The organism is Enterococcus sp. HMSC078F03, from assembly GCF_001811595.1.
Lineage (GTDB): Bacteria > Bacillota > Bacilli > Lactobacillales > Enterococcaceae > Enterococcus > Enterococcus faecalis.
On record NZ_KV805551.1, the window covers coordinates 141,627 to 184,464 of the forward strand.

Annotated in this window: 40 protein-coding genes; 37 read left to right on the forward strand and 3 right to left on the reverse strand. The window is 39.0% G+C overall.

The genetic code is table 11. The annotated features are described in order from the left end of the window. Positions 1-6: 6 nt before the first annotated feature. The 4 genes from HMPREF2810_RS04665 (at position 7) to HMPREF2810_RS04680 (ending at position 2,133) form a co-directional block, all read left to right on the forward strand. A complete protein-coding gene (locus tag HMPREF2810_RS04665; protein ID WP_002385201.1) occupies positions 7-477 on the forward strand; it encodes an ASCH domain-containing protein in 471 nt (156 codons plus the stop codon). A 175-nt stretch (positions 478-652) separates the two neighbouring features. Beyond that, on the forward strand, positions 653-871 hold the full coding sequence (locus HMPREF2810_RS04670) for a YdbC family protein (protein WP_002381076.1): 219 nt from the start codon (positions 653-655) through the stop codon (positions 869-871). A gap of 16 nt (positions 872-887) precedes the next feature. Next, entirely contained in the window at positions 888-1,772 is an 885-nt protein-coding gene (locus HMPREF2810_RS04675) for a YicC/YloC family endoribonuclease (RefSeq protein ID WP_002365374.1), read from the forward strand. A gap of 55 nt (positions 1,773-1,827) precedes the next feature. Further along, positions 1,828-2,133 (forward strand): hypothetical protein, encoded by a 306-nt coding sequence (locus HMPREF2810_RS04680; RefSeq protein WP_002383233.1) that lies wholly within the window; start codon positions 1,828-1,830, stop codon positions 2,131-2,133. 43 nt (positions 2,134-2,176) lie between these two features. Here the strand turns inward: HMPREF2810_RS04680 and HMPREF2810_RS04685 are convergent, their stop codons facing one another. Next, positions 2,177-3,658 carry a DUF1958 domain-containing protein gene (locus HMPREF2810_RS04685; RefSeq protein ID WP_002385202.1) on the reverse strand — a complete coding sequence of 494 codons (1,482 nt, stop codon included), beginning with the start codon at positions 3,656-3,658 and terminating at the stop codon, positions 2,177-2,179. A gap of 222 nt (positions 3,659-3,880) precedes the next feature. Between HMPREF2810_RS04685 and gmk the strand changes: the two genes are divergently transcribed. From gmk to HMPREF2810_RS04740, 11 genes are all read left to right on the forward strand, one after another. Further along, positions 3,881-4,495 carry a guanylate kinase gene (gmk, locus tag HMPREF2810_RS04690; protein ID WP_002354915.1) on the forward strand — a complete coding sequence of 205 codons (615 nt, stop codon included), beginning with the start codon at positions 3,881-3,883 and terminating at the stop codon, positions 4,493-4,495. A gap of 4 nt (positions 4,496-4,499) precedes the next feature. Beyond that, positions 4,500-4,802, forward strand: a complete 303-nt coding sequence (gene rpoZ / locus HMPREF2810_RS04695) for a DNA-directed RNA polymerase subunit omega (protein ID WP_002354916.1) — start codon at positions 4,500-4,502, stop codon at positions 4,800-4,802. A gap of 154 nt (positions 4,803-4,956) precedes the next feature. Then, a complete protein-coding gene (gene priA, locus HMPREF2810_RS04700; protein ID WP_002385203.1) occupies positions 4,957-7,389 on the forward strand; it encodes a primosomal protein N' in 2,433 nt (810 codons plus the stop codon). A gap of 26 nt (positions 7,390-7,415) precedes the next feature. Further along, a complete protein-coding gene (gene def / locus HMPREF2810_RS04705; protein ID WP_002389420.1) occupies positions 7,416-7,910 on the forward strand; it encodes a peptide deformylase in 495 nt (164 codons plus the stop codon). Further along, positions 7,903-8,844: a methionyl-tRNA formyltransferase gene (gene fmt, locus HMPREF2810_RS04710; protein ID WP_002385205.1), complete on the forward strand. Its 942-nt coding sequence runs from the start codon at positions 7,903-7,905 to the stop codon at positions 8,842-8,844. The genes def and fmt overlap by 8 nt, the downstream gene beginning before the upstream one ends. A gap of 5 nt (positions 8,845-8,849) precedes the next feature. Further along, positions 8,850-10,229 (forward strand): 16S rRNA (cytosine(967)-C(5))-methyltransferase RsmB, encoded by a 1,380-nt coding sequence (rsmB, locus tag HMPREF2810_RS04715; RefSeq protein WP_002385206.1) that lies wholly within the window; start codon positions 8,850-8,852, stop codon positions 10,227-10,229. A gap of 1 nt (position 10,230) precedes the next feature. After that, the gene (locus HMPREF2810_RS04720; protein WP_002354922.1) at positions 10,231-10,980 is read left to right on the forward strand and encodes a Stp1/IreP family PP2C-type Ser/Thr phosphatase; all 750 of its coding nucleotides are present in this window, start codon (positions 10,231-10,233) and stop codon (positions 10,978-10,980) included. Then, a complete protein-coding gene (ireK, locus tag HMPREF2810_RS04725) occupies positions 10,977-13,133 on the forward strand; it encodes a serine/threonine protein kinase IreK (protein WP_002385207.1) in 2,157 nt (718 codons plus the stop codon). The genes HMPREF2810_RS04720 and ireK overlap by 4 nt, the downstream gene beginning before the upstream one ends. 248 nt (positions 13,134-13,381) lie before the next feature. Continuing rightward, positions 13,382-14,275, forward strand: a complete 894-nt coding sequence (gene rsgA, locus HMPREF2810_RS04730) for a ribosome small subunit-dependent GTPase A (RefSeq protein ID WP_002359046.1) — start codon at positions 13,382-13,384, stop codon at positions 14,273-14,275. A gap of 23 nt (positions 14,276-14,298) precedes the next feature. Next, positions 14,299-14,952, forward strand: a complete 654-nt coding sequence (gene rpe, locus HMPREF2810_RS04735) for a ribulose-phosphate 3-epimerase (protein ID WP_002354925.1) — start codon at positions 14,299-14,301, stop codon at positions 14,950-14,952. Then, a complete protein-coding gene (locus HMPREF2810_RS04740) occupies positions 14,949-15,593 on the forward strand; it encodes a thiamine diphosphokinase (RefSeq protein WP_002361010.1) in 645 nt (214 codons plus the stop codon). Before rpe ends, HMPREF2810_RS04740 begins: the two co-directional genes overlap by 4 nt. A 102-nt stretch (positions 15,594-15,695) precedes the next feature. Here HMPREF2810_RS04740 and rpmB read toward each other — a convergent pair whose 3' ends face one another. Then, positions 15,696-15,884 carry a 50S ribosomal protein L28 gene (gene rpmB / locus HMPREF2810_RS04745; RefSeq protein ID WP_002354928.1) on the reverse strand — a complete coding sequence of 63 codons (189 nt, stop codon included), beginning with the start codon at positions 15,882-15,884 and terminating at the stop codon, positions 15,696-15,698. A 284-nt stretch (positions 15,885-16,168) separates the two neighbouring features. Here rpmB and HMPREF2810_RS04750 point away from each other — a divergent pair, with 284 nt between their 5' ends. The 22 genes from HMPREF2810_RS04750 to HMPREF2810_RS04860 all read left to right on the forward strand — a co-directional run bounded on the left by HMPREF2810_RS04750 (position 16,169) and on the right by HMPREF2810_RS04860 (position 41,674). Continuing rightward, positions 16,169-17,059, forward strand: coding sequence for an ABC transporter ATP-binding protein (locus HMPREF2810_RS04750; protein WP_002361011.1), 891 nt, complete (start codon positions 16,169-16,171; stop codon positions 17,057-17,059). Next, positions 17,052-18,293: an ABC transporter permease gene (locus HMPREF2810_RS04755; protein ID WP_002385209.1), complete on the forward strand. Its 1,242-nt coding sequence runs from the start codon at positions 17,052-17,054 to the stop codon at positions 18,291-18,293. The genes HMPREF2810_RS04750 and HMPREF2810_RS04755 overlap by 8 nt, the downstream gene beginning before the upstream one ends. Positions 18,294-18,521: 228 nt before the next feature. Beyond that, positions 18,522-18,863, forward strand: a complete 342-nt coding sequence (locus HMPREF2810_RS04760; RefSeq protein ID WP_010815288.1) for a hypothetical protein — start codon at positions 18,522-18,524, stop codon at positions 18,861-18,863. Between the two features lie 62 nt (positions 18,864-18,925). Continuing rightward, the gene (locus HMPREF2810_RS04765; RefSeq protein WP_002355175.1) at positions 18,926-19,885 is read left to right on the forward strand and encodes an IS30-like element IS1062 family transposase; all 960 of its coding nucleotides are present in this window, start codon (positions 18,926-18,928) and stop codon (positions 19,883-19,885) included. A gap of 199 nt (positions 19,886-20,084) precedes the next feature. Continuing rightward, positions 20,085-20,915: a sensor histidine kinase gene (locus HMPREF2810_RS04770; RefSeq protein WP_010815287.1), complete on the forward strand. Its 831-nt coding sequence runs from the start codon at positions 20,085-20,087 to the stop codon at positions 20,913-20,915. Between the two features lies 1 nt (position 20,916). Beyond that, on the forward strand, positions 20,917-21,636 hold the full coding sequence (locus HMPREF2810_RS04775) for a LytR/AlgR family response regulator transcription factor (protein ID WP_002388606.1): 720 nt from the start codon (positions 20,917-20,919) through the stop codon (positions 21,634-21,636). Between the two features lie 211 nt (positions 21,637-21,847). Then, positions 21,848-22,210: an Asp23/Gls24 family envelope stress response protein gene (locus tag HMPREF2810_RS04780; RefSeq protein WP_002354933.1), complete on the forward strand. Its 363-nt coding sequence runs from the start codon at positions 21,848-21,850 to the stop codon at positions 22,208-22,210. A gap of 82 nt (positions 22,211-22,292) precedes the next feature. Continuing rightward, complete coding sequence (locus tag HMPREF2810_RS04785) at positions 22,293-23,969, forward strand: DAK2 domain-containing protein (RefSeq protein ID WP_002354936.1); 1,677 nt, start codon at positions 22,293-22,295, stop codon at positions 23,967-23,969. Positions 23,970-24,086: 117 nt separating this feature from the next. Continuing rightward, positions 24,087-26,123 (forward strand): ATP-dependent DNA helicase RecG, encoded by a 2,037-nt coding sequence (gene recG / locus HMPREF2810_RS04790; protein ID WP_002385212.1) that lies wholly within the window; start codon positions 24,087-24,089, stop codon positions 26,121-26,123. Between the two features lie 102 nt (positions 26,124-26,225). Continuing rightward, entirely contained in the window at positions 26,226-27,227 is a 1,002-nt protein-coding gene (gene plsX / locus HMPREF2810_RS04795) for a phosphate acyltransferase PlsX (RefSeq protein ID WP_002354938.1), read from the forward strand. 136 nt (positions 27,228-27,363) lie between these two features. Next, a complete protein-coding gene (gene acpP, locus HMPREF2810_RS04800) occupies positions 27,364-27,603 on the forward strand; it encodes an acyl carrier protein (protein WP_002385213.1) in 240 nt (79 codons plus the stop codon). A gap of 263 nt (positions 27,604-27,866) precedes the next feature. Then, positions 27,867-28,907, forward strand: a complete 1,041-nt coding sequence (opp2D, locus tag HMPREF2810_RS04805; protein WP_002365359.1) for an oligopeptide ABC transporter ATP-binding protein Opp2D — start codon at positions 27,867-27,869, stop codon at positions 28,905-28,907. Further along, a complete protein-coding gene (opp2F, locus tag HMPREF2810_RS04810) occupies positions 28,907-29,851 on the forward strand; it encodes an oligopeptide ABC transporter ATP-binding protein Opp2F (RefSeq protein ID WP_002354942.1) in 945 nt (314 codons plus the stop codon). The genes opp2D and opp2F overlap by 1 nt, the downstream gene beginning before the upstream one ends. Further along, positions 29,851-30,813 carry an oligopeptide ABC transporter permease Opp2B gene (opp2B, locus tag HMPREF2810_RS04815; RefSeq protein ID WP_002354943.1) on the forward strand — a complete coding sequence of 321 codons (963 nt, stop codon included), beginning with the start codon at positions 29,851-29,853 and terminating at the stop codon, positions 30,811-30,813. The genes opp2F and opp2B overlap by 1 nt, the downstream gene beginning before the upstream one ends. Before the next feature lie 27 nt (positions 30,814-30,840). Further along, positions 30,841-31,764, forward strand: a complete 924-nt coding sequence (gene opp2C, locus HMPREF2810_RS04820) for an oligopeptide ABC transporter permease Opp2C (RefSeq protein ID WP_002365358.1) — start codon at positions 30,841-30,843, stop codon at positions 31,762-31,764. A gap of 28 nt (positions 31,765-31,792) precedes the next feature. After that, positions 31,793-33,571 (forward strand): oligopeptide ABC transporter substrate-binding protein Opp2A, encoded by a 1,779-nt coding sequence (gene opp2A / locus HMPREF2810_RS04825; protein ID WP_002365357.1) that lies wholly within the window; start codon positions 31,793-31,795, stop codon positions 33,569-33,571. Between the two features lie 329 nt (positions 33,572-33,900). Then, a complete protein-coding gene (gene rnc, locus HMPREF2810_RS04830; RefSeq protein WP_002354946.1) occupies positions 33,901-34,593 on the forward strand; it encodes a ribonuclease III in 693 nt (230 codons plus the stop codon). A 20-nt stretch (positions 34,594-34,613) separates the two neighbouring features. Then, positions 34,614-38,192: a chromosome segregation protein SMC gene (gene smc, locus HMPREF2810_RS04835; RefSeq protein WP_002385215.1), complete on the forward strand. Its 3,579-nt coding sequence runs from the start codon at positions 34,614-34,616 to the stop codon at positions 38,190-38,192. A gap of 24 nt (positions 38,193-38,216) precedes the next feature. Further along, entirely contained in the window at positions 38,217-39,044 is an 828-nt protein-coding gene (locus tag HMPREF2810_RS04840) for a Cof-type HAD-IIB family hydrolase (RefSeq protein ID WP_002354948.1), read from the forward strand. Between the two features lie 2 nt (positions 39,045-39,046). Beyond that, positions 39,047-40,375, forward strand: a complete 1,329-nt coding sequence (gene ftsY, locus HMPREF2810_RS04845) for a signal recognition particle-docking protein FtsY (RefSeq protein ID WP_002385216.1) — start codon at positions 39,047-39,049, stop codon at positions 40,373-40,375. A gap of 295 nt (positions 40,376-40,670) precedes the next feature. Then, complete coding sequence (locus HMPREF2810_RS04855; protein WP_002381091.1) at positions 40,671-41,156, forward strand: cupin domain-containing protein; 486 nt, start codon at positions 40,671-40,673, stop codon at positions 41,154-41,156. A gap of 119 nt (positions 41,157-41,275) precedes the next feature. Beyond that, a complete protein-coding gene (locus HMPREF2810_RS04860) occupies positions 41,276-41,674 on the forward strand; it encodes a VOC family protein (protein ID WP_002354951.1) in 399 nt (132 codons plus the stop codon). 50 nt (positions 41,675-41,724) lie between these two features. On the opposite strand, the gene HMPREF2810_RS04865 is transcribed toward HMPREF2810_RS04860, so the two are convergent. Then, the gene (locus HMPREF2810_RS04865) at positions 41,725-42,621 is read right to left on the reverse strand and encodes a YitT family protein (protein ID WP_002365354.1); all 897 of its coding nucleotides are present in this window, start codon (positions 42,619-42,621) and stop codon (positions 41,725-41,727) included. Positions 42,622-42,838 lie beyond the last annotated feature (217 nt).

The window sequence follows — 42,838 nt, forward strand, 5'->3', positions numbered from 1 at the left end:
CAAAGGATGTTAAAAAATGTAGAAGTGTTCTGGAAAAACTTTTTAGATAAACATGAATTAGATATGTTGATGCCCGATGTGTGGATGTTTGGTGATGGCTCTTCTGAGATGGGTAATCGTTTGGGTCAATTGGTTGTTTCTGGTCGTAAGACAGCGACATGTTCTTCTTTAGATATTTATAAGATGGAAGAAGAACAACTCCCTAAAGCTGGTCAATACGACATAATTTTAGATGGTCAGTCTCAACCGCTGGCTATTATTCGAACAACCAAAGTTGAAATTATGCCCATGAATAAGGTCTCAGAATCTTTTGCACAAGCGGAAGGTGAAGGAGATTTGACGTTGGATTATTGGTATGAAGAGCATGCGCGGTTCTTTAAAGAAGAACTGGCCCCCTATCAGTTACAATTTTATCCCGATATGCTGTTAGTTTGCCAAAGTTTTGAAGTAGTGGATCTTTATACAGAAAAAGAATAGACAGAGAAGCGGTGACTGACACGATTGAAACGAGCAGTTGTCGCTTTTTTTACTGATTTTTTGAAAAAGTTGCGTATGTTTATATAGACAGGGTGATAGAAAAGAGATGTGTATTTTAAGTGTCGAGGAAAAGATGGTACAATAACCTAAGGAATACTAACAAGGAGTGAATGTTATGAAAGAAGAATTTTCATATGAAATTTTAGAAGAAGTCGCTGTGTTATCTGAGAATGCTCGTGGCTGGCGTAAAGAATTGAATTTAATTAGTTGGAATGGTCGTCCACCAAAATTTGATTTGCGTGAGTGGGCCCCTGATCACGAAAAAATGGGTAAAGGCATCACCTTAACTAACGAAGAATTTGCTGAATTAAGCAAAACAATTAAATCCATGTAAAAGGAGCACCCTGTCAATGAAAAGTATGACTGGATTTGGAAAAAAGACCATTCAAAATGAAAATTATCAATTGGATATCGAAGTCAAAAGTGTCAACCAGCGGTTTTTAGATATTCAATTGCGTATGCCAAAGGAACTGAATGCCTATGAACTGGTGATTCGGCAAGTAATCAAACGCACGTTAAAACGTGGACGTGTGGAAGTCTATGTAAATCTCCAAAAAATCGGCAACAATCAAAAAGAAGTGCGCGTGCAGTGGGACTTAATTGATCAATTATTAACTTCGGTAGATCAACATTTAAAGGAAAACTATCCGGAAGCAACGTTTGATGCAGGGGACACGGTCAACCATTTATTAAAGCAAAATGATTTTGTCGAAATAGTGGAAGCAGAAATCGTTGATCAGACATTTGAACCATTTCTTGTTCAAGCATTTGAAGCAGCCATCGCTAGTCTTGACCAAAGCCGGGTGCAAGAAGGCACGCAAATTAAACAAGTCCTGCTTGACTACGTAGCAGTGTTGACCCAATCAATTCAAGAGCTGCAAGCGTTTGTGGGCGTTTTTGAACAAGAATACCGTCAACGTTTTGAAGCGAAATTAAACGAATGGTTAGGTAGCCAAGTGGATGAAACACGCTTATTAACAGAAATGGCCATTTTATTGGAAAAAGGCGATATTCATGAAGAATTGGATCGTTTGGATATCCATATTGATAAGTTGCATCAGTTGCTTGACGAAACAGAACCAGTGGGCCGAGAACTAGATTTCTTAATTCAAGAAATGAACCGTGAAGTCAATACGATTGGTTCGAAATCAAGTCCAATTGAAATAAAAAATAGTGTCGTTCAAATGAAAACAACCTTAGAAAAGATTCGTGAACAAATTCAAAATGTCGAATAGAGAAAATGGTTTCGTGTTTTTCCAGAAAACGCTATAATATAGAAGTAACGAATAAATGACAGAGGTGAAAGCAATGACTAAATTTTATGATGTAACCTTTCAAGAATTAAGTGGTCGTTCTGTGGTAAAAACAGAAGTCGCTTCAGACAGAGAACCATTTGACGTCTGGCAAGATGCTTGTGCAAGCTATTCTGAAACAGAATTAAATATCCAAATTAACGAAGACACGTTTGTTACTTTGAATCGTCACTTTGTTGTTCGCATTGACGTGAAAGAAGTTGACGGCCCTGTCGACAAACAAGTTCGTCGTCGCGATGAATTGATGAACGTGGTCAATACGCTTTCTAATATGGGCTTATAAAAAATACCACCAAGCATTTCACGCTTGGTGGTATTTTTTTTAATTAGAATAAAAGAAACAAGCCAACGGCGCATAGGAAAGAAAGAACTGCGGCACTTAAAAAGATTGTCCGCATGGATGCAGTTTTACTGCTTTCTTTGCCGTGTTTTTTCTGACGTTCTAAACGTTTTTGAAGCTGACGGGTAATTACTGAGAAGATTAGCCCGAAAAGGACTAAAACACTTGTGGCAATCGATTTGGGAATAAAATGATTCGGTTCTGCAACGGTGGTATCCCCAGAATGTTCGTTTGATTCTTCCGCAGCTTCAGCTGTTGTTTGTTTTGGCTTAACTTCTTGGTAAGCCACTTTAGGCGCTTGAACAGTACTATTTAACAATGTCAAAGGCGTGTCGACTTGCACCTGCCCTGCTACTAATTTAAAAGTAGGCTGACTGCCTTTGGGAACGACACCGTATAAATCGTTAGCCAAAGTGACTTTTTTGTGATCAATGGTTTGTGGTCCTTTGTCTAAAAGTTTTTTGCGTTCGTATGTCGTATAGGCATAGTCCAGCAAAGCATTCCCAGCCACATGCCGTTCGTATTCACCATCTTGGTTTTGCCAATTACCAACGCCTAAAATGACTTCAATTAAACGGAAATCTCCTTGTTTGACAGTCGCAATATAGTTAAAACCGCCTGTTGGACTAGAGCCTGTTTTTAAACCATCCACGCCTTGGTAGCCATACTTAGCGCCTGGTAAAGAATAATTGTACGCTTCAAAAGTTTCCTCGTAAGGCGTGCCGACCATTGTTTTCACCACTGGTTTATTGGTGATTTCTAAAATTTCTGGATAATTTTTCAGAAAATGATAGGTTAGTGAAGCTAAATCCCTAGCTGTAGAGACGTTATCGCCATTTGGGTCAATTCCTTGCATTTGATACAGGCCGTTAAAGGCACTTGCTTGCGCCCCACTGCAGTTGTAATAGGTAGTATTTGTCATCCCTAATTCAGCCGCTTTTTGGTTCATTAAATGAACAAAGTCAGTAGGCTGGTTCCCTGAAATTAAATTTGCCAACATGAGAGTCGCCACATTAGAAGAGGGGACAGCAATCATTTTTAACAGTTCACGGACTGGATAAGCAACACCTAACGTAATTTTGTTATTACTAATGGCGTATATTTTAGAAATATCGACATCTTTTTGCGTAGCAGTCACAGTCGTATCCATTGTAAATTTTCCTTGCTCCATTGCTTCAAAGGCCAAGTACATGGTCATCACTTTGGCAATACTGGCAGGATTCCACGCTGAATCTGGTTGCTGCGACCAGAGAATTTCTCCAGAATCAGCATCAACAACGATGGCTGCTTTGGGAATGCCATCCGCTTTCAGGGTCGTCCCCATTTTTTTAGCAATTGCGGTAATATCTTCTTCTGCGTGAGTCACAGTAGGTTGGGCAAAAAAGGCCCCACAACTGACAACTAAGCCTAGCAGAAACAATGTAAATGGTTTAATTCGTGCGATGTTTCTCAGTCCTTTCTTATTCACGTTTTTTCATCCTAAAGGAGTCATCACTTCATTTTACTTAAAAAATGGCTGCCTGTATAGGAATTCTAGGTAATTTGTTTAAAAAAAGAACAAGTTATGAAAGCCAAATTAAAGAAGAAATGTTATTTTTTCAGTGAATCTCCAAGAAAGTCTTGAAAATTGCAGAAAAAAAGTGCAAAATAGAACTAATACTGTGAAATTATGTTTTGAAAGGAAGTCGTTATGTCAGAGCGCGGGTTATTAATCGTATTGTCAGGTCCTTCAGGAGTGGGGAAAGGGACTGTAAGAAAGGCTATTTTCGACAGTGAAGAAAATGATTTTCAATATTCAATCTCAATGACCACTCGGAAACAGCGAGAAGGCGAAGTGGATGGAGTAGATTACTATTTCCGTTCAAGAGAAGAATTTGAAGCGATGATTGAAGCTGGAGAAATGTTGGAATATGCGGAATATGTTGGTAACTATTATGGGACACCATTAACGTATGTTAACCAGACGCTAGATGAAGGCAAAGACGTCTTTTTAGAAATCGAAGTCCAAGGGGCTAAACAAGTCAAAGACAAAGTGCCTGATGGCGTATTTATCTTTTTGACACCTCCCGATTTAGCGGAATTAAAATCAAGAATTATTGGCCGCGGAACAGACGAAATGTCTGTGATTGAAGAACGAATGGCTGTGGCCAGAGAAGAAATCGAAATGATGGCGCTGTATGATTATGCGGTAGTGAATGATGAAGTTCCTTTAGCCGTGCAACGAATTAAAGACATTATCGCGAGTGAGCACTTCCGTGTTGACCGTGTAATTGGAAAATATATTAAAATGTTAGAGGAGATGTAGCCTTATGATGTTAAAACCGTCAATTGACTCATTGTTAAAAGAAGTTCCTTCAAAATATTCTTTGGTTATTTTAGCAAGCAAACGTGCGCATGAATTAGATGAAGGCGTTCAACCAACCGTTGAATCCTTTGATTCTGTAAAAAGTGTGGGTCGTGCGTTAGAAGAAATCGAAGCAGGAACAGTGATCAGTGATCCAAATCCTGAAGAAAAACGCGAACGTCTACGCATTGAACGTGAAGAACGCAAACGCCAACGTGAACAAGAACAAAAAGAATTAGAAAACCGTTTACGTGACGAAAAAAATTAATTGAATGATTGTCAACGAATGGAGAAAGCCGTCTGTCTATTTCAGAGGCTTTCTCTTCGTTTATTCTGAAAGGTGCCAACGAGACACACAAGACAAATCAGTCAATCTTTAGTACAATAGGCAAAGAGAATTTACATAAAAAGGAGGACGCACCATGCAAAAAGTAGCCAAAGTTATTGTGGATGTACCAACGATGCAAACCGATCAACCATTCACTTATTTAGTTCCTGAAAATTTAAATGAGCAATTGGCTGTCGGCATGCGTGTAGAAGTGCCTTTTGGTAACGGTAATCGGCATGTTCAAGGGTTTGTTCTAGCCATTGAACCAGTGGCTGCAACGGTTCTTGACGAAACCAATGTTCAGTTGAAAGAACTAGTGGCGGTGTTGGATTTAAAACCTGTCTTAAATACAGAAATGTTGGCTTTAGCTGATTATATGAAGGAAAAAACGTTTGCTTTTAAAATCACTTGTTTGCAAACCATGTTGCCTAGCGTAATGCGTGCCGATTACCAAAAATATATTTATTTAACGGATGAGCTTTCTGAAGAATTACAAGATCAGTTATTTTATGGTTTAGAGGAAATTTCGTGGGACCAAGCGCAAGAACGTGGGCTTTTGCCTCAACTAATGGCGTTGCGTAAACAGCAAAAAGTCGATATTCGCTACGAAGTTACGACGAGAAATAAAGTAAAAATGGTCCGCTTCATTCAAGCCGCTAAGGAATTTGAACAACTAGAGGAAATTCGTTTGGGTTTACGCAAGGGAGCTAAGAAGAAAGAGCAACTTCTTTACTATTTACAACGCTTGGGCACTGAAAAAATCACCGCTGTGAAGGAAATGAAAGAATTAGGTTTCAGTACCGCGCTTTTAAATGAAGCGGCCAAAAACGGCTGGTTAACGTTCATTGAAAAAGAAGCGTATCGTGATCCGTTTGCTAATCAGACGTTTGAAAAAACGACTGCGTTATCTTTGAATGCAGAACAACAGGTGGCTGTGGAAACAATCTTACAATCGGTCCAAGAACAGCAAAGCCAAACCTACTTATTGGAAGGTATTACAGGAAGCGGGAAAACAGAAGTTTATCTACAGGTCATTGCAGAAGTTCTTAACCAAGGCAAAACAGCCATTATGCTTGTCCCTGAAATTTCTTTAACTCCGCAAATGGTGCAACGCTTTAAAAGTCGCTTTGGCGAACATGTTGCTGTAATGCACAGTGGCTTATCGCAAGGTGAAAAATACGATGAGTGGCGGAAGATTGAACGAGGAGAAGCGGAAGTTGTGGTTGGTGCGCGTTCTGCCATTTTTGCGCCAATCGAAAACATCGGTGTGATCATTATTGATGAAGAACACGAGGCAAGTTATAAACAAGAAGAAACCCCCCGCTACCACGCGAGAGATTTAGCGATTTGGCGTTCGGAGTACCATCATTGCCCTGTTGTTTTAGGTAGTGCCACGCCGTCCTTGGAATCACGCGCTCGCGCACAAAAAAATGTTTATCAGCGGTTACGATTAACACAGCGTGCCAATCAAGCGGCAACTTTGCCTACGATTGATGTAGTGGATATGCGGCAAGAAGTAGAAAATGGCAATGTCTCTTCTTTTTCCATGTCGTTGCAAGAAAAACTCCAAGAACGCTTAGAGAAAAACGAACAAAGTGTTCTCCTACTTAATCGCCGTGGCTATTCGTCATTTGTGATGTGTCGCGATTGTGGCTATGTGTTGCCGTGTCCGAATTGTGATATTTCCTTAACTTTGCATATGGATAGCAAAACAATGAAATGTCATTATTGTGGACATGAAGAACGGATTCCTTATCGCTGTCCTAACTGTGGCCAAGATAAAATTCGCTACTACGGAACAGGCACACAAAAAGTAGAAGAAGAATTACAAACGTTGTTACCAGACAGTCGTATTCTCCGAATGGATGTTGATACGACCCGACGCAAAGGTGCGCATGAAAAGATTTTGCGAACATTTGGTGAAGGACAAGCGGATATCTTATTAGGCACACAAATGATTGCCAAAGGACTGGACTTTCCAAATGTGACGTTAGTCGGTGTCTTAAATGCTGATACCGCCTTGAATTTACCCGATTTTCGTTCCAGTGAACGGACCTTCCAGTTATTGACACAGGTCAGCGGTCGAGCTGGTCGAGCTGAAAAACCGGGGGAAGTCATCATTCAATCTTTTAACCCCGAGCATTATGCGATACAATTGGCAAAAGCCCAAGATTATGAAGATTTTTATACAAAAGAAATGTATATCCGTCATCGTGGGGATTATCCGCCGTACTATTTTACGGTCCAAATTACGGCTAGCCATCCTGAAGAAAATGAAGCAGCGAAACAAATGTTTCAAATTGCGACGAAATTAAAACAAGGCTTATCGCCGCAAGCTATTTTGTTGGGACCAACGCCCAACGCAATTATGCGTGTCAATAATCGGTACTTTTATCAAGTGATTATCAAGTATAAACAAGAACCAATGCTTCAACCATTATTGAAAGAAATTTTAACCGATACACAACGAGCAACGGCTCGTGGTTTAAAGCTTTCCATTGATGCAGAACCCATGAATTTTATTTAAAAAATACAGCTTTGAAAGGAGCACTTATGCGCTATCCAGTTGTGATTCACCCGAACGAACACTTAAAAATGAAGGCTCAACCTGTGACGATTATTACCGATGAAATTGTGCAGTTACTAGAGGATATGTATGAAACAATGCTGGCCCATGATGGGATTGGCTTAGCAGCCCCGCAAATTGGTAAAAATTTGCAAATGGCAGTGATTGAAATCGATGAAGAATCTGGTCATTTTGAACTAATTAATCCAGTGATTATTGAAAAAAAGGGAACCAGTATTGATGTGGAAGGTTGTTTAAGTATTCCAGAAACATATGGAACCGTTGAACGAGCAGATGAAGTGACTGTCCGTTATTTTGACCGTGAAGGTGAAGAAATGGAAGTTACGGCTTACGGCTATTTAGCTCGAGCTTTTCAACACGAAATTGATCATTTGAACGGCGAGTTATTTATCGATAAAATGATTGAGAAAATTGCACCAGAAGATTTAGAAGCGTATATGGAGGAACATTTTGATGACTAAAATTGTATTTATGGGCACACCAGCCTTTTCTGTTCCGATTTTAGAAAGTTTAATCGAGGCAGGCTATGACGTTCAAGCGGTTGTCACGCAACCAGATCGACCAGTTGGCCGAAAAAAAGTGATTACCCCAACGCCTGTCAAAGAAGCAGCTTTAAAACATAACTTATTAGTCTTACAACCAGAGAAAATTTCAGGTTCTCCTGAAATGGAAAAAGTGATTGACTTAGCACCAGATTTAATTGTGACAGCAGCCTTTGGACAATTTTTACCAGAGAAAATTTTAAAAGCGCCCAAACTAGGTGCGATTAATGTCCATGCCTCACTTTTACCAAAATATCGTGGCGGCGCACCTGTACATTACTCGATTATTGAAGGAGAAAAAGAAACAGGCGTCACGATTATGGAAATGGTGAAAAAAATGGATGCTGGCGCGATTTTAGCGCAACGTGCAATTCCGATTACGAAACAAGACGATGTAGGCACCATGTTTGAAAAATTAAGCATTCTAGGAAAAGAACTTTTATTAGAGACGTTACCTAAGCTAATTGCTGGCGAAATCACGCCTATTCCACAAGTGGAAGAAGAGGCTACTTTTTCACCAAATATTGCCCGGGAACAAGAACGAATTGACTGGCAAAAAACTGCTGAGGCAATTGATAACCAAGTGCGTGGTATGCGTCCTTGGCCAACAGCGTTCACAACCTATCAAGGGACCAACTGGAAAATTTGGGCAGTGACACCACTGACTGAAACAACAACCAGCGCCCCAGGAACGATTATCCAACGTAGTAAAAAAGCGCTATGGATTGCTTGTGGCGAAGGGACAGTTCTTCAAATTGATCGCCTGCAACCAGCAGGTAAAGGTCAATTAACGATTCAAGAATTTTTAAATGGCGTCGGTCAAAATGTCGCAGAAAAAGATAAGGTGGACTAACAAAAATGGCTGAAAAAATCCCCAAGAAATTAAAACGTTCTGTTCGATACGTTGCTTTAGAAACCATCGAACGTGTGGATAAAGGTGGGGCGTACTCCAATCTTTTACTTAATGAAATGATGACAAAATCAGAACTAAGCGAGAAAGATGGCCGCTTGTTTACAGAACTTGTCTACGGCACAATTAGTCGCAAATTATTGTTGGAATACTACTTAACACCATTTGTTAAGAAACCGCAAAAAGTCGATAATTGGGTGAAAAATTTATTGATTTTATCGTTATATCAATTACTTTATTTAGATAAAGTGCCTGATCATGCAGTCATTAATGAAGCGGTTGAAATTGGCAAACGTCGTGGCAATCCTGGGATTGGTAAATTCGTGAATGGCGTGCTGCGGGCGTTCCAACGAAATGGAGCACCTAGTTTGGCCGCAATTAGCGATCCAGTTGATCGTTTAGCAACGGAAATTAGCATGCCACGTTGGTTAACAGAAAAATTACTTGCCCAATTAGGCGAAGAAGAAACACGGCAGTTAGGTTTGTCATTATTTGAAAAAAGCCATGCGAGTGGCCGAGTAAACACACGGTTTATTTCACGAGAAGAAGCGCTGGAAGAATTACAAGAAACAGGGATTGCCGCGAAGGAAAGTCAACTTTCCCCTTATGGTGTTGTCGCTGAAAAAGGCTACTTAGCTGGTAGTGAACTGTTTATTAACGGTTGTTTAACCATTCAAGATGAAAGCTCTATGCTCGTGGCTCCAGCGATGCAAATTGAACCGCATCATCGTGTCTTGGATGCTTGTGCGGCTCCTGGTGGCAAAACGACTCATATCGCAACTTTTTTAGAGGCTGAAGCAGGTGGTCGTGTGACTTCTTTAGATATTCATGCGCACAAAATTAAGCTAATTAATGAAAATGCGCAACGCCTCAATGTGGCGGATGTCGTCCAAGCAGAAAAGCTTGATGCGCGACAAGTGGCCGAAGAATTTCCCGCAGAAACCTTTGATCGGATTTTAGTTGATGCACCATGTTCAGGCTTAGGGCTAATGCGCCGTAAACCAGACATTAAATACCATAAAACGGCCAATGATTTTCAAAATTTACCTAAAATTCAGTTAGAAATCTTAGAAAGTGTTGCCCCAACACTAAAACAATGGGGTATAATGGTCTATAGCACTTGTACTATTACGCCAGAAGAAAATCAGGAAGTAGTGGCAGCCTTTTTAGCCAAACACCCTGAATTTGAAAAAATTGAAATTGTTGCAAATGAAAATGTCCAAGCAGTAGTAAAAGAGCAAGAACTGGTTCTGTATCCCCATCAATACATGACAGATGGCTTCTTTATTTGCTGTATGCGGAAAGTTAGTTCAAATGAGGTGAAATAATTTGGAAATCAACGTTCAATCAGATGTCGGTCGCAAAAGAAATACGAACCAAGATTATGCCAACGTTTTTGAGAACCAACAACACATAACCTTTGCTGTTTTAGCAGATGGCATGGGTGGTCACCAAGCAGGTGATGTCGCTAGCCAAATGGCAGTCAATAATTTAGGTGAGAGTTGGTCCAATGCGTCTGTCGACTCAGCTGAAAAATCTGCACAGTGGTTAATTCAAGCAATTCAAAAGGAAAATGAAAAAATTTATGAACGCGGACAATCGAAACCAGAGTATTTAGGAATGGGGACAACCGTGGTTGGTGCCATCCTTTTACCGGATTCATTTGTCTTAGCAAATGTGGGGGACAGTCGTGCTTATTTAGTTCGTGACCAACACATGTTACAATTAACAGAAGATCATTCTTTAGTGAATGAACTAGTAAAATCAGGGGAGATTACTCGTGAGATGGCTGCAAATCATCCACGAAAAAATGTCCTAACACGTTCTTTGGGAATGCCTGGCACTGTCGAAGTCGATGTAACCAATCATGAATGGCTGCCTAATGACTATTTACTGTTATGTTCGGACGGTTTAACCAATATGGTTCCTGAGACAAAAATTTTAGAAATTTTAGAGACGTCAGATCCCTTAGAATCCAAATTAAGCCAACTCGTTGCCCAAGCAAATGAAGCGGGTGGTTTAGATAACATTACCGTGTTAGTGATACACTTTGACGAACAGAAGGAGGAAAACCAATGATAGAAATCGGCAAGAAGCTGAATGGTCGATATCACATTATTGGCAGCATCGGAAGCGGCGGCATGGCCAACGTCTATTTAGCACACGATTTAATTTTAGACCGAGACGTTGCAGTAAAAGTCTTGCGCTTTGACTTCCAAAACGATCAAGCCGCCATCCGACGTTTTCAGCGTGAAGCACTAGCCGCAACTGAGCTGGTTCACCCGAATATCGTCAGTGTGTACGATGTAGGCGAAGAAGATGGACTACAATATTTAGTCATGGAATATGTAAAAGGAATGGACTTAAAACGTTACATCCAAACGCATTTCCCAATCCCTTATTCCACAGTTGTGGACATTACGCAACAAATTTTATCTGCTGTCGCAATGGCACATGAACATAGAATTATTCACCGGGATTTAAAACCGCAAAACATTCTGATTGACGAACACGGCACAGTCAAAATTACTGACTTTGGGATTGCGATTGCCTTGTCAGAAACGTCAATTACGCAAACGAACACAATGTTAGGTTCGGTGCATTACTTATCGCCAGAACAAGCACGCGGAAGCATGGCGACTAACCAATCAGATATTTACGCTGTGGGAATTATTCTCTATGAAATGCTAACGGGGAATGTACCTTTTGATGGTGAATCAGCCGTAACGATTGCCTTAAAACATTTTCAAGAAGAAATTCCCTCTGTTAAAATGTTTGATCCAGGGATTCCTCAATCATTGGAAAATGTGGTTCGTCACGCAACCGCAAAAGACCCAAGCGATCGCTACAAAACAGCGAATGAGATGGCAGAAGACTTATACACGTCCTTGTCAGCCAGTCGTTTAAACGAACCTGCGTGGGAACCAACGGCTTTATTAGGAGAAACGAAAGTATTAACTCCGATTCCCGAAGACATCGCTGAACCGGAAGAGACAACGCCTGTCGAAGTCCCAGAAGATATCGCAGATGACATTTTAGCTGAACAACCACCGAAGAAAAACCGCAAAAAATTGTGGATTGGCTTAGCAATTGCGGCATTAATTGCTTTAGCAATAGGTGGCTTAGCCTTTGCAATGTCGGGTGGTAAAGACGTTGAAGTTCCTGATGTTACAAATGAAACGAAAGCGGCCGCTTCACAAGCGCTACAAAGTGCCGGGCTGAAAGTCGACAGTGAAACCAAAAAAATTCCCGATGATAAGATTGAAGAAGGCAAGGTGGTCAAAACAGACCCCGAAGCAAAATCATCCGTGAAAAAAGGCCGATCTGTTACTTTATATATCAGCTCTGGAACAGAAAAAATTGAGATGGCCGATTATACAAACGAATCGTATGAATCTGCTGTCGAAGCCTTGAAAAAACTAGGGTTTTCAGAAGACCAAATTACAACGAAAAAAGAATACAGTGATTCTGTGTCTACGGATAGCATTATTAAACAAAAACCAGCTGCAGGTAAAAAAGTTGATCCGAAAAAAGACAAAGTCACTTTAACGGTCAGTGAAGGACCAGAAGCGGTTACTTTGCCTAGTTACGCCGGTTATTCTTACACAAATGCAGTAAATGCACTGGCACAGTTAGGCATTTCTGAATCTCAAATTACGCGTGTCGACCAAGCAAGCGATACGGTAGAACCAGGTTTAGTCATTACGCAAGACCCCGCACCAGGTGGCACCGTGACACCTAAAAATGGCCAAGTGACGTTATATGTAAGTAAAGGCAGCGACAAAGTGACACTTTCTGATTATAGCGGAATTTCTTACGATAATGCGGTAAGTCGCTTAATTGCTTTAGGTATCCCAGAATCTCAAATTAAACGAGTGGACGAAGAAAGCGACAAAGTTGAAAAAGATACCGTGATTAGTCAAGAACCAGCTTCTGGTACCGCTGTTGATCCGAAAAATGACACGATTACTTTACATGTCAGCAAAGGCAGTGACTCAGTAACTGTTCCTGATATTTCAGGTTATTCGCCAAAAGCTGCAGAAGACAGCATCAATAACGCTGGCCTTAAAATCAATGAACAAGGATTATCTGGCTCTGGCGATGGCCAAGTCGTTGAACGAACTAGCCCATCCGCTGGCAGCAAAGTCAAAAAAGGCGACTCTGTTACAGTTTATTATTCAAAAGTAAATGATTCAAAAAGCACCACTAGTGAAAGTAGTACGAGTAATTAAGACAAGAGGTTGGGACAGGAGTGTTTAGCTTCAAGAACCAAGTAGGTACTGTTTAACATCTATTTGCTTTTCAAATAGTGTTTCTCAGCAATAAGAAGAAGCTGCTCCTGTCCCGCCGTTTATCTTAAGGTTTAAGTCTAGGAAGGTAAGTCATTTCGACTTATGTCCTAGGCTCTTTTTAATTAATAGAATCGAGAGGCTCCCTTGATTTCTCTGCCACTATCCTGTATATTCGAAAGTAGTTAGGAGTGGTTTATCTGAAAGGTCAAATCAGAAAAGCGTTAAGCGGTTTTTATTATGTATACGCAGATGGAGAAACATATCAAACAAGAGCGCGAGGGAATTTTCGTAATCGAAAAATTACGCCACTCGTGGGAGATGAAGTACTTTTTGAAAGCGATAATTTAACAGATGGTTATGTGTTGGAAATTTTACCAAGACGAAATGAATTAGTGCGCCCGCCTGTTGCAAATGTGGATCTAGGTGTGGTTGTCATGAGTATGGTTTCGCCAAATTTTTCGTTTAATTTGTTGGATCGTTTCTTAGTCAGCTTAGAGTATAAGGATATAGAACCAGTTATTTATTTAACGAAAGTTGATCTATTAGATGAGCCGCAACGTCAAGAAGTCACTGAAATTAAACAGATTTATGAAGCGTTAGGTTATGCGGTAATCGCTTCGGAAGACGTAGAAGCCACCAAAGAATTAGAACGCTTTTTCCCAGAACGGTTGACTGTTTTTATGGGACAATCAGGCGCTGGAAAATCAACATTGTTGAATCAAATTTCACCAGAATTACAACTAGCAACTGCGGAAATTTCCCAATCTTTAGGACGGGGCAAACATACGACCCGTCACGTGGAATTGATTCCGTTATACGACGGTTTGGTTGCTGATACACCAGGATTTAGTGCCATCGATTTCTTGGAGATGGAAGCAGTGGAATTACCAAAGCAATTTCCTGAATTTGTTGCCGCGGCCTCTCACTGTAAGTTTCGTGAATGTATGCACCACAAAGAACCTGGTTGTGAAGTGAAACGTCAAGTGGAAGCGGGAACCATTGCAACGAGTCGTTACGAAAATTATTTACAGTTTTTAATGGAAATCGAGAATCGACGACCTGTTTATAAGAAAAAATCATAGCAAATATAAAGGGAGCGAGCCAAATGAAACTAGCACCATCCATTTTAAGTGCCGATTTTGCCAATTTAGAAAGAGATATCCGTTTAGTAGAAGAATTAGGAGCAGATTATATTCATGTTGATGTTATGGACGGTCAATTTGTGCCCAACATTACCTTAGGACCGAATATCGTTTCAGCGATTCGTCCAGTGACAAAACTACCATTGGATGTTCATTTGATGATTGTACAACCTGAAAACTATATCAATGCCTTTGCGGAAGCCGGTGCGGATATTATTACTGTCCATCAAGAAGCAACACCCCATATTCATCGTGCCTTACAAATGATTAAAAATGCGGGTGTGAAAGCTGGCGTAACCATCAATCCTGGGACACCACTTTCGATGATCGAAAATGTATTAGATTTGGCAGATCAAGTCTTGGTAATGACTGTCAATCCAGGCTTTGGCGGACAATCATTTATTGAAAACTCACTAGAAAAAATTGCTCAATTAAAAGAATGGAAAGAAACAAAAGGATACACCTATGAAATTGAAGTCGATGGCGGGATTGTTCCTGAAACTGCCGCACGCTGCAAAGAAGCTGGTGCGGAAGTGTTCGTTGCAGGCTCCTACATTTATAATGCTGAAAATCCTCAAGAACGAATCGATGCACTGAGAGCAGTGCTAGACAAATGAGTCGTGTCTTACTGGTAGCTGGGGGCAATCCAAGTGATTGGCCAACCATTGAACCAGCTACGTATGATTATTTCGTAGGTATTGATCGCGGCTGTCTCCATTTATTAGAGGCCGATTTACCGTTACAATTAGCGGTGGGTGATTTTGATTCATTATCACGAGAAGAATACCATTTTGTCCAAGAAACTGCCGAAACACTCATCCAAGCACCCGCTGAAAAAGATGATACAGATACACAATTAGCGCTTCAAGAAGCTTTACAACGATTTCCACAAGCAGAGATGACGATTATCGGTGCGACAGGGGGCAGAATTGACCACCTGTTAGCCAATCTTTGGTTACCTTTTGAACCACGATTTCAAGGCGTACTTCGCCAAATCCGTCTATGCGATCGTCAAAATAGCATCCAGTATTACGCCCCTGGTTCGTATATCGTACCAAAAGAGCCAGATAAAGAATATCTGGCCTACTGCTGTTTGACGCCTGTAGAAAACTTGACGCTACGACGCAGTAAATATTTATTAACCAATCAAGATGTTCCTTACCCAACATCGTATGCAAGTAATGAATTTATCGAAGAAGCCGCTGCTTTTTCCTTCGATGCAGGGATGATTGCGGTTATTCAAAGTAAAGATAAGTAAAAAGAGGTTGGACCTTCATCAAAGTGATGAAGGTCCAACTTCTTTTTTTATGCAATAAAAAAAGCCGAACAACGAACGTCCAGCTTTGCTTATTTAAGTTTATTAAACACGTTCGATTTTACCAGATTTCAAAGCACGAGTTGACACCCAAACTTTTTTAGGTTTACCATCGATTAATACGCGAACTTTTTGTAAGTTAGGTTTCACAGTGCGTTTTGTTGAGTTCATCGCATGTGAACGGTTATTACCACTTGAAGTCTTACGACCAGTGAAGTAACATACTTTTGCCATTTTAAGTTTCCTCCTTTGCCTTGATCTTGGAGCGATAATATTCAGCTCATACTAACTTAATTTATCATATTAGGCACTGATTTGCAAGAAGATTTTTAGTGACTAACAACAAAAGTAGCTTGTCAGGTGATAGTTTTTCATTGTCTGATTTTAAATACTTAAGAAATCCATGCACAAACGTAAGACGATAAAGATGAAAATTTAAGAGTTCAAGAAAAAAATGTAGTGTTCCGTGTTTGATTAATATAATTAAAGTACTTAGATAAATGAAAAAGGAGGAAAATATGAGCTTAGAAATTAAAAAGTTGAAAAAGAAAATGAATGAGCAGGAAATTATTAAAGGAATCAATTTGACTATTCCAGAAGGCGAAATTTATGGCTTTTTAGGCGCAAACGGTGCAGGTAAAACTACTATTTTCCGCCATATTTTAGGCATCTACTCTCCTGATGAAGGGGAAATAACATGGCAGGGACGTAAAGTTGATCGCTTTGATGCTAAAGAGGTCGGTTATCTTCCAGAAGAGCGTGGACTATATCCGAAAAGAACGGTGAGACAACAATTAACTTTCTTTGGGAAGCTCCGTAAAATGAAAAAGAAAGAAATTGAAAAAAGTATCCTCTTTTGGCTGGATTTTTTTAAGATACAAAAGAACGTAGATCGAAAAATTAGTGAATTGTCAAAAGGGAATCAACAAAAGATTCAATTTATTGCGTCGATCATTCATGGACCCAAGCTTGTCATTTTGGATGAACCATTCTCTGGGCTAGACCCGATTAATGCGAATCAACTAAAAGAAGCAATTCTTTTTTTGAAGGAAAATAGTGCTACGATCATTTTCAGCTCTCATCAAATGGCAAACGTAGAAGAAATCTGTGAAAACATTTGTATGATGAAAAAGGGTGAGGTTCTTGTAGAAGGAAATTTAAAAGAAATCAAAGATGAAACGGATAAAAGAAAAGTGATTGTTCAGGCTGATTTTGACAGAGAAATATTAAAACAAGATTTTGAAATAGAATCGTATAAAGAAGAAAATGATGTTATTTCTTTTTATGTAAAAGATGAATGTACTGCGAAGAAAATTCAAAAATTTATTTTTCAATCAGAAAATATTCAGCAATTCAGAATTGAGCCAATTTCGTTAAATGATATTTTTCTAGAAAGAGTGGGTGAGTAAAGTGAAAAATATAGTGACGATTGCTTTAGAAACATACAAACAAAAAGTCGTGTCAAAAGTGTTTGTTATTATACTGTTGGTTTTGATGGTAGGGACATTTTTGGGAATGAATTATGAAGGGATTCTAAAAAAAGAGGAACCAAGTAAAGAAACCATCCTTGTTGTTTCAAATAATCAAGAAACTGTTACTATGCTGAAAGAAGTTGGTAAAGGTACCAATCTGAACTTTGTTGACGGCGGTCAAAAGTTATCAGATGCTGAGAAAGAGCTGAAAGATAGAGCGAGTAAAACCATTTTGAAAATTGAAAAGAGTAGCGCTGGTCTATACGAAGGAAAAATTTATTACGAAGGAGCTCTCCAATATAATGTGTCTGAACAATTACAAAGTCTTGTAACCACTGTAAATCAATCGATTAAATTAAATCAATTAAATATTGATGCGGCGCAACAACAGTTTTTGAATGAAAGCACACGTTTATCCTTAGAATCTTTAGCTGGAAATCAAGATAATTCGGTTCAAACATTAATACTAGTTTATATTGTTGGCTTTATTCTCTACATTGCAGTTATGCTCTTTTCTACAATGGTTGCTCAAGACATTGCGGTGGAAAAGAGTTCAAGAGTTATGGAAATTTTACTCACAACAATTACACCAGTTCAGCATTTAATTGGTAAAATTGTTGGCATTGGGCTAGTTGGGGTAACGCAAGCAGCAGCAATTTTTGGGGCTGCGTATGCATCTTATGGAATTTTTGGAGATAGTACAGGAGTATTTGACTTTTTGAGTGAAGGCAAAAATAGTCAAGCAATCATCTTAGCTATCATATGTTTCGTTTTAGGTTATTTGCTATATTCTGTTACGGCTGCTATTTTAGGTTCTGTTGTTTCCTCTGTTCAGGAAGTTCAACAGTTGATGTATATTTTGATTATTCCTTTATTTATTGCGATGTTTATGGTAATGATTCTTGCAGCTGGATTAGGAAGTAACCAAGCGACTATCATTTCATCTTATATACCGTATCTATCACCGATAGTCATGTACGCACGTTATATGCTGGGGGATGCATCGTTAAATGCTTTTGCTGTAGCGATGGGAATTAATCTGGTTTTTACTGCGATTTTAGCGTTTCTAGGGAAGAGTGTTTATCAAGGGGGCGTGTTTATTTATAGTGGAGATAAACTTATAAATGTTTTCAAAAAAGCGTTTAAATCTGGGAAATATTATGTTAGATGAGTATAAAAAGTCTTGTCGCAACTCTCATGTATAAAACATTTATTTTGATAAATAAAAAAGTAATTGAAATTGTACACTCAGTATAGCGAGTGTACAATTTTTGTTTATAGCGTAATAGTCGGGCACCGAAATCTACTTTTTCTCAGTTTCACTTGTAAAGAAAGCTTGAATTGTCTTTTATTAGAGTATATACTTTTTTTATTAACTGAAATATAAGGAGGTTTTAATTTGGCGAGGTTTGTTTTTATTCTAAGTAATATCACGGCAGTGGTTCAAGTGTTCTTTAATTATCTAAAGTCAAAAGTAGTAAAGCTTAATAAAAAAATTACTTTACATAGTATTTTCGGATTGATGGTTATCGCAATTTTGAATGGCAAAATAATTTCTGCTATAGGAATGTATGGATTTGCTTGGATTTATTTGAGTATAATAATTTTAGGTTATTTTTTTATCTCTAAAAGCCTTATTAAAGTTTTAGGTATAAATTCTTATATCGTCATTATTTCAGCTATAAGTGGTCAGTTTGTATCCTTTATAAACGCCGATTGTAAAATTAAGCTAGACAAATAAAAAAGTCATTTGTGCTACACTCAAGATAGTTCCCGCAAAAGAATTATAAGGAGTGAAGACAAATGACCTATACCCATCTTACATCAAATGAACTTGCAATGATAGAGGCGTATTATAATAATCATCAATCTGTAGCCAAAACCGCAGTACTATTGAATAGATCTAGACAAACGATTCATAAAGTTTACCAATTTTTCAAAACAGGGCACAATGCTCTAGATTATTTCAATCAATACAAGAAGAATAAAACTCGCTGTGGCAGACGTCCTATTGTCTTATCAGATGAACAAACAGAATATATTCAAAAGAGGGTTGTTCAAGGTTGGACACCTGATGTGATTGTTGGCCGTGCAGAGTTTTCTATTTCTTGTTCTATGCGTACACTTTATCGTATGTTTAAACAAGGCGTATTTGAAGGGACTCACCTACCTATGAAAGGAAAACGTAAAGCCAACGGACACAAAGAAACTCGGGGAAAACAATCTTTTCGTCGATCACTTCGTGACAGAGGAAATGATTATTCTAAATTCAATCAAGAATTTGGCCACCTTGAAGGGGATACTATTGTAGGTAAAAAGCACAAAAGTGCTGTTATTACCCTCGTTGAGCGATTATCTAAAGTAATCATCACTCTTCAGCCAGAAGGCAGACGAGCTATAGATATTGAAAATCGTTTGAACCAATGGATGCAATCTGTACCTAAGCATCTATTCAAATCAATGACTTTTGATTGTGGAAAGGAATTTTCAAATTGGAAATCAATCAGTAATATCAATGATATTGATATCTATTTTGCAGATCCTGGTACACCATCACAAAGAGGTTTAAATGAAAACTCTAATGGTTTATTACGTAAAGATGGTTTACCAAAGCAAATGGACTTCAACGAAGTTGATGAATCTTTTATCCAATCTATTGCATCGAAAAGAAATAATATCCCTCGAAAATCATTAAACTATAAAACACCAATAGAAGTATTCTTGAGTCACATATGCAAAGAGGAATTGTCTAACTTAATTTGACAATTAATAAAAGGAAAAAATATTTGGCACAGAACTAATTTTTTCAAGTAATTTAAACATGTTTTTACATAGTACATTTCGGCTAGCACTATCAGTAATTCTGACGATATTAATGATAAAGGGGATAAAAAAACTAGAAAAAAAGTTTTCTATTATCAATGAGTGTCTTCTGCTTTTTAATTTGATAGGAATCGGCACAATGATTATCTACTATACCAGCCTGATTTTAGGAAAATATTTGGGGAATAACAAGGAAATAATTGTAGTAAATTCAATCTTTCTCACGCTCTATTTAGTCGTTTCATTAATTTCTTTTATTGTGTATCTTAGTTCGCTCAAAAATAAATATGATATTCAACAGAAGGAAACAGAATATTTAGAAAATCAGAGATATATGGAGGCAATGGAGAAACAATTCAAGGAGATTCGGAAGTTTCGGCATGATTATAAAAATATCCTAAATTCATTAGAAGATTTTATTGTAAGTGGAGATTACGAGAGTCTTAATGACTATTATTTCAGTAAAATAAAGAAAGCATCAAAATGCATTGACCAAAATGGGTTCAAGTTAGAAGCGATTGGAAACATTCGAGTAAGAGAAGTTAAAAGTCTCCTTGTGTCTAAGTTGATTTCAACGCAAGAAAAAGGAATGGATGTACAGTTAGAAGTGACTGAACCAATTGAAGAATTAGCCATTGATTCAATTTCTTTGGTTAGAATACTAGGTGTTTTTTTAGATAACTCTATAGAAGAAATCGAATTTTTAGGTGAGGGTAAGCTTGTAATCGCTGTATATAAAGATGCCTCTGCTGTACATATTATTATCCAAAATTCATGTAGGAAAAATTTACCAAAATTCCATCTACTTAAGCAACGCGGTTTTTCATTAAAGGGCACTGATAGAGGAATGGGATTGAGTAATGTTCAAGAATTGCTTCAATCCCTAAATAATGTTCAACTAGCTACATCCATCAGTGATGGATGGTTTACTCAAAAATTGACGATTGAAAACAATAGGAGGTGCGAATAAGGTGATTTCTATTATTATTTGCGAAGATGATTGGCGACAACGACAAATGTTGGAAACCTATGTTAAAAATTACATAATGATGGAAAGTCTTGATATGGAACTGGTTTTTTCAACAGGAAATCCGTTAGAAGTACTTGAATTTGTCAAAAGTCAGTCTAGAATAATTGGGTTATATTTTCTAGATGTTGATTTACAACATGAAATGTCAGGATTAACCTTAGCAGCTAAAATCAGAGACTACGATAATTTAGGTAAAATCGTTTTTGTCACAACACATGGGGAACTGTCCTATCTGACGTTTACGTATAAAGTGGAAGCGCTGGACTATATCATTAAAGACAACAAAGAACATCTACAGCAGAAAATCTGTGAAAATATTCAATTGGCTCATGAACGTATAACTAGTGAACGTGGAGATACAAAAAAATTATTTAAATTTAAGGACGGCGATACCATTCGGTCTGTAGATATGACAACAATCATTTTTTTTGAATCTTCTTCCGTATCGCATAAAATTGTTTTACATCTTGAAAACGGAGAAATTGAATTTTATGGTTCCTTAAAGGAGATTGAAGAACAGTCTAATGACTTTTATCGTTGTCACAAATCATATTTAATCAACCGCAAGCATATAAGTAAAGTTATAAAAAGCGAACGGATTGTCGAAATGAGTAATGGAGAAAGATGTTTAGTCTCAGTGAGAGCCATGAAAAACCTCTAAAATCAGCAGACAAGATTCAATGAACCAAGTCGAATCTTGTCTTTTTCTGCATTGACAATGCACGACAAACGTTGTAAATTGTACAAATGTTGGTAATTATGAGGAAGGGTCTATAATATCTGACGAACTTCCTTTTAATTAAAGGCTGGATATGATAAAATGTTATGGAAGAAAATAGGGCGAATGTGCTCTTATAAGGAGGCTTTCATCAATGGCTGTAAAAATTCAAACACCCGCAGGTACCATTGAGATTACCAATGATGTGATCGCTACAGTAGTTGGCGGAGCTGCGACAGATATTTACGGAATTGTCGGAATGGCAAGCAAAAATCAAATTAAAGATAACTTAAACGATATTTTACGTCGTGAGAATTACTCACGTGGTGTCGTTGTTCGTCAAGAAGACAACGGAATCGCAGTGGATGTCTACACGATTGTTAGTTATGGTACAAAAATTTCTGAAGTTTCTCGTAACGTCCAAGAAAAAGTAAAATATAATCTTGAAACATTATTAGGTGTCACTGCGAATTCAGTTAACGTTTTTGTTCAAGGAGTTCGTGTATTACCGGATTAGAGGTAGTGTACTGTCAACGATGCAATTGCACAAGGAAGTCGTGTGTTGCCGTTAGCGGTAAATCTGAAGGAGGATTTTTTAGGTGAATGTAACAGAAATCAGCGCAGGTCAGTTCCAGGAAATGGTCCAGGCAGGTGCGACTCGTCTGCACACAAATGCAGAATATGTCAACTCATTAAACGTTTTCCCTGTACCCGATGGTGATACAGGAACAAATATGAACTTATCAATGACCAGTGGTGCAAAGGCTGTGGCCGATTCTCGCTCTGAAAAAGTAGGAGAATTAGCAGGTGCGTTATCCAAAGGGTTATTAATGGGTGCTCGTGGAAACTCTGGGGTTATTTTATCTCAATTATTCCGCGGCTTCTCAAAACAAATTCCTGAGGTTACAACATTAAATGCCAAAGACTTGGCCGCTGCCTTTACACATGGTGTAGAAACAGCGTATAAAGCAGTGATGAAACCCGTTGAAGGAACAATCTTAACTGTTTCTCGTGAAGCGGCGCGTTCTGGTGAACGTAAAGCGAAAGAAACAGATGACTGTATCGAAGTTATGACAGCTGTTGTAGCAGGTGCTAAACGTGCCTTAGCGAAAACACCTGATTTATTACCTGTCCTAAAAGAAGTCGGCGTTGTAGATAGCGGGGGTCAAGGACTACTATTTATCTATGAAGGATTTTTAGAAGCGCTTAGTGGTGAATTTTTACCAACTGAAACGTATGAACCAAGTCCTGCCGAAATGGACGAAATGGTTAATGCTGAACATCACCGTGGTGTTAGTGGCCACGTTGCGACAGAAGACATTAAATTTGGCTATTGTACAGAAATTATGGTTCGTATCGGCGAAGGCCCAACCGTGGACAGCGCTTTTGATTATGAAACATTCAGAAACTACTTAAATGAACTAGGGGATTCTCTATTAGTCGTTAACGATGACGAAATTATCAAAGTTCACGTACACACTGAGCATCCAGGTGAAGTGATGAACTACGGCCAAAAATTTGGTTCGTTAGTAAAAATAAAAGTAGACAATATGCGTTTACAACATGAAACGTTAGTTGAACGCGATGCTCAGCAAGAAGCGTTGACTGAAAAAGTTCGCGTACCGTTTGCTGTGATTGCTATTGCAGCCGGTGAAGGCGTTCAAGAATTATTCCGAAGTTTAGGTGCAAGCTACATTATTAGTGGTGGCCAAACAATGAACCCAAGTACGGAAGATATTTTAAAAGCAGTCAAAGAAGTGAATGCAGAGCAAGTCATTATCTTACCAAATAACAAAAACATCTTTATGGCAGCTGATCAAGCAGCAGAAGTTGCCGATGTACCAGTAGCGGTTGTTCCATCTAAAACCATTTCTCAAGGAATGACAGCAATGTTAGCTTTCAATGATCAACAATCATTAGAAGAAAACAAAGCAAGTATGACGGAAATGTTAGACAGCGTTGTGAGTGGTCAAGTAACCACAGCTGTTCGTGACACAACCATTGATGACGTTGAAATTAAAAAAGATGACTTCTTAGGAATGATTGATGGTAAAATCGTCGTTTCTGAAGCAGATCGTTTTAATGCATCATTAGACACGTTGAACCGCATGATTGATGAAGACACTGAAATCGTGACAATTATTGTCGGCGAAGATGGTTCGGTTGAAGAAGCTGAAAAGCTAATCGCTATTTTAGTTTCTGAAAACGATGAACTAGAAACAGAACTTCATGAAGGTGGACAACCTGTGTATCCATACTTATTCTCAGCAGAATAGGTTTTCGTGATGAAAAAATAAAAACGAATAGGCTGGTTCATTAGTTAGGGCTAATGAACCAGCCTATTTAATGAATGATCCATTTTTTTTTGCGTATATTAATGAGGAGGGGATTTTATGGACATCACAGATTTAGTCAGCGTATTGCCCGGCGTTGGCCCAAAACGTGCTGAAAATTTACAAGAACTGGGGATTGCTACAATTGAAGACTTATTGACGTATTATCCCTTCCGCTACGATGATATCCAAGAAAAGGATTTAAGTGAGATTCAGGATCAGGAAAAAGTTACGCTAAAAGGGCTAGTGGTTTCGGAAGCAGTCGTTAGTCGGTACGGTTATAAGAAGAGCCGGTTAACGTTTCGAATGATGCAGGAACATGCGGTCATTAATGTTTCCTTCTTCAACCAACCTTTTTTAAAAGACAAAGTAGTTCTTTCCGAAGAAATTGCTGTTTATGGCAAATGGGATGCCAAGAGAAAATCATTAAATGGCATGAAAATCTTAGCTTCTAAAGGAGACAATGAAGATTTCGCCCCCATTTATCATGTGAATAAAAAAGTCCGCCAAAGCACGTTGGTTCAGTTAATCCGCACTGCTTTTGAAGAGTATGGTTCGCTGATTGAAGAGATTTTACCGAATGATTTATTAGAAAAGTACCGCTTGATGTCTAGAAAAGAAGCAATGTGGGCGATGCATTTTCCCAGTAATCCAGAAGAAAGCCATCAAGCTAAACGGCGAGTAGTCTTTGAAGAGTTTTTCCTTTTCCAACTTAAAATGCAAGGATTGAAGAAACAAGAAAAAGCGGAAAAAAATGGCTTAGCCATTCAATATGATGTGGATCGCTTAAAAACGTTCACCCAAGGACTGCCGTTTGAATTGACAGGCGCCCAAAAAAAAGTGACCAATGAAATTTGTCGAGACTTGCGAAGTCCGAAGCATATGCAACGATTGCTTCAAGGTGACGTGGGGAGTGGGAAAACGGTAGTGGCTGCGATTGCGCTATACGCCACCATGACCGCTGGCTTTCAAGGAGCGTTGATGGTTCCAACTGAAATTTTAGCGCAACAGCACATGGAAAGCTTACAGCAGTTGTTTGATCCATTAGAAGTGCGAACGGCCTTATTAACAGGTTCCACCAAAACGAAAGAACGTCGTCTAATTCTCGAAGAACTGGCCAATGGCGAGATTGACATTGTGGTAGGGACCCATGCTTTGATACAACAAGATGTCAGTTTCCATCAATTAGGTTTGGTAATCACCGATGAGCAACATCGTTTTGGTGTGAATCAGAGAAAAATATTAAGAGAAAAAGGCTTAAAACCAGATGTTCTATTTATGACGGCCACTCCGATTCCTCGAACGCTGGCCATTACAGCCTATGGCGAAATGGATGTATCAATCATTGATGAAATGCCAGCTGGACGGATTCCAATCGAAACACGTTGGATTCGGCCGCCGCAGTTAGATACTGTTTTAGAATGGATGGAAAAAGAACTGGCTCGAGGACATCAAGCCTATATTATTTGTCCATTGATTGAAGAATCAGAAGCCTTAGATGTGAAAAACGCAACAGAAATTTTTGAACATATGCAAAGCTTTTATTCCCCAAGATATCAAGTGGGATTACTACATGGTAAAATGAAAAACCAAGAAAAAGATGACATTATGCAGGAGTTCAAAGACAATCAGCTGCAATTATTGGTTTCTACCACCGTTATTGAAGTTGGCGTGAATGTACCAAATGCCACAGTGATGTTAATTATGGATGCGGACCGGTTTGGGTTAGCACAATTACATCAGTTACGGGGACGTGTGGGGCGTGGCTCCAGTGCATCTTATTGTATTTTAGTGGCCAATCCGAAAAATGAAATGGGCGTTGAGCGTATGAAAATCATGACAGAAACCACCAATGGTTTTGTCTTGAGTGAGCGTGATTTGGAACTTCGCGGACCTGGGGAAGTGTTCGGTGCACGGCAATCAGGGGTGCCTCAATTTGCGGTAGGAGATATCGTGACGGACTTTAACATTTTAGAAGTTGCGCGCCAAGAAGCAAGTGCCCTATGGCAAGTGAAAGAATGGTGGCAATATCCTGCTTATCAAGGCTTAGCCAATCGAGTGAAACCCCAAGATGAGGCAGCCCAATTTTTCGATTAGAAGAGGTAATTTTTGAAGCCAGAAAGTAAAAGCCAATGCGTATTTCTTTGAAAAAAATATGTTATACTTGTTAGGAAACAAAAAAGTAGGAGGGAATCACTCATGAAAATTGCTGTAGATGCAATGGGTGGAGATAACGCCCCACAAGCAATTGTTGAAGGGGTTATGCTAGCCAAACAAGACTTCCCAGACATTGAATTTCAATTATATGGAAAAGAAGCCGAAATAAAAAAATACATCACCGATGAAAAAAACATTACGATTATTCATACCGATGAAAAAATTGCTAGTGACGATGAGCCAGTTAAAGCAATCCGTCGTAAGAAAACTGCTTCCATGGTTTTAGCAGCGCAAGCAGTTAAAAATGGGGAAGCCGATGCGATTTTTTCTGCAGGCAACACCGGAGCGCTATTAGCAGCGGGTCTGTTCATTGTCGGCCGCATCAAAAATGTGGAACGTCCCGGTTTGATGTCAACTTTACCTGTCATGGGAGAACCAGACAAAGGGTTTGACATGTTAGATTTAGGAGCCAATGCAGACAATAAACCAGAACATTTGGTTCAGTATGCCGTTTTAGGTTCATTCTATGCTGAAAAAGTTCGGAACGTTCAGAATCCTCGTGTCGGTCTATTAAATAACGGAACTGAGGAAACAAAGGGCAGTGAATTAACGAAAAAAGCCTTCGAATTGTTAGCAGCAGATGAAACGATTAATTTTGTCGGAAACGTTGAAGCACGAGAATTATTAAATGGCGTAGCTGACGTGGTGGTGACAGATGGCTTCACAGGAAACGCCGTTTTAAAATCCATCGAAGGCACAGCTATGAACATGATGAGCTTGCTGAAAACAGCGATTCTTTCTGAAGGTGTCAAAGGAAAAATGGGCGCCTTATTATTAAAGAATGCGTTGCGTGGCATGAAAGACGAAATGGACTACTCAAAACATGGGGGAGCGGTTTTATTTGGCTTAAAAGCGCCAGTCATTAAAACGCATGGGGCCACGGGTCCTGATGCCGTCCGCTACACCATTCGTCAAATTCATACAATGTTAGAAACCCAAGTTGTCCCACAATTAGTGGAATATTATGAAGGCAAAGCAGAGTAATTTGCAATTGTCTTGACATCAGTTTGTTACTCAAATGAAAAAAAGATGGACAAATACCCAAATTGTGAGTACAATGTATCTTAGCGTTTTAGTAAAAGAAAGAACCTTTTTTCAAAAGCAGTGGAGGTGAATACAGTTGACTCATGAAGAAGTACTTCAAAAAGTAGCGAAGATTATCTCAAACCACTTTGATATTGAAGCGGATCAAGTAACAGATCAATTAAACATTAAAGATGATTTGAACGCTGACTCAATTAGCGTAATGGAGTTTGTTTTAGAACTTGAAGATGAATTTGGAACAGAGATTTCAGATGAAGATGCAGAAAAAATTGAAACAGTTGGTGCCGCTGTAGATTATATTGTGAGTAATTCATAAAAAATAATAAGACAAAGTCGATTGACATTCGTGTTGATCGACTTTTTTTGCGTACATAATGGTTATTTTATTAAGCAATAAGGCTATTTTTACACATATTTTTGTAAAAAAAATCATACATGTAAAAAAATAACTGCGAAAAAAGTTATTTTATCTTGCTTTTTATGGAATAATTCTATAAAATTATGAAAAAACAATGAGCTGTAAATTAACATTGATAAAAATTAGAAAGTGCTATCATTAAATATTAGTTAATTTATATAATGTTTTTGAAAGGACGTAAGGGGTGCGTATGGATGCAAGGAAATGAACAATTACTAGAGGTTTCAGGATTAGAAACAGCATTTAGAATCAAAGATGATTATTATAATGCCGTCGATGATGTTTCATTTGAATTGAAGAAAAATGAGATTCTGGCAATCGTCGGAGAATCTGGTTGTGGAAAAAGTACCTTAGCAACAACGATTATGGGCTTACATGATCCCAATCATACCAAAATTACTGGGGAAATTTTATACAACAATTTAAACTTAACTACGTTTAATGAAACATTGTACAACAAAGTCAGAGGAAACGATATTGGGATGATTTTCCAAGATCCGTTGTCTGCACTGAATCCGCTCATGCGAATTGAAGACCAAATTAAAGAAAGTCTAACGTATCATACCAAAATGACCGCACAACAAAAACAAGCACGGGCCATTGAACTGTTAGATCAAGTGGGGATTCCCAACCCAGAGCGTGTCGGGAAACAGTATCCTCATGAATTGTCTGGCGGCATGCGCCAACGGGTGATTATTGCCATTGCAATCGCGTGTAAACCACCGATTTTAATTGCAGATGAACCCACAACGGCCTTAGACGTTACCATTCAGGCACAAATTCTCGATTTGTTAAAAGATTTGCAAGAAGAAACAGGGAGCGGCATTATTTTAATTACCCATGACTTAGGTGTAGTTGCGGAAATGGCTGATCGTGTAGCGGTTATGTATGCGGGTCAGTTTGTAGAAGTAGCCACTGCTGAAGAATTGTTTAGTCATCCGAAACATCCATATACACGTTCCTTACTTCAGTCCATTCCCCAAGAGAATTCAGATGAAGAAGAACTTCATGTGATTGAAGGGATTGTTCCTTCGTTAACCAAATTACCTAGAAAAGGTTGTCGGTTTGCCCCACGAATTCCTTGGATTGATGCATCGGAACATGAAGAAAATCCAACATTACATGAAGTTGCACCGAATCATTTTGTTCGTTGTACATGTTATAAACATTTTCATTTTAGAGACGGGGAAGGGGAAGCGTAATGACAGAAATTATTCAAATTAAAGATTTAAAAGTTCATTATCCAATTCGCAGCGGCTTCTTCAATCGAATCACTGATCATGTTTTGGCGGTTGATGGTGTGGATTTCATGATTGAACAAGGTAAAACGTATGGGTTAGTTGGTGAATCGGGTTCTGGAAAATCAACGACAGGAAAAGCAATTATTGGTTTAGAAAAAATTACAAATGGTGAAATTATTTATCAAGGACAAGATGTAACCAAGCCGCGAAGTCGAAAAGCGATCGGATACAACAAAGATGTCCAAATGATTTTCCAAGATTCGATGTCAAGTTTAAACCCTAAAAAACGAGTACTAGATATTATCGCCGAACCAATTCGAAATTTTGAACGGTTAAGTGACCAAGAAGAAAAGAAAAAAGTCAAAAGTTTGTTGGATATTGTGGGGATGCCAGAAGATGCGTTGTACAAATATCCTCATGAATTTTCTGGTGGACAACGCCAACGTTTAGGCGTCGCCCGAGCGGTGGCTACCAGCCCCAAATTAATTATTGCAGATGAACCTGTTTCAGCACTGGACTTATCTGTGCAAGCACAGGTATTGAATTTTATGAAAAACATTCAACAGGAATATGGGTTAAGTTACTTATTTATTTCCCATGATTTGGGCGTAGTTAAACATATGTGTGACAACATTGCCATTATGTACAAAGGCCGTTTTGTAGAAATCGGTACACGCCAAGATATTTACACTAATCCACAACACATTTATACCAAACGCTTACTTTCAGCAATTCCTAAAATTGACGTAGCGAACCGAGAAGCTCACAAAGAAGAACGAAGAAGAGTTGAGCAAGAGTATCGGGAAAATCATAAAGACTATTATGATGAAAATGGGCGGGTTTATAACTTACATGCGATTAGTCCAACCCACCAAGTAGCGTTAAAAAATGGAGGTGCTGAATAATGTGGAAAACAATTTTACGCCGTTTGTTATTGATGATTCCGCAAGTGATTATTTTAAGTGTCTTGATTTTCCTGTTGGCTAAAATGATGCCAGGTGATCCGTTTACAGGATTGATTAATCCGAACCAAGACCCGAAAGTGATTGAAGCCATGCGTGAAGCTGCCGGGTTAAATGATCCTTGGTACGAACAATATTTCCGTTGGATTGGCAATGCCTTACATGGAGATTTTGGGCATAGTTTTATCTTTAAATTACCTGTGTCCACGCTCATTGCTGGTCGGGTGGGGAATACGATTGCATTGGCCGCTGTATCAGTCATAATCACTTATTTAATCGCCATTCCTTTCGGTTTAATTGCTGGCCGTTACCAAAATTCATGGTTTGACAAAATGGTGGTTATCTACAACTTCTTCAGTTTTGCCGTGCCATTATTCATCTTTGCCTTGATTATGCTCTTTATTTTTGGGTATCGCTTAGACTGGTTCCCAACGAGTGGAACCGTGACTGTTGGTTTGGCTGAGGGAACATGGCCGTATTATTTAGATAAACTGAAGCATTTAATTTTACCAGGGGTCACTCAAGCGTTGCTAGGGACAGCGGTCACTATTCAATATTTGCGGAGTGAAGTGATTGATGTTAAAAACATGGACTTTGTTCGTACTGCTCGTTCAAAAGGAGTGCCAACGAATAAAATTTTTAATCGACACATTTTTAGAAATGCAGCATTACCAATTGCCTCTCAATTAGGTTATGAAATTACTGCTTTGATTGCCGGATCAGTCGTTATTGAAAAGATTTTTGCTTTCCCAGGAATTGGAAAATTATTTATTGATAGTATCATTCAACGTGACTATTCCGTTATTACCGCTCTCGTGTTGATTTTGGGATTGGCAACCCTTATCGGAACCTTAATTTCTGATATTGTAATGAGTATTGTTGATCCAAGAATTCGAATTCAGTAGAAAAAACACGAAGAAAGGGTGATAAAAATGGAATTGACAGAAGAAAAAAGAGAAGAAGTCTTACAAGAAAGTATTCCACCAATGGGCTTTCGGATGATTGCGCGAGAATTCGTCAAAGAAAAAATGGCGATGTTTTCTTTAATCCTTTTGGTCATTATCTTATTAGCCGTTTTTATCGGTTCGTTAGTGTTAGACCAAAGTGCCGTTATGCATGTAAGTATTTTAGATAAATATGCGGAACCAGGTACCGTTACAATGAATGGCACCAAGTTCATTTTAGGTGCCGATGAAGGGGGTCGTGATGTTTTAGGACAATTGATTATCGGGGCTAGGAACTCGATTTTAATCGGTTTTGCCATTACGATTATTACGTCTATTATCGGGGTCGGTTTAGGGATTATTTCCGGTTATTATGGAGGTATGATTGATAATATTTTGATGCGTATCGTGGATTTTATTATGATTTTGCCAATTATGTTAATTATTATTGTGTTCGTTTCCGTGATTCCTAAATATAGTATCTGGTCCTTTATTTGGATTATGTGTGCGTTTTATTGGGTTGGAAAAGCGCGGTTGTTCCGCAGTAAAACGTTATCTGAAGGGCGCCGAGATTACGTTAGTGCCTCTAAGACAATGGGAACAAGCGATTTTAAAATTATGTTTCGAGAAATTATGCCGAATTTAAGTTCGTTAATTATTACGAACTTAACGATTAATTTCGCGGCCAATATCGGGATCGAAACAACGTTAACTTTCTTAGGCTTCGGGTTACCACAAAGTGTCCCAAGTTTAGGAACCTTAATTGGCTACGCCAGCAGTGGGGATGTATTAGTCAATAAACAATGGGTTTGGTTACCTGCATCAATTCTAATTTTAGTCTTGATGTTAAGTATAAACTATGTTGGACAAGCATTTAAGCGCTCAGCAGATGCACGACAACGATTAGGCTAATTAGCCAAAAAATGAGGGAGGAAAAGAGATGAACAAGAAACGGATTTTAGGTGCAATCACGTTAGCTTCTGTGTTAGTATTCGGGTTAGCTGCATGTGGTGGCGGCAATAAAGGCGGGGGCAATAAAGCAACGGAAACAGAAGACATTTCAAAAATGCCAATCGCTGTTAAAAATGATAAAAAAGCAATTGATGGCGGGACATTAGATGTCGCTGTAGTTATGGATACACAATTCCAAGGACTTTTCCAGCAAGAATTTTATCAAGACAACTATGATGCACAATACATGCTTCCAACAGTACAGCCATTATTTAACAATGATGCAGACTTTAAGATTGTCGATGGGGGTCCTGCGGATCTGAAATTAGATGAAGATGCCAATACAGCAACCATTAAATTACGTGACAATTTGAAATGGTCTGACGGTAAAGATGTGACGGCAGATGACGTGATTTTCTCTTATGAAGTCATTGGTCATAAAGACTATACAGGGATTCGTTATGATGATAACTTTACGAATATTGTTGGCATGGAAGACTACCATGCTGGTAAATCGCCAACCATTTCTGGCATAGAAAAAGTCAATGATAAAGAAGTTAAAATCACTTATAAAGAAGTTCACCCAGGAATGCAACAATTAGGTGGCGGTGTTTGGGGTTCAGTTTTACCAAAACATGCCTTTGAAGGAATTGCTGTTAAAGACATGGAATCAAGCGATGCAGTTCGTAAAAACCCTGTGACTATTGGACCATACTACATGAGTAATATTGTGACAGGTGAATCTGTTGAATACCTACCAAATGAGCATTACTACGGTGGTAAACCTAAATTAGATAAATTAGTGTTCAAATCTGTTCCTTCTGCGAGCATTGTAGAAGCGATGAAAGCGAAACAATACGATATTGCATTATCAATGCCAACAGATACGTATCCAACATACAAAGATACTGAAGGGTATCAAATCTTAGGACGTCCCGAACAAGCCTACACGTATATTGGCTTTAAAATGGGCACGTTTGACAAAGAAACAAATACAGTGAAATACAATCCAAAAGCGAAAATGGCAGATAAAAGCTTACGTCAAGCCATGGGCTATGCAATTGACAATGATGCAGTCGGCCAAAAATTCTACAACGGCTTACGAACAGGGGCAACAACGTTAATCCCACCAGTCTTCAAGAGCTTGCATGATAGCGAAGCGAAAGGCTATACGCTTGATTTAGACAAAGCGAAAAAATTATTAGACGATGCTGGTTATAAAGACGTAGACGGCGATGGCATTCGCGAAGACAAAGAAGGCAAACCACTAGAAATCAAGTTTGCTTCAATGTCAGGCGGCGAAACTGCACAACCACTTGCTGATTACTATGTCCAACAATGGAAAGAAATTGGCTTAAACGTAACGTATACAACAGGACGCTTAATTGATTTCCAAGCATTCTATGATAAATTGAAAAATGATGACCCAGAAGTAGATATCTATCAAGGCGCGTGGGGCACAGGTTCAGATCCTTCACCAACCGGCTTATATGGTCCAAACTCAGCCTTTAACTATACACGTTTTGAGTCAGAAGAAAATACTAAATTACTTGATGCGATTGATTCAAAAGCATCATTTGATGAAGAAAAACGTAAAAAAGCCTTCTACGATTGGCAAGAGTATGCCATTGATGAAGCGTTTGTAATCCCAACGCTTTACAGAAATGAAGTCTTGCCAGTCAACGACCGTGTAGTTGACTTTACTTGGGCAGTTGATACGAAAGATAATCCATGGGCAACGGTGGGTGTCACTGCGGAAAAACGTTAAACAACGTTCCGCTGATTTAATAGAGATAGAACGAGGTCGGGACAGAAGTGTTTAACTCCGAGAAATAAGAAGGAGTTGCTTCTGTTCCCGCCGTTTATCAGTTTTTGAGCGTGGCGCAAAAATCCAAAGTGATTTTTGTCCCACGCTCTTTCTATCTCTTACGTAAACAAACGCTTTTATCTCAATCATAGCTCTATTTATTTATTTTTTTCTAAAAAATAATGAGAACACAGTGAATAACAGGCTTTTTCTGAATAGAACCATTTAAAAAAAGTGAAAAAAAAAGTATAATGAAACAAGGTGTAAATAAATGTAAAGGAATGTGGAGAATGGACAATCAGTTAACAACAGAGTTAAAAGAACGTTACGGCATTGTTTTCCATGATGTCAATCTATTAGAGCAAGCTTTTACTCATTCATCCTATGTGAATGAGCATCGCTATTTAAAATTATCCGATAATGAACGTCTTGAATTTTTAGGAGATGCAGTTTTAGAATTAATTGTTTCACAATATTTGTATTTAAAATTCCCAGAACTTCCAGAAGGAAAATTAACGAAGATGCGCGCAGCCATCGTTCGGGAAGATAGTTTAGCCAAATTTGCGAAAGAATGTCACTTCGACAACTACATTTTATTAGGTAAAGGAGAAGAAGCATCGGGCGGACGAACACGTGCATCATTATTATGTGACTTATTTGAAGCCTTTTTAGGTGCCCTCTACTTAGACCAAAAAGTTGGCGCAGCCAAGAAATTTATTGAAGACGTTATTTTTCCGAAAATTGATGCCGGTGCTTTTTCACATGAGATGGATCACAAAACACAATTACAAGAAGTTTTACAACGCAAAGGCGATGTTTCAATTGAATATCGCTTAATTAAAGAAGAAGGCCCTGCTCATGACCGCACCTTTTTCACTGAAGTTTACATGAATGGTGAACTCATTGGGTTAGGCCAAGGAAAATCGAAGAAGTTAGCTGAACAGGATGCCGCTGAGCGGGCACTGAAAAGTATTCCTCAGTAAGGCTGGAAGGAGCAATATTCGTGTATTTAAAACGAATTGAAATTACAGGATTTAAATCATTTGCAGATAAAACCATTATTGAATTTGAAGATGATGTGACAGCAGTGGTTGGTCCGAATGGAAGTGGGAAAAGTAATATCACGGAAGCCGTTCGTTGGGTATTAGGTGAACAATCTGCGAAAAACCTTCGCGGTGGCAAAATGAACGACATTATCTTTGCCGGTTCGGAAGGTCGTAAGCCGCTAAATATTGCGGAAGTTACCGTGACGTTAGACAACAGCGACCATTATTTAGCATTGGATTATAGTGAGATTAGTGTCACCCGTCGTTTAAAACGAACGGGCGAAAGTGACTTTTTTATTAATAAACAAGCGTGCCGTTTAAAAGATATTCAAGATTTATTTATGGATTCAGGGTTAGGCAAAGAATCTTTTTCAATTATTTCGCAAGGGAAAGTTGAAGCGATTTTTAATAGTAAACCTGAAGACCGTCGTGGGATCTTTGAAGAAGCAGCGGGCGTTTTAAAATACAAACAACGAAAGAAAAAGGCTGAACAAAAGCTTTTTGAAACCGAGGACAACTTAAGCCGTGTCCAAGATATCATTTACGAGTTGGAAGACCAATTAGTTCCTCTAGCCGCCCAAGCAGATGCGGCTAAAAAGTATTTAGCTTTGAAAGAAGAACTTACCGAAATTGATGTCAATTTAACTGTGACCGAAATTCAAGAAGCAAAAGCTATTTGGGAAACGAAAACGCAAGAATTAACAGCCATTGAAGAAAAGTTAGCTGGCGCAAGTAAGCAAGTCCATGACTTAGAAGGCAAATTGGTACGTTTACGCAGCAAGCGCAATCGTTTAGATGAACAAATTGAAACGGAACAACAACAATTATTACAAGTGACAGAAGCGTTGAAACAAGCAGAAGGACAAAAAAATGTTTTAATTGAACGTTCCAAACACACCTCCCAAACGGCAAGCGAATACGAAGAGACATTGGCAGAAACGGCCGAAAAAATTGTTCGTTATCGAGAAGAATTGCAGACGCTGGAAACAGCAATCGCAGAAAAAACGGCACAACGTCAGACGTTAAAAGAAGCATTGGCTTTGGCAACGAAAGATGTGGAAAAATATAGTAAGTCTTCTAAAGAATTGATGGAGGAATTGCGCAGTCAGTATGTGGAAGTCATGCAAGAACAAGCCAATACAGCCAATGACTTAAAATATTTAGAACGACAATATCAACAAGAAACAGCTAAAAATCAACAATCGCTAGCAAAACACGAAGCGCTAGAAGAACAGATGGTTGAAGCTCTTGCAATGAAAGAGACGCTAGAAAAAGAGCAAAAAGTTGCAAAACAAGGCTTACAAGAACAACTGGAAGAATACACTGCGTTGAAAGCAACGCTTGAAGCTAAGCGTGAACGATTAGCACAGCGTCAAAACGATATGTACCAAGCGATGAATCAAGTGCAACAAGCGAAGGCACGCCAAAAAAGTTTGCAAGAAATTCAAGAAAATTACGCTGGCTTCTATCAAGGCGTGAAAGCTGTATTGCGTCACAAAAACCAATTAACTGGGATTGTTGGCGCAGTGGCTGAGTTAATTGAAGTGCCTAAAGAATATACGTTGGCGATTGAAACGGCCCTAGGTGGTGCGGCGCAACATATTGTTGTGGAAAATGAGAAAGATGGTCGAGCAGGCATTACCTTCTTAAAACAACAACACAGTGGCCGGGCAACCTTTTTACCATTGACTACCATTAAGCCGCGCTCTGTATCGGCGATGGTTCAGAATCGTTTGGCTGGTGCACCGGGCTTCGTGGGGATTGCCAGTGAATTAGTTCGTTATCCAGAACAAGTACAAACCGTTATTCAAAATCTCTTAGGCGTCACGATTTTAGCGGCAGATTTAACGAGTGCCAACCAGTTAGCAAAATTAGTCAATTACCAATATCGCGTTGTCTCATTGGAAGGCGATGTGATGAATCCTGGCGGTTCGATGACTGGGGGAGCCAATAAACGTGGCAACCAAGGAAGCCTATTTTCACAAGCGCAAGAACTTCAAACAATTACTGAACAAATGACTCAATTAGAAACACAACTAAGAAGTGTGGAACAAGAAGTCCAAGCGCTCTCGCAAGAAGTGAAAACAGCCACGGAACGTGCAGAAATGTTGCGCTCTGCTGGTGAACAAAATCGCTTAAAACAACAAGAAATTGACAATAAATTAGCCAATCAAACAGAAACGATTACTCGTTTAATAAAAGAAAAACGCTTGTTTGAATATGAATCACGAGAATTACATCAATTCTTAACCGAATATCAAACGAAAAAAGCCACATTGACAGAGCAACAAGCAAACTTAACGGCAACGAAAGAACGTTTAGATGCTGAAATGAAACAAGTGGAACAAGAAGCTAGCCAAATGGAAACCTTTAAAGCCCAAGCTCAAGAACGCTTGACGACAGTTCAAGCAGAACAAGCAGTAGCGGCGGAACAATGTGCCCATTTTGCTCGTCAAAAGCAAGACAAACAAGAACAATTGGACGAATTGTTGATTCGAGAAACGGCCATCCGTCAACAGCTACAACAACTAAGTAGCCATTCTAGCGATCATCAGTTAACCGAAGAAGGCTTAGCGGCACAAGTCGCGCAATTAGCGGAGAAACAAACAGCGTTGCAAACCTCTTTACAAACGGCACGTAGTCAACGACAAGCGTTGCAAGAAGAAGTAGACGAGTTAGATACAAAATTAGCGGAAGAAAACAAACGCCAACAACAGTATTTAGCAGATAAAACACAAATTGAAGTCCTAAAAAATCGTGCAGAAATGCAATTAGATAGCTCGTTAAGTTACTTACAGGAAGAATACAGCTTAACCTTTGAAGCTGCCTATGAAGCGTATTTCCCAATCGATGATTTAGCGCAAGCGCAGCAAACAGTGAAACGCCTAAAACAAGAAATTGAGCGGTTAGGACCTGTTAACTTAAGTGCCATCGAGCAATTTGAACAAGTCGATGAGCGCCATCAATTTTTAGTCAGTCAACGAGATGATTTATTAAATGCGAAAGAACAATTATTTGAAACCATGGATGAAATGGACCAAGAAGTGAAAGAACGGTTTAAAGAAGTCTTTGAAGCAATTCGTGGCCAGTTTAAAGTGGTATTTCCTAATATGTTTGGTGGCGGACGGGCAGAACTGGTGCTAACTAACCCAGAGGATCTCTTGAATACAGGGATTGAGATTGAGGCGCAACCACCAGGGAAAAAATTACAACATTTAAGCTTGTTGTCTGGAGGCGAACGGGCATTAACGGCGATTGCGTTACTCTTTTCAATTATTCGTGTTCGACCAGTTCCGTTCTGTATTTTAGATGAAGTAGAAGCAGCTTTAGATGAAGCCAACGTTGCTCGTTTTGGCCATTATTTAAGCGAATTTGAAGATGGCACACAGTTTATTGTGGTGACGCATCGTAAAGGGACAATGGAAGCCGCAGATGTTTTATATGGCGTGACTATGCAAGAATCTGGGGTTTCAAAAATCGTTTCAGTTCGCTTGGAAGAGGTCAAAGAAGGTGGCGCAATTGAAAAAAGCAATTAGCCAGAAGCAAGGAGGAGCGAACGTTTGATAAAATTAGTTGCTATTGATTTAGATGGAACATTATTAAATAGCCAAAAAGAGATTTCTTTACGGAATAAACAAGCACTGATGGCTGCGAAACAAGCAGGCGTGAAAGTTGTTATCTGCACAGGTCGACCTTTGGCAGCTATTGGTCCTTACTTAGAAGAATTAGGTTTACAAGAGGAAGGCGATTATAGCATTACTTTTAACGGCGGATTGGTTCAAAAAAATGATACAGGGGCCATTATTGAGAAAACATTGATGCCCTTGGAAGCGATTCATGAGCTGTACCAATTAGCAACCACACTCAACATGCCGTTTGATGTCTTATCCGATGAGGTCGTGATGCAATTGCCTTCTGCACCTAATTATCCTTCAATTTATAGTTCTCTAAACAAATTATTAACCTTTGAGTCCTACAAATTAGAAGAGTTAACCCCGAATCGAATTTATAACAAAGTTGTTGTTGCGATTGATGAAGCGTATTTAAATGAACGCATCAAGGAAATTCCGGCCTCTTTTTATGAGCGTTTTGAAATTATTAAAACGCGAAATAACTTATTAGAATTTATGCCAAAGGGGATTACGAAAGCCTATGGTATTTCCTTGTTAGCCAAAGATTTAGGAATCCGTGCAGAAGAAATCATGACCCTAGGGGACGAAGAAAATGATTTGCCGATGATCGAATACGCTGGCTTAGGTGTCGCCATGGCAAATGCGATTCCATTAGTTAAAGAAGCCGCAGATGTCGTTACAGACACGAATGACCAAGATGGCGTTGCCAAAGCGGTCGAAAAATATATTTTAACGCCGTTGGAAGGAGGCCAATAAGAATGGGATTTTTTGATAAAATTAAAAAAGCTTTTTCCGCTGAAAAAAAGGAAGAAGAAAAACAAGAGATAATTGAAGAAACAGTAGACGAAACACCTAGTGATGAATCAGCGCCTGCTGAATCAAAAGAAACCGCAGCAGAAGAGGCGCAAACAACGCCAGAAACGACAGCGGAAGAAGTCACAGAAACAGCCGATTTAACAGATAACGCTGAAATGGAAAAATTAGCTGGCGTAGAAGAAGCATTAGAAGAAGAGCCAGAAGAAATCCTGACAGAGGAAACACAAGAAGTTGTTGTGGAAGCGCCTGAGGAAGAAAGTAGTGTCGTAACTCCGTTGGCAGAACCAACAGACACGCAGGTTTCAGAAGAAATTGAAGAGTCAAAAGAAGAGCAGGTCCAAGAAAAATATGAAAAAGGCTTGGAAAAAACGCGTAAAACATTTGGTCAACGGTTGAACGAATTGTTTGCTAATTTCCGGAGCGTTGATGAAGATTTCTTTGAAGAATTAGAAGAAACGTTAATTGGTGCAGACGTAGGCTTTGATACATCCTTAAAAATTACAGAAGCCTTGCGACAAGAAGTGAAACTGCGAAACGTGAAAAAACCAGCTCAAGTTCAAAATACCATCATTGAAAAAATGGTTGATTTGTATGAAGAAGCAGGAATTAATGAAAATAATGCGATTAACTTACAGCCAAATGGCTTAACCGTGATTTTATTTGTCGGTGTTAATGGAGTGGGGAAAACAACCAGCATTGGTAAATTAGCCCATCAATACAAGTTGGAAGGAAAGAAAGTTTTAATGGCCGCTGCCGATACGTTCCGAGCGGGCGCCATCGATCAATTAGTTGTTTGGGGTGAACGGGCTGGCGTTGAAGTTGTACGTGGGAATGCTGGCGGCGACCCAGCAGCGGTCGTTTTCGATGCAGTGGAACGTGCCAAAGCAGAGCAGGCCGATGTTTTGCTAGTGGATACAGCAGGTCGGTTACAAAATAAAGTCAACTTAATGAAAGAATTAGAAAAAATCAAACGAGTCATCCAACGAGAAATTCCAGATGCGCCTCACGAAGTTCTCTTAGTCGTGGACGCAACTACTGGGCAAAATGCGATGACACAAGCCAAACAGTTCAAAGAAACAACCGATGTCACTGGCTTAGTTTTAACCAAACTAGACGGAACAGCCAAAGGTGGTATTGTCATTGCTATTCGGAATGAATTACACTTGCCAGTGAAATTAGTTGGTCTAGGTGAAGGCATTAACGATTTAGAACCATTCAATGCCAACGATTTCGCAATGGGCTTATTTAAAGGCTTATTAAAAGATGTTTAGTTGTAGAAAATAACAGGTTTGGGAAGAACGTGGGACAGGAGCCTGGGACAAAAATCACTTTGGATTTTTGTCCCAGGCTCAAAACCTGATAAACGGCGGGAACAGAACCAACTCCTTCGGAAATAAGTCGAAATTCTCCAAAAATTAAAGAGCAATTTTCGGAAATTTCTTCTTATTTCTCGGAGCTAAACGGTTCTGTCCCGACCTCCTGTCCCGCCGTTTATTTTAGGATTGGGACGGATGTTCTAAGTTCTTCCTAAATTGTTTCTGAAAAAATGAAGGAGTGAGGGAGAAGATGACAGAACAAATGTGGATTGAGAAGTTAGGATTAGAAGCGCATCCTGAGGGCGGTTATTTTAAACAAACCAATAAAAGTGAACAATTGATTCCGACCAAACGAGGCGAACGGGCGTTGCATACAGCGATTTTGTTTCTATTAAATACAGAAAGTCCGTCACATTTTCATCGTTTAAAAGCGGATGAATTATGGTTTTTTCACGATGGTCAGCCGTTAACCGTTCACTGTATTTTTCCTGATGGAACGTATCAAGCTGTTCAGTTAGGGAAAGACTTAGTTCAAGGACAACAGCTTTCGTTCTCAGTTCCTGCCGGCACAATCTTTGGCTCTACAGTAGCGACAGGATTTGCGTTAGTCAGTTGTGTAGTTACACCAGGCTTTGAGTTTGAAGACTTCGAGTTATTTACTCAAGCGGAATTGTTAAACGATTATCCACAACATAGTGAAATCATTCAGCACTTGGCTTATCGAGAATTACCTTAAGAAAACGTTTTAGTAACATTTCTTTTATGAATATGCTAGTATAAATCAAACAAGCTTGTTGATTTTGTCGCAACGCACAGTTAGCTGTCGTAGATGATTAAAAGAAAGGGATGAATCACATGGGCACAATGGTTTTTGTTAACTTCCCAGTAGCGGATGTCCAACGTTCTACAGCCTTTTATGAAAAACTTGGATTCAAAAAGAACGAGGAATTTTCAACAGAGGAAGCTAGTTCGATGATGTGGGATGATCAATTTTGGATTATGTTGTTGAACCATGACTTTTATGGAAAATTTATCCAAGAAAAGCAAATTATTGATGCGCAAACAACCAGTGGAGCATTAATTTCCTTTAGTTTAGAGAGTGCCGAAGCCGTAAAACAGTTTGGCGAAACCGCCAAAGCTAACGGAGGCAACTGTTACCGAGTTGATATGGGAATACCAGAAGAGCAAATGTATGGCTTAGAGGTGCAAGATTTGGATGGCAATAGCTTAGAACCTGTCTGGATGAAGATGTAAAAAGAGCCGCAAAATCTCTACAGATTTTGCGGCTCTTTTCCTACAAAAAACTATTGTAAATTATTGGCATTAGTAGCTTCAACGCCATAAGAATCAGCTACTTTTTTCAAGCTAAATCCTTTTCCGTAGACTTCACTCGCACTCATTGAAATCAAAAAAGCTTCTTCATCAATCTCAAGAATGGCTTCTTTTAAGCGGGGAAAATCTTTTTCACGAATGACAGTCATTAAGAGCATGCCTTTCGCGCTTCGATAACCGCCTTCGATTGGCACCAAGGTCACACCTTTATCTAGTTCACGTAATAAGCGTTCTTGAATAGCGACATATTTTGGTGAAATAATCATCACATTCTTCGAGCGAACCAGACCAACTTGAATCATGTCAACGACACGACCAATTGTAAATAAACAAATTAAAGAGAATAACACAATATCTGCATTAAAAGCATACATTGCTGATAAAATGACTAAACCATCGACGAATAAAATAGCAATACCTAAGGAAACTTTGAAGTATTTATTAACAATTTGTGAAATGATTGCTGTCCCACCAGTTGAAGCATTGCCACGGAAAACCAAGCCTAGGCCAGCACCTGTAATAATACCGCCAAATAATGCTGCTAGAAAAATATTATGTGTTAAAACAGGCATCCCCGAAGTAATTCCTACAAAAAATGGATAAATAAGACTGCCATAAATGGTTTTGACACCGACCTCTTTCCCAAGAAGTAAGAAACAAAGCACTAAAAGAGGAATATTGATGGCGTAAAGAACAATGGCGGGACTAATCCCGAAAACATAATTAATAACAATACTAATGCCATTGGCTCCGCCTGCGACAAGTTTATTTGGCAATAAGACCGCATTGATTGAAATGGCCAAAATGAATGCACCGACTGTTACATAGGCGGTGTCTTTTAAACGTTGGGCTGTAAAAAATTTGTTCATAAAATACCTCCAATTATTTATTAGTTTAGTGAATGATGACATAAAAAAAGACAGAACATGAGAGACAAGCCTAATCGACTTATGTCCCACACTCTAAATCTTCAACTAATCAACTGAACACTTTTTCCTTATACTAACATGAAATACGACAAGAAAACATAGTGAACAAACAATTTTTTGGAAAAGAGGTCGGGACAGAACCGTTTAGCTCCGAGAA

Bases quoted from the DNA above. Each gene is read 5' to 3' on its own strand.
- HMPREF2810_RS04665 (WP_002385201.1), top strand. From the start codon at position 7: ATGTTAAAAAATGTAGAAGTGTTCTGGAAAAACTTTTTAGATAAACAT.
- HMPREF2810_RS04670 (WP_002381076.1), top strand. From the start codon at position 653: ATGAAAGAAGAATTTTCATATGAAATTTTAGAAGAAGTCGCTGTGTTA.
- HMPREF2810_RS04675 (WP_002365374.1), top strand. From the start codon at position 888: ATGAAAAGTATGACTGGATTTGGAAAAAAGACCATTCAAAATGAAAAT.
- HMPREF2810_RS04680 (WP_002383233.1), top strand. From the start codon at position 1,828: ATGACAGAGGTGAAAGCAATGACTAAATTTTATGATGTAACCTTTCAA.
- gmk (WP_002354915.1), top strand. From the start codon at position 3,881: ATGTCAGAGCGCGGGTTATTAATCGTATTGTCAGGTCCTTCAGGAGTG.
- rpoZ (WP_002354916.1), top strand. From the start codon at position 4,500: ATGATGTTAAAACCGTCAATTGACTCATTGTTAAAAGAAGTTCCTTCA.
- priA (WP_002385203.1), top strand. From the start codon at position 4,957: ATGCAAAAAGTAGCCAAAGTTATTGTGGATGTACCAACGATGCAAACC.
- def (WP_002389420.1), top strand. From the start codon at position 7,416: ATGCGCTATCCAGTTGTGATTCACCCGAACGAACACTTAAAAATGAAG.
- fmt (WP_002385205.1), top strand. From the start codon at position 7,903: ATGACTAAAATTGTATTTATGGGCACACCAGCCTTTTCTGTTCCGATT.
- rsmB (WP_002385206.1), top strand. From the start codon at position 8,850: ATGGCTGAAAAAATCCCCAAGAAATTAAAACGTTCTGTTCGATACGTT.
- ireK (WP_002385207.1), top strand. From the start codon at position 10,977: ATGATAGAAATCGGCAAGAAGCTGAATGGTCGATATCACATTATTGGC.
- rpe (WP_002354925.1), top strand. From the start codon at position 14,299: ATGAAACTAGCACCATCCATTTTAAGTGCCGATTTTGCCAATTTAGAA.
- HMPREF2810_RS04740 (WP_002361010.1), top strand. From the start codon at position 14,949: ATGAGTCGTGTCTTACTGGTAGCTGGGGGCAATCCAAGTGATTGGCCA.
- rpmB (WP_002354928.1), bottom strand. From the start codon at position 15,884: ATGGCAAAAGTATGTTACTTCACTGGTCGTAAGACTTCAAGTGGTAAT.
- HMPREF2810_RS04750 (WP_002361011.1), top strand. From the start codon at position 16,169: ATGAGCTTAGAAATTAAAAAGTTGAAAAAGAAAATGAATGAGCAGGAA.
- HMPREF2810_RS04765 (WP_002355175.1), top strand. From the start codon at position 18,926: ATGACCTATACCCATCTTACATCAAATGAACTTGCAATGATAGAGGCG.
- HMPREF2810_RS04770 (WP_010815287.1), top strand. From the start codon at position 20,085: ATGATTATCTACTATACCAGCCTGATTTTAGGAAAATATTTGGGGAAT.
- HMPREF2810_RS04780 (WP_002354933.1), top strand. From the start codon at position 21,848: ATGGCTGTAAAAATTCAAACACCCGCAGGTACCATTGAGATTACCAAT.
- recG (WP_002385212.1), top strand. From the start codon at position 24,087: ATGGACATCACAGATTTAGTCAGCGTATTGCCCGGCGTTGGCCCAAAA.
- plsX (WP_002354938.1), top strand. From the start codon at position 26,226: ATGAAAATTGCTGTAGATGCAATGGGTGGAGATAACGCCCCACAAGCA.
- opp2D (WP_002365359.1), top strand. From the start codon at position 27,867: ATGTTTTTGAAAGGACGTAAGGGGTGCGTATGGATGCAAGGAAATGAA.
- opp2F (WP_002354942.1), top strand. From the start codon at position 28,907: ATGACAGAAATTATTCAAATTAAAGATTTAAAAGTTCATTATCCAATT.
- opp2B (WP_002354943.1), top strand. From the start codon at position 29,851: ATGTGGAAAACAATTTTACGCCGTTTGTTATTGATGATTCCGCAAGTG.
- opp2C (WP_002365358.1), top strand. From the start codon at position 30,841: ATGGAATTGACAGAAGAAAAAAGAGAAGAAGTCTTACAAGAAAGTATT.
- opp2A (WP_002365357.1), top strand. From the start codon at position 31,793: ATGAACAAGAAACGGATTTTAGGTGCAATCACGTTAGCTTCTGTGTTA.
- rnc (WP_002354946.1), top strand. From the start codon at position 33,901: ATGGACAATCAGTTAACAACAGAGTTAAAAGAACGTTACGGCATTGTT.
- ftsY (WP_002385216.1), top strand. From the start codon at position 39,047: ATGGGATTTTTTGATAAAATTAAAAAAGCTTTTTCCGCTGAAAAAAAG.
- HMPREF2810_RS04855 (WP_002381091.1), top strand. From the start codon at position 40,671: ATGACAGAACAAATGTGGATTGAGAAGTTAGGATTAGAAGCGCATCCT.
- HMPREF2810_RS04860 (WP_002354951.1), top strand. From the start codon at position 41,276: ATGGGCACAATGGTTTTTGTTAACTTCCCAGTAGCGGATGTCCAACGT.
- HMPREF2810_RS04865 (WP_002365354.1), bottom strand. From the start codon at position 42,621: ATGAACAAATTTTTTACAGCCCAACGTTTAAAAGACACCGCCTATGTA.